Here is a 40798-nt window from a genome sequence, read left to right as displayed (position 1 = left end):
TACTCACGTGTTACTCACCCGTTCGCCACTCGTGTACCCCCGAAAGGGCCTTACCGTTCGACTTGCATGTGTTAAGCACGCCGCCAGCGTTCGTCCTGAGCCAGGATCAAACTCTCCAATGAAAAAATATCACCACCGCACCCCACCAACCCCAAAGGCCGGCGGACCACAGTACAGGCGACACCATCAAAGAATCCAAAACACTGACCCCGACAAACCAACTGACAAAAAATCAGATGATCAATCGAAATCAATCAAAGGAATCAATAAATCCGACACACAACACAAGTTGTGCATCAACAAAACATCTTTATTGACTAAACATATGACACACTGTTGAGTTCTCAAACATCACACACGACCCGCACCACCACATCACATGGCCGCTTGGGGCACCTGCTCTACTTTACTCGATTGAGGGCCGGTGTCAAATCCGACTCCCTCTCGAGTTGATCTTCCCTCACAGGAGAGATGATCTCGTCGATCTTTCGGCTCCCGCTCTCGCGGAGGCCTCCGCTTATTTTAGACCCTTTCGGATCCCCCGTCAAGGCTTGTCTCCGACTTGTCATCAGATCGAAACCCCGAAGCACCGGGCCGAGGAGTAACTATGCACCTGTCTGGGCCTGGGTGCAAGTCGGGCTCCAAAAGGTCCCAGTACCGACCTCACGGCCTCCTCCATTCGGCACACCCTCGGTGTTGCGTCTCCCCTCTCGAGGCTCGCTGCTTACCCACCTGACGGTGACGACTCCTGGCCCGAACCGGCCCCCCTCCGGAGCGCTCTCCGTGGCGCCCTCGGTGATGCGCCAGCACTGCGCCGAACTCCTAGACTCTTGACTGTGACTGTCTTCGCTCCCAGACCGCCGCTCCGCTGGCCCCGTGTGCTGGTGGTGCTGCTGTCCGGCTGCCTCCTGGCGGCCGGGTGTCAACCGGGGACCCTTGAGAATCCGCAGACCACTCGCCCCTCGATGTCTCCCTCCAGCACTGTCTCCGCCTCGGCCTCCCCCTTCCAGGGGTCCGCCACCCGGCTCATCGTCAATGAGCTGGTCGAGGCCGCCGGCGGTGCCCCGGTGACGAAGGTCGATGTCACCTCGCGCCAGGTCAACGTCACCACCCGCAGCCGCGCCACCGCCCAGATCTGGACCTGGCAGGCGGGCCGGATCACATCCAGCCCTGCCCAGAGCGCCCAGACCGTCTCCCGGCCCTTCTCCCCCGACGACTTCGCGCTGGACCGGATCTCACAGATCCTCGAGACCGCGGGTCGCGCCGTGGGGTCGCGGAGGAACCAGGAACTCCAGATCCTCGAGTACAACCAGGGCGTGGTCCTGATATCGGTCTCCACCCGACCGGAGACCGCACCGGCATTCTTCCGTCCCGACGGCAGCTTCATCGCAACCGTCGACTTCACCACCACTCAGGGGATGACCGAGGCTCTGCGCGACGCGGTGGACACCTCCACCCAGGTGCTGTCGATCAGCTATCAGCCGGGCAAGGGCCTGATCGTCGACACCCGGACCGGAACCGACGGGATCGTGCTGCGCCGCACCCGTCCCGCCTCGCTTCCGGCCTGGGCGATGGAGCGGCGCGGCGACACCGGTGCCTCCGTCTTCAGTCCGAGCGATGTCTCCCCGGCCGTGCTGGCCGGTCTCATGAACCAGATCCCGGTCACCCTCAACAAGACGACCGACAAGTCTGCGCTGTCCTTCACGATCGACATGTCGGACGGGCGACCTCAGCCGACGATCCACTTCAACCTGGACGGCCAGACCATTGTCACCGACATGGCCGGCAAGGACATCACCCAGCAGGTCCGGTGAGCCTGTCTTCGGCCCGTTAGCCACCGGTGGTTCAATGAAAGTGTGTTGATCCTTGCGATTGGAGTGCCCGGAAGCGGCAGGTCCTTCGCATTTCGGGTGCCCCACGGGAGGAACCCCCACCAGGAGCTCTGGCGCCGGGGCCTGGTTGCCAAGGAGTATCTGTCCGCCGATCTGACCGATCAGGAGATCACCCTCACCGTGAGGGTGGCCGCCAGGACGTCGCGTTCCCGACCACCGAAGGTTCGCTCCGGCGTCCCCGACCTGGCGAAGGACCACCGTCCCGGTGAGTCGATTCGCCCGTACCAGCGTCTGGCCGCCTACGCCGTGGTGCGCTCCAGCCTCGGACTACTGGGCACCGAGTGCTCCGTGCTCACCGCCGTGCCCGGCCTGTGGGCGCTGCCCGGCGGTGGCATCGAGCACGGCGAGTCACCGGCGCAGGCCGTCACCCGTGAGGTGATGGAGGAGTCCGGGCAGACGGTGCGCCTCAACCGGATCATCGACCTGCAGTCCGACCACTGGATCGGCCGGGCCCCCTCCGGCGCCCTGGAGGACTTCCACGCACTGCGGATCATCTACAGCGCCACCAGCCAGGAGCCGACCGAACCAGTGGTTCTGGACGTAGGCGGCACCACCAAGCGATCACGGTGGATCCCGATCTGGCGGTGGCGCCGGCTGCCGTGGGGGGCGGCCACCAGATCCTGTCTGGAGCACCACCTCCACGACGTGCCGTCCAGCTGATCCACCTGCATGCAGAAGCGGGCCCGGAGTTGCCTCCGGGCCCGCTTCTCGCAGTCTCGACAGCGACCCGCAGTCGCCGTCCGGGACTGCTGACGCTAGTTGCTTCTGAAGTAGCTGAGGATCCGCAAGATCTCGGTGTACAGCCACACCATCGTCACGGCGACGCCGAAGGCCGCCCGCCAGGACTCATTGGCCGGGGCGCGGTTGCGCACTCCCTGTTCGGCCATGTCGAAGTCCATCACCAGGTTCATCGCCGCGAGCACCACGCCGATCGCCGAGCAGAGGATCGACAGCCATCCGGCGCCGGCCCCGATCGTGCGCAGCCCCAGTCCGGCGGGCAGGAAGAACACCGCGACGAAGTTGAGGAGCATCGCAACCGCGAACCCGATGGTCGCGATGGTCACGACACGACGGAACCGCGAGGTCACCCGGATGTTGAAGAACTTGTAGGCCGCAAGGGTCACTCCGGCGGCGCAGAAGGTGCCCAGCACCGCCTGGACGACGATGCCCGGATACATGCTCTCGAACAGCTTCGAGAAGGCCCCCAGGAAGACTCCCTCGATGACCGCGTAGGCGATCACACCGGCAACCGGCACCTTGGCCCGGGTGCTGACGATGAGCACCGTCACGAAGCCGACCAGGGCCGACAGCATGACGGCCCCGCCGGTGAGGGCGAGATTGTCGCCGACAGCCATGAAGGTGAGGACGCCGATCGCGAAGATCGTGAGAAGCACCACCCCGGTCTTGGCGACCACGTCGTCGAAGGTCATCACCGGTTCAGCCGGGGCGTTCTGCGCGGCGTAGGGGTCGTGACCGGGACCGGCCGGTGCTGCTCCCCACTGCGGCGAGCCCTGCGGGTAACCCTGCTGGGGCTGCCAGGCCTGCTGATGGGGCTGGAACGCCTCAGCCCGGGCGAAGACGGGATTTCCCATCGTGTACCTCCTGTTTGTCACGTGTTTCCCACTGTATCGAGCATCGACAAGGTTCTCGGCCGCTCAGGGATGACTCAGGGACACCCCGGACCCTTGGTCCACCGACTTGCGCAGTCGGCCCGACTCCCCTAGTCTTCTTCTCCGTTGCCGGTCGTGCGATCGATCGGAGACATGCGGACGTGGCTCAGTTGGTAGAGCATCACCTTGCCAAGGTGAGGGTCGCGGGTTCGAGTCCCGTCGTCCGCTCGGGCGGTTGGCGCAGCGGTAGCGCGCTTCCCTGACACGGAAGAGGTCGCCAGTTCAAACCTGGCATCGCCCACCACGGGATCGCATCCCTGCGATCTCGAGGCCCCGTAGCGCAGTTGGTTAGCGCGCCGCCCTGTCACGGCGGAGGTCGTGGGTTCAAGTCCCATCGGGGTCGCCGATGATATCGGGCGACATCACGAACACCGGATCTGCACTCTGCAGGTCCGGTGTTCTGCTTCGCGGCCGCCAGACGGCGTGCCCGTCCCGGTCCTGAGAACCTGGGATGGGTGCCCCCGGCGGGATTCGAACCCGCACTTCAGCGGGTTTAAGCCGCCTGCCTCTACCGTTGGGCTACGAGGGCCGGTCAGTCGGCCAGCAGCCGACGGACGATGCCGTCGAGGATATCGGTCTCGGAGACGATGATCTCCTCACTGCCCACCCTGGAGCCGATCTCGTCCATGATGAGGGCCCCTGCGCAGATCACCTCGGCCCGTCGACGCTTGAGCGGACCCATCGCCTCGGCCTGGTCGACGGTGGCGCCGAGCAGCCGTGTCGCCAGCAGGTGGAGGTCGCCACGACTCAGCCGCGAACGGTGCACCCTGGCCCGGTCGTAGACCTTGAGCCCCTGATGGATCGCCGACAGGCTGGTGACCGTTCCGGCCACCCCGATCGTGGTGCCCGCCACCGACGGGTCCACCGGGGCGCCGTCGAGCAGGGTCCGGACCAGCTCGCGGGCCTCGTCGATCTGCGCGGCGGTGGGCGGGTCGCCGTGCAGGAAGCGCTCTCGCAACCGGACCGAACCGACGTCGAGGCTCTCGGCGGCGTCGATGACATGGGCCCCGGCCGCATCGCGGTGGCCGAGCACCAGCTCGGTCGATCCTCCCCCGCAGTCGACCACCAGCACCGGCTCGGCACTGACCGGCACCCCCGACATGGCGCCGGCGAAGGACAGCGCGGCCTCCTCGGTGCCCGGCACCACCTCCGGGTCGACCCCCAGCCGGGAGCGGACGCCGGCGGCGAAGGCATCCCGGTTTGAGACGTCCCTGGCGGCCGAGGTGGCCACGAATCGGACGGCGTCGCAGTGATGCTCGGCAATGATCCCGGCGTACTTGTCGCACGCCTCGAAGGTGCGGTCCAGGGCCGCCGGGCTGAATGCACCGGTGGCGTCGACGCCCTCCCCCAGCCGGACCAGCTCGAGCCTGCGGTCGTGCTCGACCAGCTGTCCCTGCGGCCCGCCGGAGGCCACCAGCAGGCGGATCGAGTTCGTCCCGCAGTCGATCGCGGCCACGGTGCGTGGGGTGCTCATCGGATCTCCTCGTCTGTGCTCTGCGCAGCTCCGGTCCTCGTCGACGCGGGGTTCTCGGCCCCGGTTTTCTCGGCTCCGGCGTTCTCAGCTCCTGGGTCCTCGGCTGTCGGGGTTGCGGACGTGTCGTGGGTGTCGGCAGTGGCCGCACGGTGCCGTTCCAGGAACGGTGCGAGGATCGCCACCACCTCGTCCCCGAAGGGGTTGACGCCGGGACCGACCGCCAGCGCGTGTGCTGCCAGGGCGTGCAGGCACTTCACCCGGGTCGGCATCCCGCCGGCCGAGATGCCCTCGATCTCGGGCACCGGCGCCAGACCGGCCTGCTCGGCGAAGTGGGCGCGGTCCGCCAAGTAGGCCAGGTGGGCCCGGCGGTAGGACTCGGCCAGTGCGGGATTGGTGCCCAGTCGTGCCGCCATCCGGGCCATCTCCCCGGAGGCCTCAATGGTTCCGATCCGGGAAGCCAGCGCCGGGCAGGTGAGGTAGTAGGTGGTCGGGAAGGGGGAGCCGCCGGGCAGTCTCGGTAGCGTCGCGATCACTCCCGGACGTCCGCAGCTGCACCGCCACGCCACCCCGACCACTGCCCGTGGTTCGCGTCCGAGCTGGTCGGCCACCGCTGAGCGGTCCTGATCGGTGAAGGGTTCGATGCGAGTCACCGGGACATCCTTGCGCCACCCCGGGAGACGGACAAGTCGCCGGGTCCGCCCGTCCCGACCGGTGCGGTCGGCGAGCTGGCCGGGATCACCGGCCGGTGGTCCTGGCCGGGGAGTCGGCCGTTCGCACGCTGCCGACCATCTTCTGCCACCACTGACTCGTCTGAGCCGGCCCAGTGGTGTCACCGGAGGCGTCCAGCTCCGCGCCCGCACCCAGCACCTTGCCGTTCTTGCCGATCACCCGGTAGCCGGTCTCGCCGGGCACCACCCAGCCGAGCTGGCTGCGCGCCTGGGTGCGCACGTAGTCGGGGTCGTCCCAGCGCTTGAGCTCGTCCTGCAGCTGTGCGATGGTCCGGGTCTGCTGGGCCTGCTGGGCGGTGAGATCTGCCAGCTGGGAGCGCTGCTTGAAGTAGACGCCGAGGCTGGGGGTGATCATCACGAAGACCAGGACGACCGCTGCCGCCAGGATGAAGGCTCGGGAGGTCAGTCCCAGTCTGCCCAGTCCGCGCTGGCCCGAGGGCTGGGCGCCGGTCCCCTCACGCCGTCCGGTCCCGGCGCCGTCGGTGCGGGAGACCTCACGGCGGGACACATCGCGTCCGGCCGGCCCCTGCCGGACTCGGGGCCTGCGGTCGGGACGCGGATTGGAGCGCGACGGCGAGTGACCCCGGGCAGAGCGGGGCGGGCCGCCGTGCGGACGGGATGCAGGTGTTCTCGGTGAGCTGGCCATCACCGTCCATGATGGCTCACCGCGACGGCCGGCTGCAGGACCGACACGGCCCCGGATCCGATGGGATCCGGGGCCGTGTCGACTCGCGGTGAGCCGCTCTGCGGGTTCAGCTGAGGATGACTCAGGCCTTGAAGCGCGGGAAGGCGGAGGCCCCGGCGTAGACCGCCTGGTCCTCGAGCTCCTCCTCGATGCGCAGCAGCTGGTTGTACTTGGCGATCCGCTCGCCACGGGCCGGGGCTCCCGACTTGATCTGGCCGGTGCTCAGGGCGACGGCGAGATCGGCGATCGTGGTGTCCTCGGTCTCACCCGAACGGTGCGACATCATGCAGCGGAAGCCGTTGCGGTGAGCCAGCTCGACGGCGTCGATGGTCTCCGACAGGGAGCCGATCTGGTTGACCTTGACCAGCAGGGCGTTGGCGGCCTTGAGGTCGATGCCCTTCTGGAGCCGCTTCGGGTTGGTGACGAACAGGTCGTCGCCGACGATCTGGATGCGGTCGCCGAAGCGGGCGGTGAAGGCCTGCCAGCCGTCCCAGTCCTCCTCGTCGAGCGGATCCTCGATGGAGACCAGCGGGTAGTTCGAGATGAGCTTCTCGTAGTACTCGATCATCTCGGCGGAGGAGCGCAGCTCGCCCTCGTAGCGGTACTTGCCGTCCTCGTAGAACTCGGAGGAGGCGACGTCCAGAGCCAGGCCGACGTCCTTTCCGGGCTCGTAGCCGGCCGCCTTGATGGCGTCCTCGATGAGGTCCAGGGCAGCGGCATTGCTCGGCAGGTCGGGGGCGAAGCCGCCCTCGTCACCGAGGCCGGTGCTGAGGCCCTTGTCCTTGAGGACCTTCTTGAGGGCGTGGTAGACGTTCGCGCCGATCTGGTAGGCCTCGGAGAAGGAGCCTGCACCGATCGGGGCGATCATGAACTCCTGGATGTCGACGTCGGAGTCCGCGTGGGCCCCGCCGTTCAGGATGTTCATCATCGGCACGGGCAGCAGGTGGGCGTTGGGTCCACCCAGGTACTGGTAGAGCGGCAGATCTGCCGAGGCGGCAGCGGCGCGGGCGGCGGCCAGCGAGACGCCGAGAATGGCGTTGGCGCCGAGCTTGGCCTTGTTGTCGGTGCCGTCGAGCTCGATCATGGCCGCATCGATGGCACGCTGCTCGGAGGCGTCGTAGCCGAGCACCTCCTCGGCGAGCTTCTCGGTGACGTTCTCAACAGCCTTGAGGACGCCCTTCCCGCCGAACTGAGACTCATCCCCGTCACGCAGCTCGACGGCCTCGAAGGCGCCGGTGGAGGCGCCGGAGGGAACAGCCGCCCGGGCCTCGGTGCCGTCGTCGAGAACAACCTCAACCTCAACGGTGGGATTGCCGCGGGAGTCGAGAATCTGGCGTGCGTCGATGAATTCGATGGTTGCCATGGGCCAACCTTTCACGATGGATGGACTTTCGGCCCCCAGCCTAACCGAGGTCACCTAGGACACGCCCGGGTGGTCGCATCTCCAGTTCCCCCCGCCGGCGTCGCTGCACAACCGTGCGGGCTCAGCCGAGCCGGCGGAGGTCCTCGGCCAGATCCTGGGCCGAGTTCTCCGCCCGGTCCCCCGCGGGGTGCTCGACGCCCCGGACCCGCTCCTCCAGTCGGCGGACCGCCTCCCGGGTGGCCTGGTCGGCGTCGATCCCGTGGGCCTGCGCCCTGGCCGCCAGGGCCAGGATCTGGTCGCCGACCTGCTCAGCGGTGAGGGCCTCTGTCGGCAGGTCCACCGCGACCCGGTGCTTGCGCACCCGGGCGATCACCTTGACCGCCCTGGCCAGCGCCGACAGCGACTCGGCGATCCCGTCCAGGCTGGAGTGGCGCCCCTTCTCGACGGCCTTGCGCGCCTCCCAGCTGCGGTCCAGGTCGTCGGGCGGCGGGCCGACCGGGGTGGGCGACAGGGTGATCCCGTCGGGGAAGAACTGGGGGTGGCGCCGGCGCAGCTTGGTGACGATGCCGCCGGCGACGTCCCTGATGTCGAAACGGCCCTGCTGCTCGGCGATCCGGGCGTGCAGGACGACCTGGAGGAGGAGATCGCCGAGCTCCTCGACGAGGTCCTCATCGGTGCCGACCTCCACCGCGTCGACCACCTCCCCGGTCTCCTCGATGAGGTAGGTGACCAGGCTGCGGGGGGTCTGCCGTGCGTCCCAGGGGCAGCGGTCGCGCAGTACCGCCACCAGGTCGACCAGTTCCTCCAGATCGGCCCTGGGACGTTCGCTCATGCCCGGGAACCGGCCCACAGGCTCGACAGCGAGGAGCTGCCGGCCACCAGCAGCTGGTCGGGATACCATCCGCCCAGCCGCGGATTGACCTGGACGTCGAGGGAGTGGACCTGGCGTCTCAGGGTGTCGGCGTCGGACCCCTGGACCACGGCGTACAGGGAGGTCAGGCGGAGTCCGAGCTGGCGGCAGGTCGGACTGGCGTTGAGGGCCGTCAGATTGTTGGACTGCATGAGGGCGTCGCGCTGGGAGGTGGTGAGGGTGCGTCCGGACCGGGCCAGCAGCTCCTCCCCCACCGCGGCCTGGGTCACGGTGGTGGCGATCACCTGCCGGGGGCTCATCGTCTGGGAGTTGGCCAGTGCCGAGCATGCCTCGACGTCGTTCTCGAAGGTGTCCATCGAGACCCGCTGATCGCCGACCTGGACGGCCATCCCCGAGGAGGGCAGGCAGCCGGTCAGACCGGTCAGTGCCACGACCCCGGCCGCCAGTGCGCCCAGCACCCGGCGGTTCCGGGGCCGGCGTCCGCGGGTGCTGGTGGACTGGGAAGAGGACGTCGTCGTCATCGTGGGAGCTCCTGACTGGTACCTGGCGTGGCCAGGGCGGCGAACCGCCCGGCTGCGATCCTACGACCCCTCAGCCGACCACCGCCGGACGGGCCTGCTCCGGGGCCCTCGCCGGCTGCGGGGTCGAGAGCACCTCGGTGACCACCGTGCGCGCCCAGTCGAGCAGCTGGGCGCCGCCCAACGGGTGACCCCCCACCCGTGCGGTGCGGGGCTTGGGCACCAGGATCAGGCCGGCGGCGTCCTTGACGGTCGCCCCCGGGTACAGCCGCTTGAGCCGCATCGCCCGGGACTCCGGCAGGTGGAGCGGGGAGAACCTGATCGACGAGCCGGTGGGAACCACCTCGCGGATGCCGTGGGCCCGGCACAGCAGCCGGAACCTGGCCACCCCGAGCAGCGCCTCGACGGTCTCGGGAAGGGGCCCGTAGCGGTCCAGCAGCTCGTCGCGGATGGCGTCGACCTCCTGGTCGGAGCGCACCTCGGCGAGTCGCTTGTACATCTCCAGGCGCAGCCTCTCGGACTCCACGTAGTCGACCGGCAGGTTCGCGTCGACCGGCAGTTCGATGCGCATCTCCGGCTCCTCCTCGGCCTTGTCGCCGCGGAACTCGGCGACGGCGTCGCCGACCAGCCGGATGTACAGGTCGAAGCCGACGTCGGCGATGTGGCCGGACTGCTCCCCGCCCAGCAGGTTTCCGGCGCCGCGGATCTCCAGGTCCTTCATCGCGATCGCCATCCCGGCGCCCAGATCGGTGTGCTGGGCCATCGTCGACAGCCGGTCGTGGGCGGTCTCGGTGAGCGGCTTGTCGGCCGGGTACAGGAAGTACGCGTAGCCGCGCTCCCGGCTGCGGCCCACCCGCCCGCGCAGCTGGTGGAGCTGGGACAGTCCCATCCGGTCTGCGCGGTCGACGACCAGGGTGTTGGCGGTGGAGATGTCCAGCCCGGACTCGACGATGGTGGTGCACACCAGGACGTCGGCGCGCTGCTCCCAGAAGTCCAGCATGATCTGCTCGAGCTGCTTCTCGTGCATCTGCCCGTGGGCGGTCGCCACCCGGGCCTCGGGAACCAGCTCGCGCAGCCTGGCCGCGGTCTTCTCGATGTCGGAGACCTTGTTGTGGATGAAGAAGACCTGACCCTCCCGGGCCAGCTCGCGACGGATCGCCGCGACCACCTGGCCGTCATCATAGGGTCCGGCGAAGGTGAGCACCGGGTGGCGCTCCTCGGGCGGGGTGGCGATGGTGCTCATCTCCCGGATCCCGGTGACCGCCATCTCCAGGGTGCGCGGAATCGGGGTGGCGCTCATCGACAGCACGTCGACGTCGACCCGCAGCTTCTTGAGGGCCTCCTTGTGCTCGACGCCGAAGCGCTGCTCCTCGTCGATGATGACCAGGCCGAGATCCTGGAACTTCATGGTGTCCGACAGCAGCCGGTGGGTGCCCACCACGACGTCGATGGTGCCGCGCTCCAACCCCTGTCTGACCTCGCGCGCCTGGGACTCGGTCTGGAACCGCGACAGCGAGGCGACGTTGACCGGGAATCCGGCGTAGCGCTCGCTGAAGGTCTGGGTGTGCTGCTGGACCAGCAGTGTGGTGGGCACCAGGACGGCGACCTGCTTGCCGTCCTGGACCGCCTTGAAGGCGGCCCGCACCGCGATCTCGGTCTTGCCGTAGCCGACATCGCCGCAGACCAGCCGGTCCATCGGGACGACCTGTTCCATGTCGTGCTTGACGTCGGCGATCGTGGTGAGCTGGTCGGGGGTCTCGACATAGGCGAAGGCGTCCTCGAGATCGCGCTGCCAGGGGCTGTCGGGGCCGAAGGCGTGGCCCTTGGTGGCCTGCCGGGCGGCGTAGAGCTTGATGAGCTCGGCGGCGATCTTCCTGACCGCCTTCTTCGCCCGGGCCTTGCGCTTCTTCCAGTCCGCCCCGCCCATCTTGTCCAGGGCGGGCGAGTCGGAGCCGACGTACCGGGTGATCTGGTCCAGGGAGTCCATCGGGACGAAGAGCCGGTCGCCGGGCTGGCCCCGGCGGGCGGGGGCGTACTCGATGACCAGGTACTCGCGGGTGGCCCCGGCCACCGTGCGCTGGATCATCTCGACGTAGCGGCCGACCCCGTGCTGCTCGTGGACGACCAGCTCCCCCGGCTTGAGCTCCAGAGGCTGGATCTGGTTGCGTCGCCGGGCGGGCATCCGGCGGGTGCCGCGGTCGGCGGTCTCCTGCTGACCGGTGAGGTCGGCGGTGCCGTGAACCACCAGTCTGAGCCGCGGGGAGCGGAATCCCTGGTGCTGGTGGGCGCGGATGATGTGGACCACCGGTGCCGCACCGGTGCCGGTCTGTGCGGACTCGCCCTCAAGGCGCCCGGCACCGCCGGTGTCCTCACCACCGACCTCCTCGGGGTCGAGCTCCGTCAGCGCTCCGGGCAGGTCGGTCTCGAGCCGGCAGGCGACGTCGTGCTCGGCGAGCAGCTCGGCCAGCCGATGGGCGAGTCCCTCCCCCTCGACGGCCAGCACGACGGTCCAGCCCTCGGCCAGCGATCCCGACATGGCCGACACCGCGGAGTCGACGTCGCCGTGCCACGGGTCGACCTCCTCGAGTCTGAGGTCGAGGGTGTCGGGGGCCGAGGACGCGACGGGCTCCTCGGCGGAGGTCTCGCCGGCGTCCTCGCCGGGCTGGGATGCCTCTGCGGAGTCCGAGGAGGGCAGGTCGACGCTGAAGGGGGACAGCGTCCACCAGGACATCCCCCGGTCCAGGGCGTGGTGGCGGACCTCGGCGAGGCCGCGGTAGCCGACCGCGGCCAGGTCGATCGGAGCGTCTCCCCCGGTTGCCGCGGCGGCCCAGCCGGCGTTGAGGAACTCCTCGGAGGTGCGCACCAGTTCGGCCGCCCTGGTCCGAATGAGTTCGGGGTCGCAAGCCAGTACCAGGGACTCGGGAGGAAGCACGTCCAGCAGCAGTTCGACCTGGTCGACCAGGGCCGGGATGAGGGCCTCCATGCCCTCCACGGCCTGCCCCTGACCGATCCTCTCGAGCATGTCGGCCAGCTCGGGATGGTCGGGCAGCAGCGCACGGGCCCGCGCGCGCACCTGGTCGGAGAGGATGAGCTCGCGGCACGGGGCGGCGGTCACGAGGTCCACCGTCTGGTCGGTGGAGCGCTGGTCGGCGACCGAGAAGGAGCGGATCTCCTCCACCTCGTCGCCGAAGAAGTCGATGCGCACCGGGTGGTCGAGCACGGGCGGGAAGACGTCGAGGATCCCTCCCCGTACGGCGAACTCGCCGCGACGCTCCACCATGTCGACGCGCAGGTAGGCGGCGTCGACCAGATCCTGACAGATCCGGGTGAGGTCGTACTCCTGCCCCACCCTGACCACAACGGGTTCGATTCTGCCGAGCCCGGCCACCTGGGGCTGGAGGACCGCGCGGATCGGCGCCACCACGACCTTCGGGGGGCGCTGGCCACCGGTGCCCAGCAGTCGGCGAAGCACCGCCAGCCGCCGGCCGACGGTGTCGGAACGCGGACTGAGGCGCTCGTGCGGGAGAGTCTCCCAGGCCGGGTAGTAGCAGACCTCCTCGGGAGTCAGCCATGACTCGAGGGTGGCGGTGACCTCCTCGGCCTGCCGGAAGGTGCTGGTGACCATGAGGATCGGGAGGCCGCGGCCCGACCCCTCGAAGGAGTCTGCAAGGACGGCGGCGACGGCCGGTCGCGAGGGGGCCGCGGCGGTGAGATCGAGGGTCTGGACGTGACCGGTCAGTCCGTCGCGGACCGCCCGGGCGAGGACGGGTTCATGGGACAGCAGGGAGACCAGGCCAGGCAGAGACACCCGAACACCCTACGTTGCCCGCCGCGGGATCCATCATCGGTTCGCCCTCAGGATGACGTCGGGACCCGGGGTCAGTGGTTGAAGCGGTTCTGCGCGACGGCCAGGCCGTCGGTCATCAGGCACTCCACTGCGTCTGCGGCCAGCCCCACCTGGACCGCGATCTCGTCCCTGTCGCGGGAGGGAAACCCCTTGAGCACGTAGTCCGCCAGATCCTGGTGGCCCGGCGGCCGTCCGACCCCGACCCGGACGCGGGTGAACTCGCCGCTGTGCAGGTGGGAGCGAATCGATCGCAGGCCGTTGTGGCCGTTGTCCCCGCCGCCCGCCTTGACCCGGATCCGGCCCAGATCCAGGTCGATCTCGTCATGGATGACGATCACCGACCCGACCGGCACGTGCGAGAAGTCGGCGACCTTGCGGACCGCGATCCCGGACTCGTTCATGTAGGTGCGACTGCGCATCAGGATGACCGGGTCGGCCTGGGCCGAGGGGACGGCCAGGCCGGCCGCGGAGATCCGGGTGCGGGCCACATCGGCCCGCTGGCCACGGGCCGAGGTGAGACTCACTCCGGCCCGTGCGCACAGTTCGGTGACCACCATTGCGCCGACATTGTGGCGCGTCCCGGCGTAGGTCGGGCCGGGATTTCCCAGCCCGACCACCAGCCAGGTTCTGGTCACTCGTCGGTGTCCTCGGCGTCGGCGGCCTCGCCCTCGGCGTCCTCGTCGCCCTCGGCGTCCTCATCGGTGGCCTCGGGCTCCTCCGGCTCGGCGGCGGGCACCACGATCGAGATGGCGACGGCCTCCGGGTCGGCGGCCAGCTCCACTCCCTCGGGCAGCGGCACGGAACCCAGGTTGATGCTGTGGCCGGCCGGCAGGTCGGTGACGTCGACGACGAGGCTCTCGGGGATGTTCAGCGGATCGGCGTTGACCTCGACCTCGTTGACGTCGACGGTGGCGACCGTACCGACCTCGGGCTCGCCCTCGACGCGCAGCGAGACGGTGACGGTGACCTTCTCACCGCGACGCACGGTCAGCAGGTCGACGTGGCGGACGAAACCGGTGAGGATGTCGCGCTGGACGTCCTTCGGAAGGGCCAGCTGGGGCTCGTCGCCCTCGACCTCGATCGACAGCAGCGGGTTCTCGGAACGCAGTGCCAGCAGGGTCTCGTGACCCGGCAGGGTGATGTGGATGGGATCGGAGCCGTGTCCGTACATCACGGCGGGGACGAGGTCCTCGCGGCGGATGCGACGGGCCGCGCCCTTGCCGAACTCGGTGCGCTTGGCGGCCTTGATGACGATGACGTCAGCCATGTGATTTCTCCTACTCGGAACCGGATGGGGGCTCGACGAGTGGAGAGTCCAGAACTCTGGACGGCCAGTCGATCACGGACCCTGCGGTCCCTCGCCAAGCAGTGGTAGATTCTAGCTCAGCAGGACTTCGGCCGGCAAACCTGGGGCGAGCAGGACGCCGTCGCCCCGAGGGGCGACGGCGTCTGTCTGCGGAGCTCGGCGGCGGTACCGACGGCCCTGCTCAGCGGAACAGCTGGGCGACCGATCCGTCCTCGAAGACCTGCTGGATGGCCTTGGCGATGAGCGGGGCGATGCACAGCACCGTCATCTTCGGGATGTGCACCCCGTCTGGGGTCGGCAGGGTGTTGGTGACGATGAGCTCCTCGATCGGGGAGGCGTTGATCCGGTCGGCCGCCGGGCCGGACAGCACCGGGTGGGTGGCCGCGGCGATGACCTTGGCGGCACCGTGCTCCTTGAGGGCCTTGGCGGCCTGGCAGATGGTGCCCGCGGTGTCGATCATGTCGTCGACCAGGATGCAGGTCTTGCCCTTCACCTTGCCGACCACCTCGTGGGTGGTCGCCTCGTTGGCCTTGTTCGGGTCACGGCGCTTGTGGATGATCGCCAGCTGGCAGCCCAGCTTGTCGGTCCACATGTCGGCCAGTCGCACCCGGCCGGCGTCCGGGGAGACCACCACGACGTCCTCGCTGCCGTACTTCTCGTGGACGTAGTCCGAGAGCACCGGCAGGGCCCACAGGTGGTCGACGGGACCGTCGAAGAACCCCTGGATCTGGGCGGCGTGCAGGTCGACGGCCATGATCCGGTCGGCTCCGGCGGCCAGGAACAGGTCGGCCATCAGGCGCGCCGAGATGGGCTCGCGACCGAGGTGCTTCTTGTCCTGGCGGGCGTAGGGGTAGAACGGGGCGACGACGGTGATCCGCTTGGCGGAGGCGCGCTTGAGGGCGTCGATCATGATGAGCTGCTCCATCATGGCCTCGTTGACCGGTGCGCAGTGGGACTGGACGACGAAGGCGTCGCAGCCGCGCACGGACTCCTGGAACTGGACGTAGATCTCTGAGTTGGCGTAAGTGACCTGGCGCGAGGGAACCAGCTCGACTCCCAGCTCCTCGGCGATCTCCTGTGCGAGTTCGGGGTATGCCCGTCCCGAACAGAGCATCAGGTGTTTGTTGTTGGGTCGTGTGGCACCGCTCACGAATGATCCTCCGGCGTGGAAATGTGGTTTCGTGTGTCGGACCTGGGGTCCGAGTCTGCTGGGGGAGCCATCTGCTCCCGGTGCCGGGCAGCCCAGCCCGTGCTGATGTGGCCCCGCTGCCTGGCGATGGCCAGGGAGTCGGCGGGCACATCCTCGGTGATCGCCGAGCCGGCGGCCAGGAAGGCCCCCGGGGCGATGGTGACCGGAGCCACCACAACGACATTGGAGCCGACGAAGGCGCCGTCGCCGACGCTGGTGGTGCTGGTGGTGCGGCCGTCATTGTTGGCGAACACCGCCCCGGCGCCGACCGTGACATCGGTGCCGATGACGACGTCGCCGGCGTAGACCAGCCGCGGCACCGAGGTGCCGGCCCCCAGGTGGGCGTTCTTGGTCTCCACGAAGGCACCGATCCGGGTGTCCTGGTCGAGCACCGTGCCCGGCCGCAGGTTCGCCCAGGGGCCGACCCGCACGCCGTCCCCCAGCACCGCCAGGGTCGCCTCGGTGCGCCTGACCACGACGTCCTGGCCGACCTCGCAGTCGGTGAGGGTGGTCTCGGGCCCGATGACGGCACCCGACCCGATGCTGGTGGCGCCGTTGAGACTGCTGCCGGCGAGGATCGTGACGTCCTGCCCGAGGTCGACGTCCGGCTGGATCCAGGTGCTCGTCGGGTCGGCGATGGTCACCCCGGCGCGCATCCACTTCTCGAGGATCCGCCGGTTCATCTCGGCGTTGACCCGCGACAGCTGGACGCGGTCGTTGACCCCCTCGGTCTGCCACAGGTCGTCGGTGCGGTGCGCCCCGACGCCGTGCCGGGCCGGGTCGTCGCCGTGGATCTGGCCCGAGGCGGCCATCGAGACCACATCGGTGAGGTAGTACTCGCCCTGGGCGTTGTCATTGGACAGCGCCGCGACCCCGCGTCGCAGGGCCGCGGCGTCGAAGACGTAGATGCCGGAGTTGATCTCCCGGATGCGGCGCTGGGCGTCGTCGGCGTCCTTGTGCTCGACAATGCCGACAACCTCCTCGCCGTTGCGCAGCACCCGGCCGTAGCCGGTCGGGTCGGGCACCTCGGCGGTGAGGACGGTGGCCAGGGTGTGCGCCGACCGATGGGCCCGGACGAGGTCCTGCAGGGTCTGGGTGTTGAGCATCGGGACGTCGGCGTAGGTGACGACGACCTCACCGGTCAGATCGCCCAGCCCCTCCAGGGCGCAGGCCACCGCGTGACCGGTGCCCTTCTGCTCGGCCTGGACGGCGGTGACGACGTCGGGGGCGTCCTCGGCCAGCTGGGCCTCGACCTGATCGCGCAGATGCCCGACCACCACGACCAGATGCTGGGGGTCCAGACCGCGGGCGGCGTTGACCGCCCAGGACAGCATCGGGCGTCCGGCGACCTCGTGGAGGAGCTTCGACCGCTTGGACCTCATCCGGGTGCCGCCGCCGGCTGCCAGCACGATGACGGCTGCCACCCCACTCGACTGCGACTGATCGCTGGTCGTGGTCACGGTACTCACCCCTCGCTGTGCGGTGGCTCGTCCGTGCCACCTGGGTCGCTGCCAACTGCACCCCGGACGTCCTGCCAAGTGTCTCTCAGCCGTGCCGAGGGCGCCAGCCGAGCCTAACCCAGCCGATCGACACGGGACCACGCCGCCCGGACACGAATCGATTCCGTTGCGTCGACCCCGGTCAGAACACGCCGGGTCGCGGTGCTTCGTGCCGATTCTATGCGGTGCGCAGGTGACCCGGCGCAGCCCCTACGAGTCTGAGCCCGACGGCGCGCCGTCGACGGGAGGAGCCTTCCTGCGGGACCTCGCCCTGCGCGGCGAGCCCTGCCTGTCCTTGGTGATCAGCCCGAGATCGCGGGCCGCCCGCGACCACTTGTCGACGGCCCACGGGGTCACCCCGTAGTGATCGGCGAGAGCCAGCCGCCGGGTGACCCGCTGTCCGTCGGCGGAGACCGCATTTGCTGGGCGGTGGAGGGCAAGGGAGGGACCCTGCAGCTCCCCGGACAGGAGTCGAACCTGTGTCGCTAGTCCTGATTCAAAGTCAGGCGGGCCCTGCCGGCAGACCAACCGGGGAACGCTCGAGCACGAGCTCGCCCCACGATACGGCAATCGGGCGGGTGCCCGCGTGCAGGACCGGCCGGCAAGGACCGGCGGGGGCGCACCCGGGTATCTTCAGGGCATGGCCACCGCGTCCTCCGGAAAGGGCTCACCCCCCGCCTCCGCGTCATCCTCCGGCACCTCCCACGCACCGCACGAGCAGCGCCGGACGAGAGTGCGGATGACCAGCGCGCAGCGTCGCGACCAGCTCATCGGGGTGGCTCGCGGACTCTTCTCGGCCAATGGCGTCGACGGCACCTCCGTCGAGGAGATCGCCTCCACCGCCGGGGTCTCCAAGCCGGTGATCTACGAGCACTTCGGGTCCAAGGACGGCCTCTACGCGGTGGTCGTCGACCGCGAGGTCCAGCTCCTCCAGACCAGTCTGCTGGCGGCGCTGACCCGCCCGCGGCAGAGCCCGCGCACCATCCTGGAGTCCGGGGTGCTGGCCCTGCTGGACTACATCGACGACCACCCCGACGGGTTCCGGATCATCTCGCGGAACTCCTCGGTGGGCACCTCGACGGGCTCCTACGCCTCGATCCTGTCCGACGTCGCGTCCTGGGCCGAGGGGCTGCTCGGCGACACCTTCGCCGGGCACGGCTACGACCTGGCGAACGCCGGGATCTACGCCCAGGCCCTCACCGGGATGGTCGGAATGGCCGGTCAGGCCTGGCTCGACAACCGGCAGCCGGCCAAGGAGCAGATGGCCGCCCACCTGGTCGATCTGGCCTTCAACGGGCTGGGTCGGTTGTCGGCGTCCCCCCAGTTGACCCGGTCGACCCGGCGGGCCCGCGCGCAGCGCGCCGAGCAGGGGTCCGAGGACCAGACCCCCTCGACCTGATCTCCTGGTCGCCCAGCACCGCCCGCAACCCGGCGCCCAGCCGCTCGACATCTCGCGGATCGATCTCCTGGAGCAGACCTCCCTCGGAGTCCAGCAGCGCCGCGAGAGCCCCGTCGGCCAGCTCCCTGCCCTGGTCCGTCAGCTCCACCAGGGCGCTGCGACCGTCCACCGGGTGGGGACGTCGCACCACCAGTCCGCGCTGGGACAGTCGGGTGATCCGGTTCGTCATCGCCCCCGAGGAGACCTCCAGCTCGACGAGCAGCTGGCCCGGGCTCAGCTGGTAGGGGCTGCCGGCCCGGCGCAGCGCCGCCAGCACGTCGAACTCCCAGACCTCCAGACCGTGCTGGGCGAAGGCGCGGGACCGCTCCCGGTCCAGCAGCCGGGACAGCCGGGTGACCCGGGACCACACCTCCATCCGGTCCACCGGAAGGTCGGGACGCTCCCGGGTCCACGCGGCGATGATCCGGTCGACGGAGTCTGCCACGGCTCACATCCTCGCCTGGAGGGTTCCCGGCAGGAGCTGCGCCCCGGGCACCGGCCCGCGCGCCACCCGGGTCGTCTCGACCTGGTCCAACTCCGCCAGGCCGGTGGCAATGGTCCGCCCGGTCGCCTCGTCGGGGACCAGGAAGGCCACCGTCGGGCCCGACCCGGAGACCAGCCCGGCGAGCGCACCGGCCTCCTCGCCGGCCCGCAGCACCTCGGCCAGTTCGGGCCGCAGATCCAGCGCGGCGTCCTGCAGGTCATTGCCCAGCCGGTGCGCCACCGCATCGATGTCGCCGCTGGTCAGTGCCGCGATGAGTGCGGTCGGCATGAGTTCCCCGCCGGCCCCGCCGAGCTCGTCGAAGTGCCGGTAGACCTGAGGGGTGGACAGCCCCTCGGCAGCTGTGGCGAACACCCAGTGGTGGGTGCCCCGCGAGATCACCGGGACCAGGTGGTCGCCGCGACCACGGCCCAGCGCCACCCCGCCCGTCAGCGCGAAGGGGACGTCGGAGCCGAGATCGGCACCGAGCTGCAGCAGATCGTCGGGGCCGGTGTCCAGATCCCACAGCACCGAGCAGGCCAGCAGGGTGCCGGCCGCGTCCGCCGAACCGCCGGCCATCCCACCGGCCACCGGGATCGACTTGAGGATCTGGATGTCGGCGCCCAGATCCGATCCGGCCCAGCGTTCGCGCATCAGCCGTGCGGCCCGGTGGGCCAGATTCGTCTCGTCGGCGGGCACCAGATCGGCCTGCGGCCCCTCGACGCTGACATGGATCTCGTCGTCGGAGCGTGCCGAGACACTGATCTGGTCGTAGATGCCGACCGCCTCGAAGACGGTGGTCAGCGGGTGGTAGCCGTCCTCGCCGAGGGGGCCCACTCCCAGCGCGAGGTTCACCTTCGCGGCGACCCGCACCATCACTGGTGGGGCCCCGGGGGTGACACGTGCGTTGCTGGCCATGGGGCCAACCTATCCACTCAACGACTCACACCGTAGGGCTGACCATGGGATGTCTGCCGCTCAGAGCCTCCCGGCGGCCACCAGTTGCTCGGCGATCCGGGCGAACTCCTGGATCCCGAGGGACTCCCCCCGCGCCGTCGGGTCGACCTCGGCCGCCGTCAGCAGCTCGGCGGCGGCTGCCGACCGGCCGCACAGCGAGGACAGCGCCGAGCGCAGCATCTTGCGGCGATTGGCGAAGGCGGCGTCGATCACCGTGAAGACCTGTTCGCGGGTCGCCGAGCAGGCCGGCGGGTCGACCCGGGTGATGCGCACCAGGCCCGAGTCCACATTGGGGACCGGCCAGAACACCCGGGGCGGGACGGTGCCCACCCGCTCGGCCCGGCCGTACCAGGCCAGTTTCGCGCTGGGAACGCCGTAGGTCCGCGACCCCGGGGCCGCCACCAGCCGGTCGGCGACCTCCAGCTGCACCATCACCAGACCGGTCCGCCAGCCGGGAGCGATCGCCAGCAGGTGCAGCAGGACCGGCACCGCGACGTTGTAGGGAAGGTTGGCCACCAGCTCGGTTGCCGGCTCCCCGGGCAGGGTCGAGACCTTGAGGGCGTCGGACTCGACGAGTTCGAGCCGATCGGCCGCCCGGGGCATCCGTTCGGCCACGGTGAGAGGCAGCTGGGCGGCCAGCAGCGGGTCGATCTCGATGGCGACCACCTGGGCGCCGGTCTCCAGCAGCCCCAGGGTGAGGGATCCCAGCCCCGGTCCGACCTCGATCACCCGATCGGTCGGGCCGGTCTGCGCCAGGGAGACGATCCGCCTCACCGTGTTGGCGTCATGGACGAAGTTCTGGCCGCGGGACTTGGTGGGACGCAGTCCGATGCGGTCCGCCAGCTCACGGATCTGCCGCGGGCCCAGCAGCCCGCCCCCGCTGGTCTGCTCAGTCATGGTCGGCCCCCCACTCCCCGCCGTATGCGGCCGAGGTGTTGCGGTCCAGCATCCGGCAGCAGTCGAGTTCGTCGAGACCCAGCCGGTCCCCGATGAATCGGGCCGTGTGGGCGACCAGGTAGGGGCCGTTGCGGCGTCCCCTCAGCGGCTCGGCGGTGAGGAAGGGGGCATCGGTCTCGACCAGGATCCGGTCGTGCGGGGTGATCGCCAGGGCCTCGCGCTGGGGGCGGGCCGACTTGAAGGTCACGGTGCCGGAGAAGGACAGCCAGGCGCCGTGCTCCAGGCAGCGTCGGGCATGATCGGCGCCGGCGGAGAAGCAGTGCATGATGACCCGGTCGGGCCATCCCTCGGCGTCGAGAACGTCCAGGATGTCGCGGTGACCCTGCCTGTCGTGGACCGCCAGGGTGAGCCCGTGCTTCTTCGCCAGGGCGATGTGGGCGGCGAAGGAGTCGCGCTGGACCGCCCAGCCGGGACCCTCGGGAGTGTTGTGGTGATCGATGCCGGTCTCCCCGACCGCCCTGACGTGGGACCCCGACCCGGCCAGCCGGTCGATCTCCTCGATCGCATCGGTCAGGGCCTCGGGCGAGCGGGCGGCCAGCTCGGCGGCCTCGTCGGGATGGATCGCCACCGCGGCGACCACCTGCCGGTAACGGGAGGCGAGGTGCTCGGCGAACCGGGACCCGGCGACATCGCAGCCGACCTCCACCAGACGGGTGACGCCGGTCGCGGCGGCCGCGGCCAACGACAGCTCCGGATCCACCCCGACCATCTCGCAGACGGTGTCCAGATGGGTGTGGGAGTCGGCGATCGGGGCCGCCAGTGGATCGGGCAGGGCCGGCAGGCCGATCGCGGCGAGCTGGTCGGCGACCTGAGAGCGCCTCACCGGTTGTCCTCCCCGTCTGTGTCACAGGAGTCGGCGGTGTCATCGGCCCCGTCGGGTGCTCCATCGGCCCGGTCTCGGCTGTCCAGGGAGGCCTCGTACAGCTCCCGGCGGCTCACCCCGGTGCGGGCGGCCACCTGGGCGACCGCCGTGGACATCCGCTCCCCCCGGGCGACCTGCTCGGCGACCATCCCGGTGGCCTGCTCCATGCTGACCGGCCCGCCGGTGGCGCCGCCGATCACCACGGTGATCTCGCCGCGCACCCCCTGCGCCGCCCACTCGGCCAACTCCGACAGCGGTCCGCGCCGGACCTCCTCATAGGTCTTGGTGAGCTCCCGGCACACCGCCGCCGGCCGGTCCGCCCCGAGCTGGGCAGACGCCTCCGCCAGCAGCGCGGCCAGCCGGTGCGGGGCCTCGTAGACGATGATGGTGCGCGGCTCGTCGGCCAGCCCGGCCAGCGCGCGGCGACGCTCCCCGGCCTTGCGAGGCAGGAATCCCTCGAAGCAGAACCGGTCGGTGGGCAGCCCCGACAGGGCCAGAGCGGTGGTGACGGCGGTCGGCCCGGGCACCGAGGTGATGGTGATCCCCTCGTCGATCGCGGCCCTCACCAGCCGGTAGCCGGGATCGGAGACCGAGGGCATGCCGGCATCGGTGGCCACCACGACGTCCTGCCCCGATCGCAGCTCCTCGAGCAGCTCGGGGAGTCGATGGGCCTCATTGCCCTCAAAGAAGCTCACCACCCGGGCGGAGCTGGTGACCCCCAAACGCCTCAGCAGGTCGTGGTAGCGGCGGGTGTCCTCGGCGGCGACCAGTGTGGCCTGGCCGAGAGTCTCCAGCAACGCCTGGGAGGCGGTCCGCCGGTCCCCGATCGGGGTTCCCGCGAGGATCACCCGGCCCATTCCTTCTGCCGACCCTGTCTCATTCACGGGGCCAGTCTCCCATGGGCGCCACGGGTCCCCCTGTGCGCTGGTCTCCGCGCTGGTCTCCGCGCTGGTCTCCGCGCTGGTCTCCGCGCTGGTCTCCGCAACTGACAGCGCTCCGCTCTACGATGGGGAGAGTGAGTGCACGGATCCGCCGCCCCTCGTCGACCCTCGACCGGCTCGATGACGGCCGGATGAGCGACTGCTTCGCCAGCTGGGTGGTCACCGCGGTGATCACCGCCCTGGCGCTGGTGCTGCGGATGCACAACGTGTCCTTCCCCCGCACCCTCGTCTTCGACGAGACCTACTACCCCAAGGACGCCTGGACGATGCTCCACCTGGGCTACGAGGGGACCTGGCCGGACGCCAAGACCGCCAATCCGGACATCGTCGCCGGCCAGACCTCGATCTGGAACGCCCAGGCCGAGTTCGTCGTCCATCCCCCGCTCGGCAAGTGGCTGATCGCCGCCGGCGAGCAGATGTTCGGGATGAACTCCTTCGGGTGGCGGTTCATGTCGGTGATCTTCGGCTCCCTGATGATCCTGATGACCATCCGACTGGCCCGGCGTCTGGCCCGCTCCACCCTGGTCGGGGCGATCGCCGGGATCCTGCTCAGCCTCGACGGGCTGTCCTTCGTGATGAGCCGGATCGGGCTGCTCGACATCTTCCAGGCCTTCTTCCTGGTCGCCGGGGTGGCCGCGGTGGCCGCCGACCGGGACTGGTTCCGGCATCGACTTGCCGACCATCTGCGTGCCGCCGGACTGCCCAACCTGGCCGGCGGCTACGGCCCGGCGCTGTGGTTCCGGCCGTGGCGGATCGCCGCCGGACTGATGTTCGGCTGCGCCATCGCCGTCAAGTGGAACTCGATGTTCGTGCTCGCCTCGATGGGCATCATCTCGCTGTGCTGGGACTGGTCGGCCCGCCGGCTGGCCGGTGCACGGCGTCTGGCCTGGTGGTCGCTGATCCGCGACGGGCTGCCGGCCTTCGTCCAGCTGGTGGTGCTGGCCGGGGCGGTCTACCTGGCCAGCTGGGCGCGCTGGCTGCAGGTCTATCCGCGGATGCAGTTCGGAGCCGGCTGGACCGGACCGGTCCCCGACCCCCGGGTGGAGCGCCTGGTGGGACGCCCGCTGGCCGCGCTGTGGGAGTACCACCGGCAGATCTACGACTTCCACACCGGCTCGTACATGATGAACCAGACCCACGTGTACTCGGCGAACCCCTCGGGATGGCTCATCGTCCAGCGACCCATCGGGATCGACGCCCAGAACAACATCAGCCCCGGAACACAGGGGTGCCAGGCCGTCGGCGACAGCTGCCTGAGGGTGATCTCGGCGGTCGGCACGCCGCTGCTGTGGTGGATGGCGCTGATCGCCCTGGCCGCCGGGGTGGTGTGGTGGATCTTCGGGCGGGACTGGCGGTTCACCCTGCCGGTGGTGGCGATGGCCTCCACCTGGATCCCCTGGTTCCGATACGCCGACCGGCCGCTGTTCTTCTTCTACGCGATCTGCATCATCCCGTTCACCGTGGTGATCCTGGCGATCTGGCTCGGCCAGATCCTCGGCCCGGCGGAGAACACCCGGCGGCGCAGGACCGGGGCCGCCATTGTCGGGGCGGCGGTGGCCCTGGTGGCCGCCAACTTCGCCTTCATCTACCCGATCCTCACCGACCAGCTGATGACCCGACAGGCCTGGCTGGCGAGGATGTGGCTGCGCAGCTGGATCTGAGGCGGACAGGCCTGAGGGGCCCCAGGGAGAGCGTCCGGGGCCGCCTGCGGACGGGTAACGGCACCGTCACGGACCTTCGGTACGCTGTCCCCCCGGAAAGGGGACAGCCCATGATCTGGAAACTCCACAACGGCGGCCATCTCGAACCGGGCGAGGTGGTCGCACCCGACGAGCGTCTGGGGTGGGGTCGCACCGTCGGCCTGGGCGCCCAGCACGTGGTGGCGATGTTCGGGGCGACCTTCGTCTTCCCGGTGCTGATGGGGCTCAACCCCCAGCTGGCCGTGATGATGTCGGGAGTCGCCACCCTCATCTTCATCTTCGCCACCAAGCACGAGGTCCCCAGCTATCTGGGCTCCTCGGCCGCCTTCCCTGGCGTCGCGGCCGCCATCTACGCCGCCGGCGGCCGACCCGATGACGTGTCGGGAGCGCTCTTCGTGGTCGGCGTGACGCTGTTCATGTGCGGCGTCGTCATCCAGATGGCCGGCGCCCGGGTGATCCACCGGGTGCTGCCGCCGGTGGTCACAGGTGCCGTCGTGATGCTCATCGGCTTCAATCTCGCCCCGGTGGTCGCCAAGACCTACTGGCCGGTCGACCAGTGGACCGCACTGATCACCATGCTGGTGGTGGTCGCCCTGTCGGTCGGCCCGCGCGGCTTCGTCTCCCGGATCGCGATCTTCATCGCCCTGGTCTTCGGATACCTGCTCAGCTGGCTGGAGGACCTCACCCTCGGCCCGATCACCCGGACCGTGGACGGCGTCTCGAGCACCGCGAACCGGGTCGACTGGAGCGGGGTGCGCAGCGCCGACTGGTTCGGGCTGCCCCCGGCCACCGACCTGCAGCACTGGAAGTACACCATCGACTCGACCGGCACCGGCCACTTCGCCGCCACCAACGTCGTCGGCTTCCACCTGCCGAGCTTCCACCTGGCCTTCATCCTGCTGGCCCTGCCGGTGGTGATCGCCCTCATCGCCGAGAACACCGGCCACGTCAAGGCCGTCTCCGAGATGACCGGCAAGAACCTGGACCACCAGGTTGGCCGGGCGGTCGCCGCCGACGGCGCCACCTCGATGCTGGCCACCTTGATGGGCGCCGGCCCGACCACCACCTACGCCGAGAACATCGGTGTGATGGCGGCCACCCGGGTCTACTCGACGGCCGCCTACGTGGTGGCCGCCCTGGTGGCGATCCTGTTCGGCTTCTCACCGAAGTTCGGCGCGGTGATCTCGGCGACCCCCGGCGGCGTGCTGGGCGGGATCTGCGTCGTGCTCTACGGCATGATCGGACTGCTGGGGGCCAAGATCTGGCACGAGAACCGGGTCGACTTCGGCAATCCGGTCAACCTCGTCCCGGTGGCGGCCGGCATCATCATCGGCGTCGGCGACGTCTCCCTGAAGTTCAGTGAGAACTTCACCCTGGGCGGGATCGCCCTGGGCACCATCGTGACGGTCTGCGTCTACCACCTGGCGCACTGGCTGGCGCCGAAGTCCCTGTCGGACGCCGCCGGCGGGACCAGCGTCATCGTCGACGCCCCCGGGATCTACAAGGCCTCGACCCGCCCGCACAACGCGCGCAGCGAACGGGACTCGTGACCGGGGAGCGCCCCGGTCACATCGACAGCAGCAGGACGAGGATGACGACCAGGGCGATCCCGGCGGCGATCCCGGCACCGAGCACGATGTCGCGGGGGGCCACCGGGGACCGCCCGGTCTGCGGGTTCGCAACCGGCCGGGAGCCCGACTGACGGGCCCCCGACTGAGGGGTGTTCTGGGAGTATCCACGGGGTCCGACCAGCGGCGCAGGGCGAGCTGCGGGCGGTGAGGACCGGATCGCCTGCGGAGCAGGTCGCACCCCCTGCGGAGCGGGCCGGACCATCTGCTGGTTGATCGGCGCCCCCTGCATGTGTCCGCGCGCCGACTGCGGGTTGATCCGGGCCGACTGCGGGCTCGGCCTGGCGATCGCCGGTCCGGGTCGCTGAACAGGTGCGCCCTGGCCGGGCTGCAGCGAACCCGGAGATCGCGCGACCATCCTGGCCGAGGGCGCCGAGGGTCCGCTGATCGGCGTCCCGGGACGGTCCGGATCGGGCAGCGGGAGGGTCGAGGTGTTCGGTCCCGCCGGGCCCCACCGGGGAGGCAGCGCCGGTGTCCTGTCGGGCACCGAGATTCTGGCCGGAGGCATCGCCGACAGGATCGGAGCCAGTGCCGCGCGGGCCTCGATGGCCCCGGGGAAGCGGTGGCCGGCGTCGACCAGGCAGCCGCTGACGAACCGGCCCAGCGACGAGTTGAGCAGGTTGTCGGGCAACGGCGGCGGGGTGTCGGCGGAGGGCCGGTTCCCGGTGAGCAGCTGGATCATCACCACACCCAGGGCGTAGATGTCCTGGGCCGGATCCGGATCGGCGCCCATCTGCGCCTCCGGGGACATGAACCCCGGCGTTCCGACCACCTCGGCGACCCGGGTCATCCGGGGCTCGCCCACCTTGGCGGCGATCCCGAAATCGGCCAGACGGGCATCGGGCAGGCCGGTGTGGGTCGGCTCCATGAGGATATTGGCGGGTTTGAGGTCACGATGGACCAGACCCGCGCCGTGAACCACCTCGAGGGCGTCCAGGATCTGGTCGGCAACCAACGCCACATAGGCCTTCGGCAGGGGTCCGCGATCGCTCAGCAAACTGGAGACCGGGCCGCCGTGCACCAGCGGCATGGCGAACATCACCCGGTCGTCCTCGCCGATCCATCCCAGCGGGGCGACGATGTGCGGATGGTCGAACCGCCATCCGGTCTCGCGGACGAATCGCAGCAATGAGGCCGAGTCGGACTGCTGGAGGACCTTCCCGGCCAGGTACTGGGACCGTCTGTGGTCCCAGACGCGCCAGACATCGCCCGACCCGCCCCGTCCGAGAGGATCCACCAGCTCATACCGACCACCGAAGATCTCACCCATCGCGGTCGAGTCTGCCAGTTGAAGGGCTGTTGACGTGATTCCTCGCGCCGACCGTGTCGTCGCCGGACCGTTCGAATCGCACCGTCGAGCCGGCCGGGAGCTGCGCCAGGGTGTCCAGATCGGCAGCCTCCACCACCCCGATGACGGAGTATCCGCCGGTCACCGGGTGATCGCGCATCAGGATCACCGGGGTACCGGCGGTGGTCACCTGGACGGCGCCGGCGACGGTCCCCTCGCTGACCAGTTCACCGGGCCGTGAGCGCTCCAGCGGGACCCCGTCCAGACGCAGCCCGATCCGGTTGGAGTCCTCGCGCAGACGCCACCGCTGGCTCAGCAGCGAGGCGAGGGCGCCCGGGGTGAACCAGTCGTCGCGGGGGCCCAGCACGATCCCGACGGTCGCCCCTGAGGCGGGCAGCGGGCGGGGCCGGGCGCCGGGTTGGGGAGAGGACGCCCATCGGGTGGCCGAGACTGCCAGCAGTTGACCCGCCCTCAGCGGCGACGGGCCGATCCCAGACATCAGGTCGGTGGCCGCCGAACCGAACAGGCCCGGCGCGTCGATCCCGCCGCGCACCGCCAGATAGCTGCGAAGGCCGGCCTCGGGGACCCCCAGGGTCAGTACCTGACCGTCCATCAGTCGGATGGCGTGCTCGCAGTGCGGACGGTGCTGTGCAGTCGGCGTGTGTTGTGCAGCCGTCGTGTGCTGTCGCGAGTCCGCGGAGATCGACAGCGGGACCCGAGCGCCGGTCACGGCCACCATCTGGTCGCCGACGGCCTGCACCCGCAGACCTCCGCCGAGATTCTCGACCACCGGGAGCGCCACCGGGTTGCCCACCAGGGAGTTGGCCAGTCGGGCCGCCCCACGGTCCATCGCACCCGACTCGGCGACCCCGACATCGGCGTGGCCCGGTCGGCCCAGATCGGTGATGAGACTCTGCGGGCCGGTGGTCAGGATCCGCAAGCCCCGGGCGGGGTCCGGGTGGTCCGGACGAGTCAGGGTGGTCGTCTGCACCAGGTCGCGGACGGCCCGGTAGCGGACCCGGGTGCCGGGCGCGATGAGGGCCGGGGAGTCCCGTCCGGCGTCCCACAGGGCGGCAGCGGTCCGGCCGATGAGTTGCCAGCCGCCCGGGCTGGTGCGCGGGTAGACGGCCGAGAACGCCCCGGCCAGGCCGACCGAGCCCGCCGGCACCGCGGTGCGCGGTGTCCGGCGACGGGGGACGTCCAGATCTCTGTGCGCCACGCAGTAGGTGAATCCGGGGGCGAATCCCCCGAAAGCGGCGGTCCACAGCTGGCCGGTGTGGGCGGTGATCACCGCATCGCGGGACCATCCCAGGAGTGTGGCGAGCCGGTCCAGGTCGGGGCCGTCGTAGCAGACCTCGATCTCGATGAGGGGTCCCTGCTGCCGGTCGTGGGTCTCGGGGTGCAGGGCCGCGACCTGTTCGGCCAGCCGGGCGGCGTCGCGCTCGGTGGCGGCGCGCACCATTAGGGTGCGCGCCGCCGCGAGCACCTCCATCTGGCCGGACAACGGATGGGCGATCAGCTCCGCGTGCAGGGCCAGCACATCGGCCAGATTGGGCAGTTCGACCAGGAATGCCGTGCGACCGCAGGCACGGATCACCGGTGAGCCGTGGGCCGCCGAGGTCGTCATGAGAATCGGGACAGTGCGACGCCGGCATCGGTGAGGGCGTGGCGCACCGATGCGGCGATGGTCACCGCGCCGGGGGTGTCGCCGTGGACGCAGATGCTTGTGGCCTCGACGCCGACGATGCTCCCGTCGATCGCCTCCACCTCGTGGTGGACGGCCATCCTCACCACTCGCGCAGCGATTGCTCTCGGATCATGCAGCACCGCACCGGGCAGTTGGCGGGAGACCAGGGTGCCGTCGGGGTTGTAGGCGCGATCGGCGAAGGCCTCGTGGACCACTCGCAGGCCGGCCTCCCCGGCGATTCGTCCGATCTCGGATCCGGGCAGGCACAGCACGGCCAGGGAGTCGTCGGCGGCGGCGATGGCGCGGGCCACCGCCTCGGCCTGGGCGGTGTTGTCGACGATGCTGTTGTACAGGGCGCCGTGCGGCTTGACATAGCTCACCCGGCTGCCGACCGCCCGGGCCATCGCCTGGAGTGCGCCGATCTGGTAGAGCACCTCGTCGGTGAGCTCACCGGGAGCAATGTCGACGAAGACTCGGCCGAAGTGGTCGAGGTCGCGGTAGGAGACGTGGGCACCCACCGCGACGCCGTGCTCGACCGCCGACCGGACGGTGGCATGCATCACCGAGGGGTCGCCGGCATGGAACCCGCAAGCGATGTTGGCGCTGGTGACGATGCCCATCATCTCGGCGTCGTCACCCATGGTCCAGTGGGAGAAGGACTCACCTGAGTCCGCGTTGAGATCGATCATCGGTCCTCCGCTGTCTCGGGCCACCGCCCCCTTCCGGGACGTCTCAGTTGACCCGAATTCTAGTGGGCGGCACCACAGGGACCGGGTGGGCTGACCTGCAGGGACCGGGTGTGCCGGACCGCCCGGCCCGGGTGTGCTGACCCGTCGATGCGGGCAGGATGGTGGCCCATGCGAGACCTTGACGATCTGGAACAGATCCTCCGCTCGATCGACGGCCGGGGGTACGGCGGTTTCCGCAGGCTGTCCGGCGGCTACCGGATCGGCCGGTGCGAGCTGTTCATCGACCACGTCCAGGCCGATCCCTACGCTCCCCCCTCTCTGGTGAGAGTCAGCCTGCCGGCCGGTCGGACGGGGGTGCCCGCCGATCTGGTCGAGGACCGCCGGGGACGGGTGGCGGTCTGCGACTTCCTCACCAGGAGGCTCTCCCGGCTCATCCGGGATGCGGGTTCCCGGCACGACCGCAGGGATGGGTTCGTCGAGATCGGTCGGGTCGGTCAGGAGGTGCTGGAACGCACCACAGTGGTCATCACCGACGACTCCGTGGAGGCGCGCCTGGCGGTGGGCCTGCCTGCCGACGGCCGCCGGGTGCGCGGCCGTCGCGCGTTCACCCTGCTCGGTGAGGAGATCCCCGAGCTGGCGTCGGCCGGACTGAGCCTGGTCGACACCGACCTGGACCGGTTGCGTGAGCATGTGACGCTGTACCGGGACCAGCTCAGTCTGCGCGACCGGCTGCCTGGTCTGGGGCTGGTGGCCCTGGTCGGCGACGGGTCGATCCTGCCGCGGCGCTCCGGGGACTCAGACCTGCCGATGGCCGGCGGGGGTGTCCCCCGTCCGGTGGAGTTCTGCAGCCCGGCATCCCTGCGGGTCACGGTGGACCTGCCCAGCGGGCGGACGGTGACCGGGATGGGAGTTCCTGAGGGGGTGACTGTCATCGTGGGTGGCGGCTACCACGGCAAGTCGACCCTGCTGCGCGCCATCGAACGCGGAGTGCACCCCCACATCGCCGGAGACGGTCGGGAGTGGGTGCTCACCTGCGCCGATGCGGTGAGCGTGCGCGCCGAGGACGGCCGGGCGGTGACCGGGGTGGACATCTCGCCGTTCATCGCCGACCTGCCCTCGGGCGTCGACACCAGGCGGTTCTCCACCACCAGCGCCAGCGGTTCGACCTCCCAGGCCGCCGGCCTGGTGGAGGCGGTCGATGCGGGAGCCTCGGCGCTGCTGATCGACGAGGACACCTCCGCGACGAACTTCATGATCCGCGACGAGCGGATGCGGCGCCTCATCCCGGCCGACCAGGAGCCCATCACCCCGTTCGTCGACCGGGTGCGCCCACTGAAGCGCGAGCGAGGGGTCTCCACGGTGCTGGTGGCCGGCGGGTCGGGGGCCTTCTTCGATGTCGCCGACCATGTCATCGCGATGGAGGCCTACCGTCCCCGCGATGTCACCGCGCAAGCCCTGGAGATCGCCGGACGAACCGATGGAATGGCCCCGGTGGCGGACTCCGACGACGGTCCGGTGCTGGTGCCGAGCTCTCCACGGGTGCCCGATCCTCGTTGCCTGCGCCCCGACCGGCGTGGCCGAGGTGCGCGCACCAGAGGCCGGGACAGGATCCAGCTCGGCGATCAGGAGATCGACCTGTCCGCGGTCGGCGAGCTGGTCGATTCCGCGCAGACCACGGCTCTGGCCCGGGCCCTGGACCGTCTGGGCGAGCGGCTGGACGGGACTGTCGATCTGGCCGAGGCGGTGTCCGAGCTGGATGCCCTGATCGAGACCGAGGGACTTGATGTGCTGGCCTCCTCGAACGGTCGACCCCGGGGGAACCACCCCGGTGTGATGGCGAGACCCCGGATCGCCGAGATCCACGCCGCCGTGAACCGATACAGAGGGCTGCGCCTGGTGCGACCGGCCGGCGGCGAGGCCCATCCGGGGGCAGGTCGCCCCGAGTAACGACGAGATCTGCCACCACAGCGGCGGCATCCGCACTATCCACACCCCGACCCCCACACGGGCAGAACTCACCCCCACCCGACTCACCGCCACCCGGCCGACGGGTTCACAGTCGCAGCCGCTTGGCGAGTTCCCGGCGGGCCTCGGGGAACCAGGCGAGCATCCTCATCAGGCCCACTGCGGATATCGCGACGCACACCCAGGAGGCGATCGGGTTGGGGGCCCAGCCGAAGACCAGGAAGAGAATCGGCACCAACCCCAGCAGGCCGATCAGTCCGCTGTAGACGATGTGGTCGCCCACCTCCATCCGCATCACCCTCACCGCGATGAGCACGGCCGCGATGGAACTGGCGCACACGATCGGGACCACATAGCTCAGCGACCACCCGTGCCAGCCGGTGAGGTAGTCCCAGTAGGCCGACACCCCTCCGACCACCAGCACCAGGTAGACCGTTCCCTTCGCAGCGTTGCGCCGTTTTCGCACGGCCATCAGGACCACCAGCCACCCGGCCACCACGCCCAGCCATATCGACCGCAGCACACCGATGCCGGAGGTACCGCGGTGGAACAGCAGCTGGATCGCGAAGGACCCGAGGATCACGACCAGCGAGCACACGAACAGCACCCGCAGGACCCGTCTCCGGGAGAAGACCAGGGGCACCCTGGGCAGCGGGCTGGCCGTCGCTTCGCCCTCCACCGGACCGCGGCACAGCGGACAGACCTCCCAGTCCCCCTCGATACTGACCCGGCAGGCTCGGCAGCGTTTCACCGGTGGACTCCTCCCCCAACGCGACTGCGGTGAGCACCGCGGCCAGTGAGCCGACGACGGTGGCTGCGGCCCTCCGCGTTCGGCCTGCGGTGGTGCTCCCCGCGCAGCCCCACCAGGCCGAGCTCGGCCTCGGTCACCCGGGAGACGGCGACCGTCACATCGACTCCTTCGCGGGTGAGCAACCGGACGAACTCCTTGACATGGCCGGTCTGGATGAAGGGAGAGGTGAAGCTGATGGTGAGTCGGCCGGCATGGGTCACCGCGCAGAACTGCGGCCGGACCGCCACGGTGTGGAACATCATCCTGCCGACCTGCGACTCGGACGCCTCGGGCAGGCGCACCAGGCCGAGGTTGGACACCGCCACCGTGAGGCCACGGTTGTTCCCCCAGTTGATGAGGCGCAGGATGACGTCCTTGAGCGGGCTGGGAAAGATCCTCAGCGGGGCGAGCCGCTCCAACCGGATGAGACGGCGCAGCTTCTGCTCCAGAGCCTCACGGGTGGCACTGGGAGTGAACTGGTCGTCCAGGTCGCGGCAGATCGCATCGATGTCGTCTGCTTCTCGGCCGTAACGGTGCCCGACCCTGATGGTCGCGAAGAAGTTCCGGGCGGAGGTCGAGGAGAAGAACTGGCGCAGGTTGACCGGCACCGATGCGGTGAGCGTGGTCGCTCTCCCCAGTCCCGGCGAGGACAGCCGGACCGCCTCCAGGAACAGGGCGGTGAGGTAGATCGTCAGACCCACCCGGTGACCACGCGCCAGAGCCAGGACAGGGCCGGCGTCCATCGTGAGTTCGACCACCCGTGGACGGTTGTCGGGAGTGAGAGTGCCGCGGACCTGGTACACCCCGTGGCCGAGCAGATGCCGTCGATGCCGCCGGCTGGTGGCGCCGCGCGGATCGGGGTCCCGGACCGACAGCACCGCGGGGGCGGCGGCACGCCGGAACGCCTCGCCGCCGGGCGACGGCGTGCTGCGCGCAGCTCGGCGGTGCCGCCGGAAGTAGTAGGCGAAGGAGTCGGTGGTGAGCTCGTGGACGGGCTCTCCCGCGGATCCCGTCCCGCGGAGCTCGGCCGTTGTCCGGGGGACGAAGGCTGCCCGGTCCGACGGCCCGGGGCCCGGCACAGCCCCCGACCCCATCTGATGGTCCGCCGTCCCGCGCAGCCCGCAGTAGGTGTCCACCAGGTCGGTGAGGAACCACAGCGCTCCGGTGCCGTCAGACAGTGCGTGGAAGATCTCGACCATCACCCGTCGGCCGCGGTACAGCACCCGGAACAGCAGATTGCGGCGATCGGGCTGATAGATCGGGGAGCACGGGCAGCCGGTCTCGGGCCGGACCCGGGGTCGCAGATCGCTGTCCTGGAGGTAGTACCAGAAGACCCCGCGTCGTAGCACCGCGTGGTAGAGCGGATACCGGTCGAAGGTGAGGTCGAGGGCCCGCTGCAGCACCTCCGGGTCGACCTCCTCAGCCATCTCGGCGCTGATCCGGAAGACCTTCGGGTCGATCTCACTGCGCGCGGCAAGGAAGATGTTGGACGCGTTGTCCAGGGCGACCCAGTTGCGTCGGGTCATGACTGCTCGCTGCCCGACCCGGCGCCGGTACCGGAATCAGAGGCTGTCCCGGCTCCTGAGGCGGTACCACCATCTGGGGCTGTCCCGGCATCTGCGTCTGCACCGGCGGCGGGGCCGTCGAGGAAGTCGTTGATCACCTCGTATCCCTCGCGCAACGGCCGGGCGAATCGCGGCAGGGTGATGAACCCGTGCAGAGCTGCGGGCACCCGGTCGATCACCACCGTGTTCCCGGCCTCCCGCAGGGCACTCCCGTAGGCCTCCCCCTCATCGCGCAGCAAGTCGAGTTCGGCGGTGACCACCAGGGTGGTCGGCTGCCTGCTGAGGTCGGTGGCCATCAGGGGGGCGACCAGCGGGGAGCGCCGCTGGGCCGGATCGGGGCAGTAGAGCTCGAAGTAGTCCTGCACCTCGGAGTCGGTGAGACGGTAGTCGCGACCGTGCTCGCGCACCGAGGGGAACGGCGAGGTGGCCGGATCGTGGTCCCAGTGGGTGACCGGGTACAGCAGGATCTGGTGGTCGGCGCCGCGCTCACCCCGGTCGCGCAGCAGGAGCGAGACGACGGCGGCCAGGTTCGCCCCCGCCGAGTCGCCGACCAGGACGATCCTGCCGGCATCGGGGACACCCGCCCGATGCGGATCGTCGAGCAGCAGGTGGGCGACCTGGTAGCAGTCCTGGAGGCCGGCGGGGAAGGGGTGTTCGGGGGCCAGCCGGTAGTCGACCGATGCCACCACCGATCCGGTGAGATCGGCCATCGTCGTGCAGGCCGGGGTGTAGCTGTCGATGTCGCCGGTGACCCAGCCGCCGCCGTGGAAGAACAGCAGGACGTCGTCGCGGCGGCGCTGCCGGGGTTCGAAGATCCGCACCGGGATGGGATGGGTGCCGTCGTCGGCCATGATCTGGCGGTCCAGGGCCCGGTACCGCTGGACCGGCAGGGATGCCAGCTGGCGCTGGATCCGGCGGACCTTGGGGTAGTCCTCGAGCATGTTGAGTCGCGGGGCGGCGAACAGGCTCAGCACCGCTCGGGCGAGCGGGCCCACCGGTGGGCGTGGCGAGGGGTCACGGTCGGTTCCCATGCCCCCAGCGTAGGGACTGCGGCAATGCCCCCGGCGAATCCGACGCGGTCACTGCTGGGACCGCGCCAGATCCCCCATCTCCTGGACGACGTGGCGAAGGGTGGTGCTCAGCGCGCGGCGACCCTCCGGGGCGTCGGCGGACTGGAGGGTGAACCCGAGGGCCGATATCACCAGGCTCACCGCCATCCGGGCGGTCCGCGGGTTCCCGGTGCGCTGGCTCGCCAGACCGGTGAGGTCCCCCCTCAGCTCATCCATCCGCCGGCCGACGTCGCCGAGCAGGCCGGGCTGGCAGGATGCCAGTCGCTTCAGCCCGGCGGAGTCGGGCAGGGCCTCGACGTGGGCGCCGACCAGGTCACACAGGTCCCCCACCAGCCCGTCCCGGCCGGCGAGGAATCGCCGTCGGTCCGGGGCACCGATGGTGTGGATGCTCATCCCGAGCACCGCGGCGGCCTTCGATGGGTAGTAGTTGAAGAAGGTCCGCTGGGAGACCTCGGCACGCTCGCAGATCTCCTCGACGGTGACGCCGTCGATCCCACGGTCGGAGACCAGGCTCAGGGCCGCGTCGTGGATGGCGGTCCGGGTGGCCCGCTTCTTGTGCTCGCGCAGACCACCCGTCCCGGCTTCGCTGGCACTCATGCCTGCGCCGGCTGAGACCCGTCGACCCTCTTCCAGCCCTGTCCGGCGCGCTCCTCGAGGGCGGAACGCTCGCGCAGCGGCGGCACCTTGAAGAACCAGGTGAGGACGAAGGCGAGCAGGATCACGCTCAGGCCGACCCAGTAGACGGTCTTCGCCGAGTCGTCGAACCCCTTCATGAAGGGTCCGGTCAGCGCGGCGTCGGCGCCGTTGAGGAAGGAGGTGTCGGAGGTGTCGGTGCCGGACTGGCTCGAGGACTGGGATCCCGAGCGGATCGCGTTGGACACCTCGGGAACCACGCTGTCCACGACGCGGGACCGCTGTTCGGCACTGCTGTAGTCGACGGCGAGTCGACCGTTGACCACACTCACGTGCTGTCGGGTGGCGACCTGCTGGAGGGCCTTCTGCTGGGCAGCGGGGGTGAGGCTGGCCACCAGCCGGTCGATCTCGGCCTTCATCTGGGCCTGCTGGGCCGCGGTGGGTGCGGCGCCCGGGTTCTGTCCCGAGGCGGCGGCCTGCTTGCGGACCTGCTCGGTGACCTGCTGGCGCACCGTGGCCTCGACCTCGGCGTTGACCTTCGCGGTCGCCCGGTCCAGACCCTTGGCGTAGTTCTGGGTGATCTTCTCGGTGATCGGCGACCACATCTGATCCATGATCGCCCGGTTGTGCGGGGCGCTGGCGACCTTCGGGTCCAGGGCGGCGTTGAGCGCGGTGGTGAGGGTGGGCCGGTCGGCCATCGCACTGGTGATGTTGGTCGGCATCACGGAGAACAACACCGACAGCAGGACGGCGGTGCCCAGCGTCCCGCCGATCTGACGGAAGAAGGTGGAGGAGCTGGTCGCCACTCCCATGTCGCGGGCCTCGACGGCGTTCTGGCTGGCCTGGGTGAGCGCCTGCATGAGCAGGCCCAGCCCCAGACCGAGGACGAACATGCCCAGCATCATGTGCCACAGCACGGTTCCGATGGCCCACAGCAGGAGCAGGTACCCGCACGCGGTGACGGCGGTGCCGACCCGGGGGAACCACTGGTACTTGCCTGTACGGGCGATGGTGACGCCGGCCAGGATTGAGGAGATCATCAGCCCCAGGACCATCGGCAGGGTGGCGAATCCGGACTCGGTGGGAGTCAAGCCCTCCACGATCTGCAGGTAGAGGGGGATGGTCATCATGGCCCCGAACATGCCGAATCCCACCAGCAGGCCGAGCACCGCCGACCAGGAGAAGGCGTGGTAGCCGAACAGCCGCAGGGGCAGGATGGCGTCCTCGCCGACGGCGTGCTCGATGACGATGAAGGAGACCAGCCCGACCACCGCGACGATGTAGCAGGCGATGGAACCGACCGAGGTCCAGCCCCACTCGCGGCCCTGCTCGGCGACCAGCAGCATCGGGACCAGGGCGAGCACCACCGCGGTGGCTCCCCACCAGTCGATCCGGGGACGCCGGCCGCTGTCGAACTGCGGAAGGTGCAGGAAGAGGAAGACCATCGTGATCGCGATGATGCCGACGGGCACGTTGACCAGGAAGACCCAGCGCCATCCGGAGACCCAGAGGATCTCGTGGGCGTCGGAGAAGACGCCGCCGATGAGGGGTCCGATGACCGTCGAGATGCCGAAGACGGCCAGGAAGTAGCCCTGGTACTTGGCGCGCTCGCGGGGGGCGAGCATGTCGCCCATGATGGCCAGCGGCAGTGACATCAGGCCGCCGGCGCCGATCCCCTGGAAGGCGCGGAAGGCCGCGAGCATCAGCATCGAGGTCGAGAAGGCCGATGCGAAGGACCCGATCACGAACAGCGTGATGGCCACCAGGAACAGCGGCCGCCGGCCGAAGATGTCGGAGAGCTTGCCGTAGATCGGCGTCATGATCGTGGAGGTGATGAGGTAGGCCGTGGTCACCCAGGCCTGCTTGTCCAGGCCGTGGAGATCATCGCCGATCGTGCGGATGGCGGTCGAGACGATCGTCTGGTCCAGGGAGCTGAGGAACATCGCCGTCATCAGTGCGACCACGACGAGCATGATCTGGCGCTGGCTCATCAGCGCGCCCTCGCGGTGCTCGCCGGTCGGGGCCGGACCGGGGGCCCCTGAGCCGGAGGTTGCTGCTTCTGCGCTCACGACGCACCTGCGATTCTGGATATCGGCGCGCGGGGGCGGTCACCGGTACGACCCGGAAGGACTCACCCCGCGTCCCTGCGGATCACCCGGCGAGACCGCCGGACCGGTGCAAAGATACTGCAACTTGCAGAGCATGCAAGAATTCGGTCCGACGAGCTGTCCTCACGACCCCGCGGCACTGACCCGACGGGCACCTCGGCGCCGATGACCTGCCGGACTCCCGGACCGCGAGGACGCAGACGGCACAACAGCCTCGCCCGCACCCTGTGAGGATGCGGGCGAGGCTGCGACAGGCGACGTCGGCAGAACTCCGGCCGGTACCGCACCGGCTCTGGCCGTGAGGACCGGCTCAGGCCGTGGGGATCACAGCGCGGCACCGATCCGCTCGGAGAACTCGACCAGCCGGTTGGAGAACCCCCATTCGTTGTCGTACCAGCCCAGCACCTTGACCTGCGTGCCGGCGACCTTGGTGAGAGGGGCATCGAAGATCGAGGAGTGCGGGTTGCCGACGATGTCGGCGGAGACGATCGGAGCCGTGGAGTACTGCAGGTACTTCCCGAGGCGCTCGGAGGAGGCGGCCTCGGCGAAGGCGGCGTTCACCTCATCGACGCTCACCGCGGTGGTGAGGTCGGCGGTGAGGTCGGTGATCGAACCCACCGGCACCGGGACGCGCAGCGCGAAGCCGGTGAGCTTCCCGTCCAGCTCGGGAATGACGGTACCGATGGCCCTGGCGGCTCCCGATGTGGTCGGAATGGTGGACAGGGCGGCGGCTCGCGCCCGTCGCAGGTCCTTGTGCGGGGCATCGTGCAGGCGCTGGTCGGCGGTGTAGGCGTGCACCGTGGTCATCAGCCCGGACTCGATGCCGAAGGAGTCATTGAGCACCTTGGCCAGCGGGGCCAGCGAGTTCGTGGTGCAGGACCCGTTGGAGAACACGTCCGAGGCCGCGGGATCGAGCCGGTCGTCGTTGACGCCCAGCACGAAGGTCGGGACATCGCCCTTGGCGGGGGCGGAGACGATGACCTTCTTCGCGCCGCCCTTCAGGTGCTCGAGGGCCTTGTCCCTGTCGGTGAAGCGCCCGGTGGACTCGATCACGACATCGGCGCCGTAGTCGCCCCACGCGATGGCGGCGGGATCGGGCTCGGAGAGCACCGCGATGGAGCGCTCACCGACCCTCAGGGTGTTGCCATCGACCTGAACGCCGTCGAGGTGACCCGAGATCGAGTCCCACTCCAGCAGGTCGGCCAGGGTGGAGACGTCGGTGAGGTCGTTGACCGCGACCAGCTCGACGTCGGCGTCGTTGATCAGCGCGGCACGCAGGTAGTTGCGGCCAATACGACCGAACCCGTTGATTCCAATGCGAACAGTCATGTCATTCCTTCTGATCGTCTGGACGGCGGGTGCCGTCCAGCTGGGTGTCCGGACGGCCCGTGCCGTCCGAGGTCTTGTGGGTGGTGGCGCGGGACACCGCATCGAGGAGGTCGAGAGCGCCTCGCCGCGCCTCATTGAAGGGACCAAGGTCCTGGGCGGCGATCGCCAGGACGTAGCCGCCCTGGATGGTCGCCGTCATGAGATGTGCAATCCGACCGGCATCGACATCGGCGGGGAGCTCCCCCATCCGAATGGCTTCCTCGATCACCGCCACGAGGCTGTGGTGAATCGTCTCGAAGGATGTGCCGATCGGTGCGAGCATGCCGGGATCTGCCACCACCTCCGGGTCCTGGGTGAGCCTGCCCACCTTGCAGCCCCGCAGCGGCTCACTGTCACGACTCAGGTACCTCGTGAGGCGGTCCAGCGGATCCCCGGGACCGTTGAGGATCTCCAGGCTGGCGGGCAGCAGAGTCTCGCAGTTGTGTCGGATCGCGGCGATGCCGAGATCCCGCTTCGAGGGGAAGTGGTAGTACATGCTCCCCTGACCCACCCCCGAGCGTTCACGCACCTCACGAGGGCTTGTCGCGGCGTAACCGCGCTCCCAGATGAGGTCGCTCATCGTCTCGATGAGGTTCTCCTTGGAGTTCATGACCTTGACTGTACCTACCTACAGGTACAGACACAAGGGATCACGGACCTCGGCTTCGATCGGGATCAACTGGGAGTCGCGTCCGACCCTGCGAGGTAGCGGGCCACCCTGGAGACCTCGGGATCGGGATCGTCGGCCAACTCGAGCAGGATCGCCGCGGCCCCCTCCCCGGGGATCTCGCCGAGAGCCTGGACGATTCTGCTGCGGCCCGCCGGATCTGCCACCGCGAGCTGGTCGAGCAGCTCCGAGGTGATCCGCCCGGTTGCCGCCACAGAGCCTGAGGCGAGCCTCCCCAGTGCCTCGGCGGCCTCGACGTCGTCCTGCCCCGCGACGACAAGTCGCACCAGCGGTGCGCTGATCGCCGGCAGGGAGAGTTCGCCCGAGAGGCCGGAGCGGGAGGCCAGGAGGATCGCGGCGAGCCCGGCGGTGGCCGGGTCGGGGTCGGACAGGACTCCGACCAGGGCATCGGCGGCGCCAGGACCGTCGATGTCCCCCAGCGCGTGAACGGCGCGACGCCGCACGGCGGCCACGGGGTCGGACAGGTGCGCGGCGAGGGTCGGGACTGCGGCCTCGCCGGTCCGGGCGATCGCCCAGCGCAGGGATCCCGCCACCCCCTCCTCGGGCTCGGACAGGTAGATCCCGATGAGCGGGTCGGGCGCCGCCGAGGCGATCCCCGAGCGCAGTGCCGCGGCCTGGCGGTCCTGCGACCGTCCGGACCGCAACCCCGAGAGAAGGTCGACGGCGCTCAGCGCCTCCTGCCAGCTGTGCGGGCCGTTCGACTCGATCTCGCGCAGGCGGGTGAGCAGTTCGCGCTCCGCGGCGATCCTGCGCACCGTGCGGTCGATGAGTTCTGAGAGCATCCGCGCGGCGTCGAAGTCGGGATCGTCAAGGGCCCTGCCGACCTGCTCGAGGGAGAGGCCTAGGTGTACTTCCCCGTGAGGTTGTGAACACGTTCTGAGGGGGTCTGGCCGCCGATACCGGTGTGGGGTCTGTGGTGATTGTAGTGATGCAACCATTCC

Annotated in this window: 34 protein-coding genes, 5 tRNA genes, 1 rRNA gene and 2 pseudogenes; 10 read left to right on the top strand and 32 right to left on the bottom strand. The window is 69.8% G+C overall.

From position 1 onward, the window contains the following. Nucleotides 1–122 (bottom strand): 16S ribosomal RNA (locus H590_RS0111660); the annotation flags it as partial. 714 nt (nt 123–836) lie between these two features. Between H590_RS0111660 and H590_RS16475 the strand changes: the two genes are divergently transcribed. Further along, a complete protein-coding gene (locus H590_RS16475; RefSeq protein ID WP_051238573.1) occupies nt 837–1814 on the top strand; it encodes a hypothetical protein in 978 nt (325 codons plus the stop codon). Between the two features lie 96 nt (nt 1815–1910). After that, a complete protein-coding gene (locus H590_RS18025; protein ID WP_232020945.1) occupies nt 1911–2552 on the top strand; it encodes an NUDIX hydrolase in 642 nt (213 codons plus the stop codon). 95 nt (nt 2553–2647) lie between these two features. Here H590_RS18025 and H590_RS0111645 read toward each other — a convergent pair whose 3' ends face one another. Next, the gene (locus H590_RS0111645) at nt 2648–3484 is read right to left on the bottom strand and encodes a Bax inhibitor-1/YccA family protein (protein WP_028703674.1); all 837 of its coding nucleotides are present in this window, start codon (nt 3482–3484) and stop codon (nt 2648–2650) included. A 173-nt stretch (nt 3485–3657) separates the two neighbouring features. Here H590_RS0111645 and H590_RS0111640 point away from each other — a divergent pair. From H590_RS0111640 to H590_RS0111630, 3 genes are all read left to right on the top strand, one after another. Beyond that, a tRNA-Gly gene (locus tag H590_RS0111640) sits at nt 3658–3730 on the top strand. A gap of 1 nt (nt 3731) precedes the next feature. Continuing rightward, nucleotides 3732–3806 (top strand) — tRNA-Val (locus tag H590_RS0111635). 25 nt (nt 3807–3831) lie between these two features. Beyond that, nucleotides 3832–3905: transfer RNA gene (locus H590_RS0111630), tRNA-Asp, on the top strand. Between the two features lie 113 nt (nt 3906–4018). Here H590_RS0111630 and H590_RS0111625 read toward each other — a convergent pair. From H590_RS0111625 to glmU, 12 genes and pseudogenes are all read right to left on the bottom strand, one after another. Beyond that, nucleotides 4019–4091, bottom strand: a tRNA-Leu gene (locus H590_RS0111625). Nucleotides 4092–4094: 3 nt separating this feature from the next. Next, nucleotides 4095–5036, bottom strand: a complete 942-nt coding sequence (locus H590_RS0111620) for a Ppx/GppA phosphatase family protein (protein ID WP_028703673.1) — start codon at nt 5034–5036, stop codon at nt 4095–4097. A 161-nt stretch (nt 5037–5197) separates the two neighbouring features. Continuing rightward, nucleotides 5198–5686: pseudogene (locus tag H590_RS16470) on the bottom strand (DUF501 domain-containing protein); the annotation flags it as partial. 85 nt (nt 5687–5771) lie between these two features. After that, on the bottom strand, nt 5772–6272 hold the full coding sequence (locus tag H590_RS16465) for an FtsB family cell division protein (RefSeq protein WP_051238572.1): 501 nt from the start codon (nt 6270–6272) through the stop codon (nt 5772–5774). Nucleotides 6273–6531: 259 nt separating this feature from the next. Beyond that, complete coding sequence (gene eno / locus H590_RS0111605; RefSeq protein ID WP_028703672.1) at nt 6532–7812, bottom strand: phosphopyruvate hydratase; 1281 nt, start codon at nt 7810–7812, stop codon at nt 6532–6534. A 121-nt stretch (nt 7813–7933) separates the two neighbouring features. After that, nucleotides 7934–8644 carry a nucleoside triphosphate pyrophosphohydrolase gene (locus tag H590_RS16460; RefSeq protein ID WP_051238574.1) on the bottom strand — a complete coding sequence of 237 codons (711 nt, stop codon included), beginning with the start codon at nt 8642–8644 and terminating at the stop codon, nt 7934–7936. After that, on the bottom strand, nt 8641–9204 hold the full coding sequence (locus H590_RS0111595; RefSeq protein WP_028703671.1) for a hypothetical protein: 564 nt from the start codon (nt 9202–9204) through the stop codon (nt 8641–8643). Before H590_RS0111595 ends, H590_RS16460 begins: the two co-directional genes overlap by 4 nt. A gap of 70 nt (nt 9205–9274) precedes the next feature. Further along, complete coding sequence (gene mfd, locus H590_RS16455; protein ID WP_051238571.1) at nt 9275–13009, bottom strand: transcription-repair coupling factor; 3735 nt, start codon at nt 13007–13009, stop codon at nt 9275–9277. Between the two features lie 71 nt (nt 13010–13080). Continuing rightward, complete coding sequence (gene pth, locus H590_RS0111585) at nt 13081–13683, bottom strand: aminoacyl-tRNA hydrolase (RefSeq protein ID WP_028703670.1); 603 nt, start codon at nt 13681–13683, stop codon at nt 13081–13083. Then, nucleotides 13680–14315, bottom strand: a complete 636-nt coding sequence (locus H590_RS0111580) for a 50S ribosomal protein L25/general stress protein Ctc (RefSeq protein ID WP_028703669.1) — start codon at nt 14313–14315, stop codon at nt 13680–13682. Before H590_RS0111580 ends, pth begins: the two co-directional genes overlap by 4 nt. Before the next feature lie 220 nt (nt 14316–14535). Next, a complete protein-coding gene (locus H590_RS0111575) occupies nt 14536–15504 on the bottom strand; it encodes a ribose-phosphate diphosphokinase (RefSeq protein ID WP_084149477.1) in 969 nt (322 codons plus the stop codon). Further along, nucleotides 15501–17012 carry a bifunctional UDP-N-acetylglucosamine diphosphorylase/glucosamine-1-phosphate N-acetyltransferase GlmU gene (gene glmU / locus H590_RS16450; protein WP_414973629.1) on the bottom strand — a complete coding sequence of 504 codons (1512 nt, stop codon included), beginning with the start codon at nt 17010–17012 and terminating at the stop codon, nt 15501–15503. Before glmU ends, H590_RS0111575 begins: the two co-directional genes overlap by 4 nt. A 223-nt stretch (nt 17013–17235) precedes the next feature. Here glmU and H590_RS18435 point away from each other — a divergent pair, with 223 nt between their 5' ends. After that, the gene (locus H590_RS18435) at nt 17236–17406 is read left to right on the top strand and encodes a hypothetical protein (protein ID WP_153810749.1); all 171 of its coding nucleotides are present in this window, start codon (nt 17236–17238) and stop codon (nt 17404–17406) included. 92 nt (nt 17407–17498) lie between these two features. On the opposite strand, the gene H590_RS0111565 is transcribed toward H590_RS18435, so the two are convergent. Beyond that, nucleotides 17499–17577 (bottom strand) — tRNA-Gln (locus H590_RS0111565). Nucleotides 17578–17781: 204 nt separating this feature from the next. Here H590_RS0111565 and H590_RS16440 point away from each other — a divergent pair. Further along, a complete protein-coding gene (locus tag H590_RS16440) occupies nt 17782–18441 on the top strand; it encodes a TetR/AcrR family transcriptional regulator (protein ID WP_051238570.1) in 660 nt (219 codons plus the stop codon). A gap of 1 nt (nt 18442) precedes the next feature. Here the strand turns inward: H590_RS16440 and H590_RS0111555 are convergent. From H590_RS0111555 to rsmI, 5 genes and pseudogenes are all read right to left on the bottom strand, one after another. Continuing rightward, nucleotides 18443–18925, bottom strand: a pseudogene (locus H590_RS0111555) (MarR family winged helix-turn-helix transcriptional regulator); the annotation flags it as partial. Between the two features lie 3 nt (nt 18926–18928). Further along, on the bottom strand, nt 18929–19879 hold the full coding sequence (locus tag H590_RS0111550; RefSeq protein WP_051238569.1) for a 4-(cytidine 5'-diphospho)-2-C-methyl-D-erythritol kinase: 951 nt from the start codon (nt 19877–19879) through the stop codon (nt 18929–18931). 60 nt (nt 19880–19939) lie between these two features. Then, nucleotides 19940–20815, bottom strand: a complete 876-nt coding sequence (gene rsmA / locus H590_RS0111545) for a 16S rRNA (adenine(1518)-N(6)/adenine(1519)-N(6))-dimethyltransferase RsmA (RefSeq protein WP_028703665.1) — start codon at nt 20813–20815, stop codon at nt 19940–19942. Continuing rightward, the gene (locus H590_RS0111540; RefSeq protein ID WP_036982204.1) at nt 20808–21698 is read right to left on the bottom strand and encodes a TatD family hydrolase; all 891 of its coding nucleotides are present in this window, start codon (nt 21696–21698) and stop codon (nt 20808–20810) included. Before H590_RS0111540 ends, rsmA begins: the two co-directional genes overlap by 8 nt. Continuing rightward, entirely contained in the window at nt 21695–22594 is a 900-nt protein-coding gene (rsmI, locus tag H590_RS16435; RefSeq protein WP_084149476.1) for a 16S rRNA (cytidine(1402)-2'-O)-methyltransferase, read from the bottom strand. Before rsmI ends, H590_RS0111540 begins: the two co-directional genes overlap by 4 nt. Nucleotides 22595–22809: 215 nt before the next feature. Between rsmI and H590_RS0111530 the strand changes: the two genes are divergently transcribed. Together H590_RS0111530 and H590_RS0111525 are read left to right on the top strand one after the other, a co-directional pair. Then, nucleotides 22810–24339: a dolichyl-phosphate-mannose--protein mannosyltransferase gene (locus tag H590_RS0111530; protein ID WP_028703663.1), complete on the top strand. Its 1530-nt coding sequence runs from the start codon at nt 22810–22812 to the stop codon at nt 24337–24339. A gap of 110 nt (nt 24340–24449) precedes the next feature. Beyond that, complete coding sequence (locus tag H590_RS0111525) at nt 24450–25928, top strand: uracil-xanthine permease family protein (RefSeq protein ID WP_028703662.1); 1479 nt, start codon at nt 24450–24452, stop codon at nt 25926–25928. A gap of 16 nt (nt 25929–25944) precedes the next feature. Here the strand turns inward: H590_RS0111525 and H590_RS17450 are convergent, their stop codons facing one another. Genes H590_RS17450 through H590_RS0111510 form a run of 3 tightly spaced genes read right to left on the bottom strand, consistent with a single transcriptional unit; the run spans nt 25945 to nt 29670 of the window. Continuing rightward, complete coding sequence (locus tag H590_RS17450; RefSeq protein WP_051238568.1) at nt 25945–27276, bottom strand: serine/threonine protein kinase; 1332 nt, start codon at nt 27274–27276, stop codon at nt 25945–25947. Continuing rightward, nucleotides 27269–28921 (bottom strand): 5-oxoprolinase subunit B/C family protein, encoded by a 1653-nt coding sequence (locus H590_RS16425; protein ID WP_071161756.1) that lies wholly within the window; start codon nt 28919–28921, stop codon nt 27269–27271. Before H590_RS16425 ends, H590_RS17450 begins: the two co-directional genes overlap by 8 nt. Beyond that, a complete protein-coding gene (locus H590_RS0111510) occupies nt 28918–29670 on the bottom strand; it encodes a LamB/YcsF family protein (protein WP_028703661.1) in 753 nt (250 codons plus the stop codon). Before H590_RS0111510 ends, H590_RS16425 begins: the two co-directional genes overlap by 4 nt. 168 nt (nt 29671–29838) lie before the next feature. On the opposite strand from H590_RS0111510, the gene H590_RS0111505 reads away from it, so the two are divergent. Further along, on the top strand, nt 29839–31617 hold the full coding sequence (locus tag H590_RS0111505; protein WP_028703660.1) for an ABC-ATPase domain-containing protein: 1779 nt from the start codon (nt 29839–29841) through the stop codon (nt 31615–31617). A gap of 106 nt (nt 31618–31723) precedes the next feature. Here the strand turns inward: H590_RS0111505 and H590_RS0111500 are convergent, their stop codons facing one another. The 9 genes from H590_RS0111500 to H590_RS18680 form a co-directional block, all read right to left on the bottom strand. Continuing rightward, nucleotides 31724–32386, bottom strand: a complete 663-nt coding sequence (locus tag H590_RS0111500) for a DUF6320 domain-containing protein (RefSeq protein WP_028703659.1) — start codon at nt 32384–32386, stop codon at nt 31724–31726. Beyond that, the gene (locus tag H590_RS16420; protein WP_071161755.1) at nt 32383–33951 is read right to left on the bottom strand and encodes an alcohol acetyltransferase; all 1569 of its coding nucleotides are present in this window, start codon (nt 33949–33951) and stop codon (nt 32383–32385) included. The genes H590_RS0111500 and H590_RS16420 overlap by 4 nt, the downstream gene beginning before the upstream one ends. After that, a complete protein-coding gene (locus H590_RS16415; protein WP_084149475.1) occupies nt 33948–35021 on the bottom strand; it encodes an alpha/beta hydrolase in 1074 nt (357 codons plus the stop codon). The genes H590_RS16420 and H590_RS16415 overlap by 4 nt, the downstream gene beginning before the upstream one ends. A 48-nt stretch (nt 35022–35069) precedes the next feature. After that, the gene (locus tag H590_RS18430) at nt 35070–35657 is read right to left on the bottom strand and encodes a TetR/AcrR family transcriptional regulator (protein ID WP_051238567.1); all 588 of its coding nucleotides are present in this window, start codon (nt 35655–35657) and stop codon (nt 35070–35072) included. Next, nucleotides 35654–37762, bottom strand: coding sequence for an MDR family MFS transporter (locus H590_RS16405; RefSeq protein WP_232020944.1), 2109 nt, complete (start codon nt 37760–37762; stop codon nt 35654–35656). Before H590_RS16405 ends, H590_RS18430 begins: the two co-directional genes overlap by 4 nt. A gap of 363 nt (nt 37763–38125) precedes the next feature. Next, nucleotides 38126–39130: a type I glyceraldehyde-3-phosphate dehydrogenase gene (gene gap, locus H590_RS0111475; RefSeq protein ID WP_028703658.1), complete on the bottom strand. Its 1005-nt coding sequence runs from the start codon at nt 39128–39130 to the stop codon at nt 38126–38128. Between the two features lies 1 nt (nt 39131). After that, nucleotides 39132–39779 (bottom strand): TetR/AcrR family transcriptional regulator, encoded by a 648-nt coding sequence (locus tag H590_RS16400; protein ID WP_071161754.1) that lies wholly within the window; start codon nt 39777–39779, stop codon nt 39132–39134. Nucleotides 39780–39844: 65 nt separating this feature from the next. Then, nucleotides 39845–40639, bottom strand: coding sequence for a HEAT repeat domain-containing protein (locus H590_RS18425; RefSeq protein WP_051238565.1), 795 nt, complete (start codon nt 40637–40639; stop codon nt 39845–39847). A 59-nt stretch (nt 40640–40698) separates the two neighbouring features. Then, nucleotides 40699–40798 (bottom strand): integrase core domain-containing protein (locus tag H590_RS18680; RefSeq protein ID WP_161626024.1); only part of this gene is annotated, 100 nt, incomplete at its 5' end.

The organism is Acidipropionibacterium jensenii DSM 20535 (assembly GCF_000425285.1).
Taxonomy (GTDB): domain Bacteria; phylum Actinomycetota; class Actinomycetes; order Propionibacteriales; family Propionibacteriaceae; genus Acidipropionibacterium; species Acidipropionibacterium jensenii.
The sequence above is the reverse complement of the archived record's forward strand: the minus strand, read 5'-3'. Positions and strand labels throughout refer to the sequence as shown.

What these genes read in the sequence shown, in the direction of transcription:
- H590_RS0111645 (WP_028703674.1), bottom strand. Translation starts at nt 3,484, where the DNA reads ATGGGAAATCCCGTCTTCGCCCGGGCTGAGGCGTTCCAGCCCCATCAG.
- H590_RS0111620 (WP_028703673.1), bottom strand. Translation starts at nt 5,036, where the DNA reads ATGAGCACCCCACGCACCGTGGCCGCGATCGACTGCGGGACGAACTCG.
- eno (WP_028703672.1), bottom strand. Translation starts at nt 7,812, where the DNA reads ATGGCAACCATCGAATTCATCGACGCACGCCAGATTCTCGACTCCCGC.
- H590_RS16460 (WP_051238574.1), bottom strand. Translation starts at nt 8,644, where the DNA reads ATGAGCGAACGTCCCAGGGCCGATCTGGAGGAACTGGTCGACCTGGTG.
- H590_RS0111595 (WP_028703671.1), bottom strand. Translation starts at nt 9,204, where the DNA reads ATGACGACGACGTCCTCTTCCCAGTCCACCAGCACCCGCGGACGCCGG.
- H590_RS0111580 (WP_028703669.1), bottom strand. Translation starts at nt 14,315, where the DNA reads ATGGCTGACGTCATCGTCATCAAGGCCGCCAAGCGCACCGAGTTCGGC.
- H590_RS16440 (WP_051238570.1), top strand. Translation starts at nt 17,782, where the DNA reads ATGACCAGCGCGCAGCGTCGCGACCAGCTCATCGGGGTGGCTCGCGGA.
- H590_RS0111550 (WP_051238569.1), bottom strand. Translation starts at nt 19,879, where the DNA reads ATGGCCAGCAACGCACGTGTCACCCCCGGGGCCCCACCAGTGATGGTG.
- rsmA (WP_028703665.1), bottom strand. Translation starts at nt 20,815, where the DNA reads ATGACTGAGCAGACCAGCGGGGGCGGGCTGCTGGGCCCGCGGCAGATC.
- rsmI (WP_084149476.1), bottom strand. Translation starts at nt 22,594, where the DNA reads ATGGGCCGGGTGATCCTCGCGGGAACCCCGATCGGGGACCGGCGGACC.
- H590_RS0111530 (WP_028703663.1), top strand. Translation starts at nt 22,810, where the DNA reads ATGAGCGACTGCTTCGCCAGCTGGGTGGTCACCGCGGTGATCACCGCC.
- H590_RS0111525 (WP_028703662.1), top strand. Translation starts at nt 24,450, where the DNA reads ATGATCTGGAAACTCCACAACGGCGGCCATCTCGAACCGGGCGAGGTG.
- H590_RS17450 (WP_051238568.1), bottom strand. Translation starts at nt 27,276, where the DNA reads ATGGGTGAGATCTTCGGTGGTCGGTATGAGCTGGTGGATCCTCTCGGA.
- H590_RS16425 (WP_071161756.1), bottom strand. Translation starts at nt 28,921, where the DNA reads ATGACGACCTCGGCGGCCCACGGCTCACCGGTGATCCGTGCCTGCGGT.
- H590_RS0111510 (WP_028703661.1), bottom strand. Translation starts at nt 29,670, where the DNA reads ATGATCGATCTCAACGCGGACTCAGGTGAGTCCTTCTCCCACTGGACC.
- H590_RS0111505 (WP_028703660.1), top strand. Translation starts at nt 29,839, where the DNA reads ATGCGAGACCTTGACGATCTGGAACAGATCCTCCGCTCGATCGACGGC.
- H590_RS16420 (WP_071161755.1), bottom strand. Translation starts at nt 33,951, where the DNA reads ATGACCCGACGCAACTGGGTCGCCCTGGACAACGCGTCCAACATCTTC.
- H590_RS16415 (WP_084149475.1), bottom strand. Translation starts at nt 35,021, where the DNA reads ATGGGAACCGACCGTGACCCCTCGCCACGCCCACCGGTGGGCCCGCTC.
- H590_RS18430 (WP_051238567.1), bottom strand. Translation starts at nt 35,657, where the DNA reads ATGAGTGCCAGCGAAGCCGGGACGGGTGGTCTGCGCGAGCACAAGAAG.
- gap (WP_028703658.1), bottom strand. Translation starts at nt 39,130, where the DNA reads ATGACTGTTCGCATTGGAATCAACGGGTTCGGTCGTATTGGCCGCAAC.
- H590_RS16400 (WP_071161754.1), bottom strand. Translation starts at nt 39,779, where the DNA reads ATGAACTCCAAGGAGAACCTCATCGAGACGATGAGCGACCTCATCTGG.
- H590_RS18425 (WP_051238565.1), bottom strand. Translation starts at nt 40,639, where the DNA reads ATGCTCTCAGAACTCATCGACCGCACGGTGCGCAGGATCGCCGCGGAG.